This window comes from Dactylosporangium siamense, assembly GCF_016862795.1.
GTDB classification, from domain to species: Bacteria; Actinomycetota; Actinomycetes; order Mycobacteriales; family Micromonosporaceae; genus Dactylosporangium; species Dactylosporangium siamense.
The window spans coordinates 1-55,498 of sequence record NZ_BONQ01000162.1; the positions used below are offsets into that span (position 1 = coordinate 1).

Genomic DNA, 55,498 nt, shown 5'->3' on the forward strand with positions numbered 1-55,498 from the left:
GCGCGACGGCAGGAGAACGCTGTTTCGCACCACCACCACCGCCACCACCCGCTTGACCCGACCTTCCCCGTGATCGAAGTCGCGCACCGGCTGCCCGGACGGCCAGCACGCGACTTCGATCACGGGAAAGGTCACAGCGGTTCAGGCAGCTCGCTCAGACAGCCCCCTCAGGCCAGCTCGCTCAGGCAAGCGCGCTTAGGCGGCGCTGGCGGATCGGAGGCGCTGGGCGGCGAGGGTGGCGCCGGCCGCGGCCAGGCGGCGGGCGACGTCGGCGCCGACCCGGCCGAGACCGACGACCGCGAACCGGCGACCGGCGAGGTCGGGCGAGCCGAACACCGCGGCGCACAGGGCGTGCAGCGCGGCCAGGACGCCGGCGGCGGTGTGGGTGGAGGAGTCGCCGCTGCCGCCGGCCGAGGTGGGGCGGCAGGCGACGTGCCGGGTGCGCTCGCCGATGACCAGCATGTCGTCGGGGCCGGTGCCGACGTCGGGGCCGGTGCCGTAGCGGCCGCCGAGGTCCTCGATCGCGTCGCCGACGTCGAGCAGCACGGCCCGCCGGTCGAACGCCCCGGCGGGCAGCGGCACGACGGTCTTGCCGCCGCCGTTGGGCAGGCCGGCGACGGCGCACTTGCCGGTCATGGCGGCGGACAGCCGCAGCGCGTCGGTCAGCCCGTCCGTCCAGTGTGGATAGACGGCGAGCCGGCACCCGCCGAGCGCCGGGCCGAGGGCGGTGGAGTGCAGCGCGATGATGACGGGCAGCCCGCTGCGGGCGCCCGCGCGGATGACGACCTGCTCATGTTCGAACATGGTGGCGGACGGTAGTACACCTGACGCCGAAGCAACGGTCCAACCGAACGACGTTCGAACGCTGCGGCAGAATGGCGACCGTGGACGAACTTGATTCGGCGATCGTGGAGTTGTTGCAGCACGATGCGCGGCAGACCAACCGGGACCTCGCGGCGGCGGTCGGGATCGCGCCGTCGACGTGCCTGGAGCGGGTGCGGGCGCTGCGGGAGCGCGGCGTCATCACCGGGTTTCACGCGGAGGTGAGCCTGCCGGCGCTCAACCGGCACGTGCAGGCGTTCCTCCACGTGCAGATCCGGCCGCTGAGCCGGCAGGTCATCGAGGGCTTCAAGGCACACGTGACCACGCTGCCCGAGGTCCTGTCGGTGTTCGTGGTCGCCGGCGGCGACGACTTCCTCGTGCACGTGGCGGTGCCCAGCGTCGATGCCCTGCACGCACTGCTGATGGACAAGTTCACGAAACGCCGGGAGATCGTCGGGTTCCGCAGCTCGATCATCTACCAGCATTCCCGCAACCAGATCGTGCAACCCCTCGATCAATGACTACTGATAGGACTCCGGCAAGCGACTGCAAGGGTGGGCCCACGCGACCACGTTGGGCAGGCCCTGCTTGTCGAAGAACGCGACGATCTCCGGGTCGGAGTGGCGCAGGCTGAAGTGGGTCAGCACGAATGTCGTCGCCGGGTTGGCCGCGACGATCGGGCGCAGCTCGCTCCACACGGTGTGCCCGATGCGGCGGGCCCGGTCCAGCTGGTCGTCGTCGAGAAACGTGCACTCCGTGACGACGACGGGATAGTCCAGCAGCCACGGCGAGCGGGTGAAGACGTCGGGGCGGGTGTCACCCAGAAACGCGAACAGCGGCGTGACCACCTCGTGGTCGATCTCGACCCCCTCGCGGCGCTTCGCGGCCAGGAGCCGGCCGTCCGCCTTCAACGCCTCGAACTCGGGTTTGATCGCCCGCTTCACCGACGAGAACGCGAAGCCGACGCACGGGACCTTGTGCTCGCAGTCCACGACCCGGACCCGGTGCGCGCCGCGCTTGCCGACGGCGAACTCGTCGCCGCCGCGGACCCCGTGCAACCGGGCCGCCGGCGCCAGCGAGGCGTCGTAGGGCGCGTTGTGGTTCAGGGAGCTCGTCGCCTGGATGTACCCCTGCGCGAACGGCACCGCGGCCGCCGGCAGGTAGATGTCGACGCCGGACTCCTTGACCGCGACATAGTCGAGGTCCTTGCTGTGGTCCATGTGCGTGTGGGTCAGGAACACCGTGTCGGGCTGCCAGCCCTCCACGAGCCCGCAGTCGATGCCGGCCCGCAGCTCGGGCAGGTGGAAGAACGTCTTGTCGTTGGACCGCGAGTAGCCGCTCATCGTGACCCCGGTGCCGGGAATCGCCCACGATTTCCACTGGCGGAAGGGATGCCCGCGTTCGAGCAGGTCAGCGTGCGGCATCACGGGTCCCTCCGGTTCGGCGTCCGATGTCGACGGTACCGGCGGCGGCAAACCGTTTAGGCTGTCGCCCATGAGCGACCTTCCCGAGCGGGTGGACCCCAGGAAGTTGCGTGCCTCCGACGCCGACCGCGAGCGGGTCGCGGAGGTCCTGCGCACCAGCGCCGCCGAAGGCCGGCTCGACCTCGACGAGCTCGACGAGCGCCTGCGCGCCGTCTACGCCGCCCGCACCTATGCGGAGCTGGAGCCGATCCTGGTGGACCTGCCGACGCCCTCGACCGCACCGGTCAGCCTCGACGGCGTCCCGCCGCGGCCCGGTGAGGCCGCCGAGCGGACCTGGTCGGTCGCGGTCATGAGCGGTTTCCACCGCCGGGGCGCCTGGGTCCCGCCGCGCCTGTTCTCCTGCCTGGCGTTCTGGGGTGGCGGCACGATCGACCTGCGCGACGCCCGGTTCCTCTACGGTGACCTGAAGATCCGGGCGTTCGCGGTGATGGGCGGCGTCGACGTGATCGTCCCGGACGACGCCGAGGTCGACGTCACCGGCATCGGCGTGATGGGCGGATTCGACCAGGGCGCCACCGCACCGGGCCGGCACGGCGCGCCCCGCATCGTCGTCACCGGCTTCGCGTTCTGGGGCGGCGTCACCGTCCGCCGCAAGGAGCGCAAGGACCGCAGGCACAAGGACTGACGGGTCACGACGTCCTGGCGCGCAGCATCCGGCGGACCACGTCGATGCGCTCGGTCATGTACTTGCCGACGACGGGCGCCGCGTCCACGGCCACCGTCTCCGCGCGCCCCAGGTAGGTCTCGTCGACGGCGTAGATGGGAAACAGCCGGTTCGCGAACACCATCGCCGGGGTCATCCCGCCGCGGTGCAGCTGCGGGGCAAGGTCCAGGTAGCGCTCCGCGTACGGGGCGAGCAGCGCGTCCTGCCCGGGCCGCCAGAACGTCGCCGTCACCCGCTTCACGTCACCGATCGGCACCGAACGATCCACCACCACGGTGTTCCACGCCGCCTCCTTCGCCGCCGGGTCGGGGGCCGCGGCCCGCACCGTGGTGGCCCGCACCCACGCCTCCGGGTCCGGGTCGCGGCCCAGCAACTCGTCGATCTCGGCGTCGACGGCGCCGCCGAGCTCCGACTTGCGCGCCAGCACCCGCCACCGCAGGTCGAGGTCGTCGCCGGCCTGCCCCTGCAGCCACTCGACCTCGTCCAGGTCGACGGCGGTGCGGGCGAGCGTGCGCAGCGCCACCTGGCGGCGTCCCGGGTCCGCCGCCAGCTCGCGGGCGGTCGCGGCGACCACGGCGATCAGCGCCGGGCGGTCCGCGTCCGGCGACCACAGCTCCGCGGCGTCGGCGGCGAGGGTGAGGTACGGCTCGATCACGGACCCCGACGTCTCCGCGCCGAGCACGCCGGTCAGGCACCGCACCGCCTCCGCCGCGGTCGCCTCACCGGTCAGCAGCATGTCCCACGCGGTCGCCACGGCAACGCCCCGGGCGATCGGGGTCGGCAACGCCGCCGCCGCCGCGAACAGCGTGTCGCGGTCCTCGGGGCGGGTCGTGGCGAACGTGAGGTCCTCGTCGTTGACCAGGTACAGCTCGGCATCCGGCAGGGCCACGGGGGTCGTCGGCCCGGTGACCTCGACCCGGGCCAGGTCGACCCGGCGCAGCAGGTCGCCGTCGTGGACGTACGCCCCGACGGAGAGGACCTGCGGGCGCGGCGGGCCGTCCGGACCCCGCGCGTCCAGGACCAGGTCGGGCCCGGCCCGGCGCAGCGTGAGCCGGTCGGTGCCGGCGGTCTCCAGCCACCCCGTCCGCCACCCGTCGAGGTCCCGGCCGCTGCGCTCGGCGAGCACGTCGATGAGGTCCTGCAGCGTCGTGCTGCCCCACGCGAATCGCTCGAAGTAGGTGGCCATGCCGGCGGCGAAGGCCGGCTCGCCGACGTAGTGCATCAGCTGGTGCAGCACCGACGCGCCCTTGGGATACGTGATCGCGTCGAAGATCGACATGGCCTGGGCCACGTCGCGGATCGGCTGGCGGATCGGGTGCGTGGCCGGGCCCTGGTCGGCGAGGTACGCGGCGAGCTTGCCGTCGGCGAGGTGCGCCGCCCACGCGTCGGTGAACTCCGTGACCCGCCCGGCGGCCCAGTTGGCCGCGAACTCGGCGAAGGCCTCGTTCAGCCACAGGTCGTCCCACCAGCGCATCGTGACGATGTTGCCGAACCACATGTGCGCCAGCTCGTGCAGCAGGATCTTCGCGCGGTGGCCCCGCTCCGCCTCGGTCGGCGCGGACCGGAACAGGATGGCGTCGTCCCAGGTGACACAGCCGTAGTTCTCCATCGCGCCGCCGTATTCGGGGACGAACGCCTGGTCGTAGCGGCGCTGCGGGAACGGCATCCGGAACACCTCGGCGAAGAACGCCAGCCCCTGACGGGTCAGGGTGAACAGCTCGTCGGCGTCGCGCTCCAGCACCTGGGCGAGGGACCGGCGGGCCAGCAGCCCCAGGTCGTAGCCGCCGGCCTCGCGGCGGATCTCGTGGAACGGCCCGGCGTTGACGACCGTGTTGTAGACCGACAGCGGCGGCGTCGCGGGAAACGTCCACCGCCTCGCGTCGCCGACCACGTCGACGACCGCGTCGCCGCTGTTGCTGACCACCGTCCAGTGCGCGGGGGCGAGGACCGTGAACGCGTGCGGGGCCTTCAGGTCCGGTTGGTCGAAGCACGCCCACACGTGGTGCGCCTCGTCGGGCTCGAACGAGGTCCACACGTAGACCTCGCCGTCGGCCGCGTCGACGGCCTTGTGCACGCCCTCACCCTCGCGGGTCTCCGCCTGCACGCTCACCACCCGCAGCTCGTTGACGGCCCGCAGGCCGGGCAGCGGGATCCGGCCGTCCCGCGCGGGCGGCAGGTCGGCGCCGTTGAGCACGGCGCTGACGACCTCGGCGGCGCAGTCGACGAAACTGTCCGCGCCGACCTCGCGGCACGTGAACCGCACCGTCGACACGCACCGCACCAGCGGCCCGGTCGGCAGGTCGGTGAAGTCGACCTCGACGTCGTAGCGCTCGACGGCCAGCAGCGCGGCCCGCTCCTCGGCTTCGACCTGCGTCAGGCTCCGGTTGCTCATCAGGCGATGGTAGACGTGGACAGGGCGGCGGAATGACCGTCGGCGCCGGTTGTGGTAGGCCGGACGGCGGCGATCAGATCCAGCCTCTGGTGCGGGCGATGCGGGCGGCCTCGTGGCGGTTGGCGGCGCCGGTCTTGCCGACGGCTGAGGAGAGGTAGTTGCGCACGGTGCCCGGTGACAGGGCGGCCCGGCGGGCGATCTCGTCGACGGGGGCGCCCTCGGCGGCGAGGGTGAGCACGTCGGCCTCGCGGACGGTGAGGGGACTGTCGCCGGCGCTGATGGCCTCGGCGGCGAGCTGCGGGTCCACGTAGCGGCCGCCGGCGTGGACGGTGCGCACGACCGTGGCGAGGACCTCGGCGGAGACGGTCTTGGCGAGGAAACCGCGGACGCCGCCGGTGAGGGCTCGCTTCAGGTGGCCGGGCAGGCCGTGGCTGGTGACGATCATCGTGCGGCAGGTCGGCAGCTCGGCGTGCAGGGTGGTGGCGACGGTGACGCCGTCGAGGTCGGGCAGTTGCAGGTCGAGGAGGGCGACGTCGGGGCGCAGGGCGCGGGCGAGGCGGAGGGCCTCGGCGCCGGTGGCGGCCTGACCGACCACCTCCAGGTCGTCCTCGAGGCCGAGCAGCGCGGCGATGGCACCCCGGATGAGGTGCTCGTCGTCCGCCAGCAGGATGCGGATCACGCGGCGACCGCCCCGACCGGCAGTGGCAGCTCGACGCACAGTTCGAAGCCGTCCGGTGCGGTCCGGACGGCGCTGACGGTGCCACCGAGGGTGGTGATGCGTTCGGTCAGCCCGATCAGGCCGCCGCCGAACACCACCTTCTGCCCACCGGTGACGCCGTTGTTCGTCATGGTCAGCGTGACGACGTCGGAGACGCAGCGCAGGGTGACGACGCAGGAGCGGGCCTCGCTGTGGCGCAGCAGGTTGGTGATGCCTTCGCGGACGGCCCAGCCGAGCGTGTTCTGCAGTGCGGCGGGCAGGTCACCGCCGTCGCCGATGACCCGGCACTGGATGCCGGCGGAGGCGAGCAGCGCCCGGGCGCCGGCGAGCTCGACGTCGAGGTCGGCGGCGCGGTACCCGCCGACGACGGCGCGCAGCTCGGTCAGGGAGTCCTGGGCGATGCGGCGCACCTCCAGCATCTCGGCGACCGCCTCCTCCCGGCCGCGGCGGGCCAGCTGCGCGGCGAGCTCGGCCTTCAACGCGACGACGGAGAGCGTGCGGCCCACGACGTCGTGCAGGTCCCGGGCGAAGCGCAGGCGTTCCTCGGCGACGGCGAGACCTGCCTGGACGTGCCGCGCCCGCTCCAGCTCGCGCACCACGCCGAGCATCCACAGCAGCACCCGGTACGCCCCGACGACGGACCCGAGCAGGAGCACGAGCGCGACCGCGGCCGGGCCGTTGGAGATGAGGCCGATGCCGGTGCCGCAGGCGAGCACGACGGCGAGGGTGATCCTGGGCCGGACCGCGGCGCACAGCGCGGCCACGTACGTGAGGGCGAGCATGATGAGGATGGCGGCGGCCGGCCCGTCGGGCTGCCCGGGGGTGGGGTGCGGGTAGGCCGCGACCGCGGCGGCGGCACCGGCGGCGCTCAGCCCGCCGCCGGTGAGGATCAGGGCCGTCGGGCGTGGCCGCAGCCCCAGGTAGGCGTCGATGCCCGCCCGGACCAGCAGCAGGCACACGGCGGTGAGCGCGACGAACCCGACCACCACGACGGTGAGCGCGAGGCGGGTCACCTCCAGCTGGACGAGGAACCCGACGAGCAGTGGCGACAGCGCGATCTGGCTGTAGAAGGAGCCACGGACATACCACTCGAACCGCGTCGCCTGCCCGCGCCGCCGCCACCAGCCCATCACCGCGCACATCCTCCAGACACCGGCGCCCGCCTCACCGGCGTGGCTCCCAGCGGAACCAGCGTCGCACGGCGAGCCAGCCGAGCACCGTCCACGCCAGGAGCAACCCCGCCGGGGCGGCCGCCTCGCCGAGGACGCCGAGCGCGTCCCGGCCGGGGCTGCCGAGCCAGCCGAGCCGCACCAGTTCGAGGGTCGGTCCCAGCGGGAGCAACCGTAGCGTCTGCGCGACCGCGGGCGGCAGGGCGTCCGCCGGCAGCGCGAAGTCGGCGCCGACGAAGCTGACGAGCAGGACGGGCAGCGTGGTGATCTGGGCCAGTTCCACGGTGCGGGTGAAGGCGGCGCTGGCCGCGGCGAGCAGCACGAACACGGCCGCGCCACCGAGGACGCCGGCGAGCAGGACGGCGGCGTTCGCGGGCACCGGCAGGCCGACGAACGCGGCGCCCGCGGCGACGAACAGCGTCATCTGCCCGAGGGCGACGGCGGTGACGGGGCCGGCGGTGCCGATGAGGATCTCGGGGTCGGTGAGGACACCGACGCGCAGCCGCTTGAGGACCAGGTCCTCGCGGCGGGCGACGTAGGTGCTGACGAGCGTGTAGTAGAGGACGCCGAGCAACACGAACCCGAGCAGGCCGGTGACCAGCCGGGCGGTGGCGTCCGGGTCGCCGGTGTCGCCGCCGGCGGCGAGGAGCCCGATGACCAGCAGGGGCAGCAGGAACGCGTTGAACATCGCCATCCGGTTGCGCACCAGCAGGTGCAGCTCGGCGGCTGCGAGGTGCCTCATGCGGCACCGCCGGCGATCGACAGGAACGCCTCGTCGAGGGTCGCGGACCTGGCGTCCAGGCCGTCGAGGGCGACGTCGTGCGCGGCGGCCCAGCCGAGCAGCGTGGTGAGCGCCGCCTGCAGGGTCGTGGTGTGCAGGGTGACCCGCCCGCCGGCCTCGCTGTACGCGCCGACGACGTCCGGCAGCCCGTCCAGGGTCAGGCCGGGCGGCAGGTCGAAGGCGATCCTGGCCGGGAACCCGGCGACCACCTCGGCGACGGAGCCGGCCGCGACGACCGTGCCCTCGTGCAGGATCGCGACGCGGTCCGCGAGCTCCTGCGCCTCCTGCAGGTAGTGGGTGCTGAGCAGGATGGTGACGCCGTCGCCGAGCAGCGCGCGCAGCAGCCGCCAGGTGTCGTGCCGGCTAGAAGGGTCCAGGCCGGTGGTCGGCTCGTCGAGGATGAGCAGTTCCGGCCGGCCGATGGCGGCGGCGGCGAGGTCGAGGCGGCGCCGTTCACCGCCGGACAGCTGCCGGATCCGCACACCCGCCCGGTGGGTCAGGTCGACGAGGTCGAGGGCCTCGGCGACCGGGCGGGCGGCGGGCAGCGGGCCGGCCCACATCCGCAGCGCCTCGGCCGGGGTCAGGTCCGGTGGGAAGCCGCCCTCCTGGAGCATGACGCCGGTGCGGGCCCGGACCTGTGCCCGGTCGCGGACCGGATCGCGGCCGAGGACCCGGACGGTGCCGGCGGTCGGCCGGTCCAGCCCTTCGACCAGTTCGAGGGTCGAGGTCTTCCCGGCGCCGTTCGTGCCGAGCAGCGCGAACAGCTCACCGCGCTCGACGTCGAACGAGACGCCGCGGACCGCCTCGAACGTCCCGTAGCGGCGGCGCAGGTCGTGCACCTGGATCGCCGCCGTCACGGGAGGAACCGCATCTCGGGGTACGCCGCCGACGGGCCCGACAGCAGCGTGCCGCGGCGTCCGCCGAGGTGCCGGTCGGCGAACGCGAGCAGGTAGGCGCGCTGCACCTGGACCGACCGGGGACCGTCGATCGTGCCGAATGCGTCGGCGAGATCCTCCGGCGGGATGCCGGCCTGCGGGAGCAGCACCTGGTAGTCGGTGAACGACAGGTGCCCGGAGCGGCGCAGCTGCAGCTCGAGGCGCGGCCCGCGCAGCACGGACCAGAACGCGGCCCAGGTGTCGTCGCCGGCGCGGTCGTGCCCCTCGGAGCCGACGAGCAGGAACGGCCGGTCGAGCCCGGCGGTGAGCACGCTGCCGGACATGGCGCCGTCCAGGTTCGCGCCCGCCGTGACGCGCCGGTCCTCGAGCATGGTCTGCGCCGCGGTGGCGCCGCCGAGGGAGTGCCCGATCATCCCGGTCCGGCGCAGGTCCATCGCGTGCCACACACCGCCCGGCAGGGCTCGTTGCGGGCGGCTCAGCCGGTTCAGGACGAACCGGGTGTCGGCGACCCGGGCGGCCAGGGCCTTGGCGATGAGCCGCTCCTCCTCCCCCGGTTCCCCGGTCGGCGGTGGCACCGCGCTCGTCGCGACCCGGCCGTCGGGGAACTCCACCAGGGGCGAGTCGTGCGTGTGGTCGATGGTGACGACGATGTACCCGTGGCTGGCGAGTTCCTCCACGACGGCGGTGCCCGCGGTGCGTTCCATGCCGAAGCCGGGCGAGTACAGCACGACGGGCCGGTGTCCGGGCAGCGCGGGCGCGCCGGTCCGGGCGTGCGTCAGGGGCAGTTCGTAGCCGGAGCCGGGCGGGTTGATCAGCGCGCCGAACGCCGGCGACACCCACGGCGCCAGTGGCAGCCGGCGCGCCTCGCGGGCCGGGTACCACACCTGCGCCATCAGCTCGCGGACGGACTCCGCGGGGACCCACGGGTCGGGCCGGGACCGGTCGACGAGGTGCAGGGACACGGTGCCGATGTGGTGCGGGCCGGTCGGCTCCGGCAGCACCAGCCGCCTGGTCGAGGCACCGCGTCGCGACGGAAGGCGCACGTCGGCGGCGAAGGCCGGGGTGGGAACGGTGGCGACGGCGGCCGACGCGGCCGCCAGCAGCACGAGTCTGCGTCTCATATGGACAGTCTTCGGGCTCCCGGACGGCACCCGTAGTGTCACGGCGCACCGGTTCGGGTGCGCGGTTCACGCCCGGCGGATGACAAATGTCAGACCGTGGTGCTCCGGCACTGCTCCCGTTCCGCACCCGGGGCACGGGCGGATCGGCTCAGGATGCTCCGGGCCGCGACGATCAACGGACCATGTCGGTGAACGCGCTGGAACAGCACGAGGGCGAGTACCGTGCCCGCCAGATCAGGCTGGGCACGTGGATCGCCGTCGGGGTGATCCTCATCGGCGCGGTCCGGGTCCAGCTGGACTGGCAGGGCGGCCCGCTGCTGGTCGCGCTGATCGGGTGCGCCGCCGTGGCGCAGGGCGGGCTGGCGCTGCTGCCGTGGCCCCGGCTGGTGTTCAAGCCGTGGCTGCCGCGGGCGCTCGTCGCGTGGTGGCTGGCGAACCTGGCGGTGCTGCTGGGGTTCACCGCCTACGACGTCGCCGCGCTCGCCATCTACCCGGCCGGGGTGACCCTGATCCTGGCCTCGACGGCGGCGCTCGCCTCCGAACGGGCCGTCATCGGCATCGGCGCGGTGTCCCTGGCCGGATACGTGTCCCTGGTCCTCACCCGCGACCGGCCGGTCACCGGTACCCTCGCCGCACTGACCCTGGCGCTGATGGCCGGGGTCATGTGGTTCTGCGCGCGGACCGCCAGCAACCGCCGGCGACTGGACACGGCCCGGCTCAGCGCCGAACGGCGGATCGAGGCGCTGCTGGAGAACTCCTCCGACGCGGTCATCGCGGTGCTGCCCGGCGGCGGCGTCACCTACGTGAGCCCGTCGGTGCGCTCGGTGCTCGGCTACGAGCAGGCGTTCGTCACCAGCGACCTGCTGATGGACATCACCCACCCGGACTTCCTGCCGACGGTGATGGAGTGGTGGTTGAGCGTCGCCAACGGCCCTCCCGGCTCCTCCGCCCGGGTCGAGTCCCGGGTCCGCCGCGCCGACGGCGCCTGGATCTACGCCGACGTGATCGGCACCAACCGGCTCGACGACCCGTCCCTGGAGGCCGCGGTCATCAGCATCAGGGACATCACCGAACGCAAGGAGCTCGAGGAGGAGCTGACCCGGCAGGCGTTCGCTGACTCGCTGACGGGCATGCCGAACCGGGCGCTGTTCCGGGACCGGCTGGAGCACGCGATCGCCCGGAACGGGCGCGGCGGCGGGCGGGTCACGCTGTTGCTGGTGGACCTGGACGACTTCAAGCTCGTCAACGACAGCCTCGGGCACAACGCCGGTGACCAGCTCATCGCGACGACGGCGCTGCGGCTGCACCAGCAGCTGCGGGCCGCGGACACCCTGGCCCGTCTCGGCGGCGACGAGTTCGCGATCCTGGTCGAGGACATCAATGAGCTCGAGGCGATGGACCTCGGCGACCGGCTCCTGGCCGCGATCCGCCGGCCGCTGCGGCTCGGCAACCGGGAGGTGGTCTGCTCGGCGAGCATCGGCGTGGCGACCGCGAAGGGCGGCGACGGCGAGGACGGGCCGGACCCGGGTGAGCTGCTGCGCAACGCGGACCTGGCGATGTACGCGGCGAAGGCGGCCGGCCGGGACCGGTACGCGCTGTTCGACCCGGCCATGTACGCCGACATCCTGCGGGAGGCCGACGACCGCGCCGAACTGGAGCAGGCCCTGGCCAACGACGAGTTCGCCGTGCACTACCAGCCGATCGTGGACCTGCCGACCAGCCGGCTGATCGGCGTCGAGGCCCTCGTGCGCTGGGAGCACCCGGTGCGCGGGCTCGTCGGACCCAACGCGTTCATCCCCCTGGCCGAGTCGACGGGGCTCATCGTGCCGCTGGGCCGGTGGGTGCTGCGGCAGGCCTGCGAGCAGCTGGCGCGGTGGTGCGAGGAGTTTCCCACCGCGGAGCGGATCCGCATGAACGTGAACCTGTCGGCGCGGCAGTTCCAGCACGAGGGCCTGGTCGAGGAGGTCGGGCAGATCCTCGCGGAGACCGGCATCAACCCGCACCAGGTGGTCCTGGAGATCACCGAGTCGCTGCTGATGCAGGACACCGACTCGACCATCGAGACCCTCGGGCGGCTCAAGCGACTGGGGGTCCGCCTCGCCATCGACGACTTCGGGACGGGGTACTCGTCGCTGTCGTACCTCAAGCGGTTCCCGGTCGACATCCTGAAGATCGACCGGTCGTTCGTGGACGGCATCGACACCGAGCACGGCGACGCGACCCTGGCCGAGGCGGTCGTGCAGCTGGGACGGGCCCTGCAGCTGCAGACGGTCGCCGAGGGCATCGAGACCCAGGAGCAGTGGTCGACGCTGCAGGACCTCGGCTGCGAGTTCGGGCAGGGTTACCTGTTCGCGCGGCCGGGCGCCGCCGAGGCGATCTCCACCATCCTCGGCGACGCCAAGCCCGAGTGACTACGCGGGGATGGTGAACGGGTCGCCGTAGACCTTCCAGCTCAAGGGCGGGTTGAGGTCGAAGTTGCGGTTGTTGAGGAAGACCCGCTGGGCGGTGTCGACGCGGCTGGTGTCGCTGTGCGCCTCCTCGGTCTTCATCGCCGCGACCCGGGCGTCGAGGAAGGCGTTGAGGTAGGTGAACTCGTCGCCGCCCTGTGCGGGGGTGCGGGCCTTGGCCATCGCGGCCCGGCGGATGCCGCCGAAGCTGACCGCGCTGTTGCCGGGGCCGTGCATGACGATCGCGTCGTAGTAGGCGAACTGGCCCAGGGCCCGCAGCCCGTCGGCCTTCGCCTGGTTCACGGACGGGTTGAAGTAGACCCGGTCGCGTTCGTCGTTCTGCGCGGTCTGGAACGCCGGGTCGGCCGCCGCGGTCTTCCAGTCCCTGGTGAAGTTCGGGTCGAGCCCGGCGTGGGAGTCGCTGCCGTCGACGCTGCGCAGGGCGGGCAGGTACTTGGCCAGGACGTTGCCCGGGACCCGCTGGGTGTACAGCTCGACGAGCTCGAGCATGTCGCCGGTGCCGGAGCAGAAACCGATGATGCCGGCGGTGTAGCCGCGACCGTCGCCGATGTCCTCGATGTACTTGTACTGCGCCTTCCAGTCCAGCGACGAGTTCTCCGCGCTGGACACCAGCTGCATGGCGATGTCCTTCTTGCGCGGGTCGAAGAGGTCCCTGCCCGCGCTGGGACTGGTGCTGGGGCTGCTGCTGGGACTCCGCGACGGCGACGGTGACGCCGAAGCGCTGGGGGACGGGGTGGTGCCGTCGGTGCCGTACACCTTGAACTCCCACAGCGAATAGCCGTAGGTCGTGCCACGGGCGGTGCCGAGGACGCGGACGTAACGGCCGGTGCCGTTGAGCCCGGTCAGGTCGTCGGTGGCACCGTTGCCGGTGGTGGTGCTGTAGACGTTGGTCCAGGCGCTGCCGTCCGGCGAGGTCTGGACCTGGTACGACTTGCCGTACGCCGCCTCCCAGCTGAGGTTGACGTGGGTGATCGTCTTCGTGGCGCCGAGGTCGACGCGGATCCACTGCGGGTCGACACCCTCCGCGCTGGCCCAGCGGGTGCCGGTGTTGCCGTCCACGGCGTTGCCGGGGCCGAGCGAGGACAGCTCGTTGGACGACGACGTGGCCGGCTTCCCCTGCGAAAGCAGGGTCTCCGCGGCCGCCTCGGCACCGTAGGTCGTGACGGCGACCGTCACCCCACCGACGAGCACGGCTGCGGCACCGATGCCGACCAGCCTGCCGGGAATCTTCACGGGGCGCCTCCAGGGGCAATTAGATAGGTAAGTTACCTGACAGATACTGCGATTCGAATCCTTCGATGTCAAGGCACCTAAGCAAGACTTCAGGCGGCTTTACGCTCGCTGACGTGTAACCTATGGGTTACACTTCTAGCCGTGGACGACGTGGCCGAGGCGATCGCGGATCCGGTGCGCCGGGCGATCCTGGAGCTGCTGCGCGACGGGCCGCGGTCCGCGGGCAACCTCGCCGCCGCGATCGGCGACCGGTTCCGGATCAGCCGGCCCGCGGTCAGCCGGCACCTGCGCGTGCTGCGCGAGTGCGGCCTGGTCCGCGACACCCTGCGCGGCCGGCACCGCCACTACGACCTGGACGCCACCCGCCTCGGCGAACTGACCGCCTGGCTGGCCCGGTTCGCGGCGCCGTCGATCTGGGAGCAGCGGATGGACGCCCTGGAGACCGAGGTGCACCGCACCCGCCGCGACCGCCTCCGTGAAACGCCAACCCGAGAGGAACGCACCGCATGACTCCGACCCCAACCGGCCGCTGGACGCCCACCCCCACCGGCGGTGACGTCGTGGTGACCCGCACCTTCCGCGCACCCATCGAGGACGTTTGGGCAAGCGTGACCGAGTCGGACCGCACCGCCCGCTGGTTCGGCCCGTGGAAGGGCGAGGGCCGGCCGGGCGGCACGATCCAGTACCAGATGATCCAGGAGGAGGGCGCACCCTGGTCCGAGGCCACGATCGAGGTGTGCGAGGCGCCGACCCGCCTGGCACTCAACAGCCCCGGCGCGCACCTGGAGCTGCTGCTGTCGACTGTGGACGGTGGCACCGAGCTGCGCCTGGTGCACCACCTGCCCAACGCGGACGCCGTCGGCGACTACGGCCCCGGTTGGGAGTTCTACCTCGACGCGCTCGTCGCCTCCCGCGACGGCACCCCGATGCCCGACTTCAACGACTACTACCCGTCGATGCGCGACTACTTCACCGCCCTGGCGCCCGCGCAAGGGTGACGGAGTCGCCGGGGCGCATGAGGCGCTCCCAGCCCACGTCGGCGGAGCCGCCGTGGGTGCGCAGCGCCGCGATCGGGTCGGGCTCGAGCGCGGCGCCCGCCGTCGGCAGCGTCACCCGGAACCGGGTGCCGCCGCCGGGGTTGTCCTCGACCGCGATCGACCCGCCGTGCCGCTCCACGATCCGCCGGCAGATCGCCAGGCCGAGTCCGGTGCCGCCGTAGTCGACCGGGCGGGCCCGGTAGAACGACTCGAACACGCGGCCCTTCTCGCTGTCGGGGATGCCGATGCCACGGTCGGCGACGACGAGGTGCACCCCGTCGGCGTCGGCGTGCGCGGTGACCTCGACGTGCGGGGTGCGGCCCGCCGGGGTGTACTTGATGGCGTTGCCGACCAGGTTGTCCACGACCAGGCGCAGCAGCCCCGGATCCGCCCTGATCTGCGGCAGGTCGCCGATGTGGACCGTCGGCGTCGGTGGGCGGCCGGCCGACGACGCCATGCTCAGGTGCACGGGCGGGGCCGGTGCCGTGCGCTCGGCGACCACGGACTCGACGATCGCGCGCAGGTCGACGTCGGTGAGGTTAAGCGGCGCGTCGCGGGCGGTGGTGTACGCCAGCAGGTCGTCGATGATCGACCGCATGCGGATCGCGCCGAGCCGGACCCGCTCGACCGCCGCCCGCGCGGTGCCGGCCCGCGTCATCCCGCCCGGTCGCTCGGGATCACCGGCCGGCAGCGCGGACACGGCGTCGGCGGCGACCGCGGCGAACCCGTGCACCGCGGTCAGCGGGCTCTTCAGGTCGTGCGCGACGACGGCGGCGAACTGGGCGAGCTCGGTCTCGTAGCGGCGCAGCGCCGTGATGTCGTGCAGCACCGCGACCGCGCCGCGGGGTGCGCCGGCGGAGCGGTCCAGCGGCCGGGCGCTGACGCTGACCAGGATGCCGTCGGGGTGGGTCGGGTTGCGGATGACCATCTCGACCCGGTCCACCGACACGCCCCGCAGCGCCTTCACCATCGGCAGCTCGACGGCCGGGAACGGGGTCACCCGGTCCGGCAGGTACGCGCCGTAGTGCGCCGGCCAGTCCTGCAGGTCGTCGGCGTCGTCGGCGGTGCCGAGCAGCTGCCGGGCGGCGGGGTTGTGCAGCAGGACCCGCCCGTCGGCGCCGACCACGGTGACGCCCTCGCCGAGGCTGGTGAGGATCGCCTGCTGCAGCGCGGCCTGCTCGCGCGCCTCGCGCTCGGCGGCGCGCAGCTCCCGGGTCGCCTCGTGGACCAGGATCATCGCCTTCGCGCGTCGGGTCGACAGCAGGTACACCAGCAGCGTCAGCAACACGGTCAGCAGCGCGCCGGCGACGGCCGTGACGAGGGGCCGGTCGGTGTAGGCCCCGGGCAGGTCGCGGGGGTCGGCGCTGACCTCCAGGTGCCAGCGCCGCTGCGCGATGTCGAGGTCCTGGTGGCGGTGCAGGGCGTCGCCGGGCGTGGCGAGCCGGTGCACGGTCGCGATCGGCAGCAGTCCCCCGCCGGTCTGCGTCGCCGACAGGGTCGCGGTGACCCGCCGGTGCAGCACCTCGCCCAGGGCGCCGCCGAAGAACCCCTCACCGCGCAGGCCGAGCACCACCCAGCCGCGCAGCACGCCGCCCGGCCCGAGGACCGGCGTGGCGAGGCTGAGCGTGCGGCGCTGCTCGTCCGCGGGTCGCGAGGCGTCGCGGGCCAGCAGGGCCGCGTTGGACACCGCGGACCCGCCGACGCGGCGCGCTTCGCGCAGCACGTCGGCCACGTCGAGGTTGGCGCCGAGGTCCGAGCCGCCCTCGAGCCCGGCAAGGCCGTCGAGCTGCCGGGCGTACACGCCGAAGTAGTGCTCCTCGGCACCGGGGATGGGTCGCAGCGTGAGGTCACCGGCGCCGGCCGCCCGCCACTCGGCCTGCACGGCGGGCACGGCGGCGGGGGCGGCCGGGACGACGAACACGAGCGCGGTGGCGCCCGCGAGGGCCTCCCCCGGCACCCGCGAGGTGGCCCGGTCGAACTCGTCGGGGCTCAGCACGTCGTGTGAACCGAGGGCGGCGGCGACGTTGTCGATGGTGTCGAGGTAGCGGCGGACCTCCGCGGCGACCGTGGCGGCGGCGAGGTCCGACTGGCGCTGGATCACCTGCTGCGCCGAGCGCCGTTCCTTGCCGGAGATGACGACCGTGACGCCGAGCGTCGCGAAGACCCCGAGGATGAGCACGGCCGCGGCGAGCGCCATCGACCCGTACCAGCGGTGTGTGGTCATCGCGGCGACCTCCAGACGGCGGGGAACGTCCGGAACCACCATAGTTGAGCCGTTTTGTTCGTATACTCAGATCGAGAGCTTCCAGGGAGTTGAAACCCATGTCGACGGTGCTGGTGGCCGAGGACGACCTCGCGATCCGCGAACTGCTCACGTTCCTGCTCGACACGTCCGGCCATCAGGTGATCGCCTGCGCCGACGGCGGCACCGCCCTGGACACCGCCCGCCGCGAGCACCCGGACCTGGCGATCCTGGACGTCAGCATGCCCGGCATCAACGGCATCGAGGTCTGCCGCGCCCTGCGCGAGACCGCCGACACCGAGCTGATGCCGGTGCTGATCCTCACCTCCCACGGCCAGTGGCTGGACGTCAGCACCGGCTTCGACGCCGGCGCCGACGACTACCTGGTCAAACCGTTCGAGCCGAGCGTCCTGATGGAGCGCATCGAGACCCTGCTGTCCGACACTCCCGACTGACCCGGGGACAATGGCCGGCGTGGGGAAATGGACCGGTCGCGCGGCGGCCTTCGCCGACAGTTACGCCCACCTGTGCGCGCACACCGCGCCCGCGCTGCTGGCGGCGGCGGGCCTCGCGCCCGGGGTGCGGCTGCTCGACGTCGGCACCGGCACCGGCACCGTCGCGGCGCTCGCGGTGGCGGGCGGCGGCCGGGTCACCGCGGTGGACGCGGAGCCGGGCATGGTCGACCTGGCCCGCGGCAACGTGCCCGGCGCCGAGGTCGTCGAGGGCCGGCTGCCGGACCTGCCGTTCCCCGACGGCGCGTTCGACGCGGTGGTCGCGAACTTCGTCGTCAACCACGTCACCGACCCGGCCCGCACCGTCGCGGAACTGCTGCGGCTGACCGCGCCCGGCGGACGGGTCGCGGTCACCGTCTGGCCGCACCCGTCGCCGCCGCTGCAGCACCTGTGGGCCGACGTCATGGCGGCGGTCGGGCTCACCCCGGCACCGTCGATCATCCCGCCGGAGCTGAACTTCGCCCGCACCGCCGACGGTGTCACCGCCCTGCTCGCCGGCGCCGGTGTCCGGGACGTCGGGTGCCGCACGATCGCCTGGACGCACCACACCGACCTCGAGTCCTGGTGGGTCGGGCCGAGCAACGGCATGGGCGCGCTCGGCGAGGCCCTCGCCGGCCAGGATCCGGCAACGGTCGCGGCCGCCCGGCGCGAGTACGAGCGCCTCGCCGCCGCCTATCTCACCGCCGGCGGGGTCCTGGCCCTGCCCACCGCGGCGCTGCTGGCACACGGACTCCGCTGAGCGGACGCCGGAACGGCTGACAGCGGCGCTGCTGGCACACGGGCTCCGCTGAGCGGACGCGGGAACGGCTGACAGCGCAACGGCGCCCGCATCGGGATGCGGGCGCCGCCGGGTGGGTGCATCAGCCGTTGAAGATGTCGTACACGTTCGCCGGTGCCTCGACCACTGCCTTGCCGGTGGGCTTGGCCGGGACCGTCGCGGTGCCGTACTCGGTCATGGTCAGCTTGAGCTGGTGCGCCTTCGTCTCGCCCGCGGCCGGAACGTCGATGAGCAGCTCGGTGAGCTGGCCCTGGGCGTCGAGCGTCGCGGTGAACGGCACGGTGGCCGCCTTGTCGCCCAGTGCCTTGACGACGTCCTCGTCGGTCATCGGGGAGTCGGCGCCCTTGGCGAGGTCGAGCGTGCCGCTGTACTTGTGGTCGCCGGCCGCCTGCACCGACTGGGCGCCCTGCAGCAGCGCCTTGAGGTCGAGCATGTCGGTCTCGTCGGTGGCGATGCCCAGGCTGCCGCCGTCCTTGACCTTGGTGCGGTCGATGTGCATCCACGTCTTGCCGTTCAGCTGCTGCATGCCCGGCAGCTTCGCCAGCTCGCCCATGTTCATCTTCACGTAGGCGTCCGGCTCGACCAGCAGCACCTCCATCGTGAACGCCGCCTCCGGGTCGGTGGAGGCGATCTTGATGTACGCCTGCTTCTTGGGGGCGTCGATCGCGGCCTGCCCGGAGCCGTCATGCGAGGTGAAGTTGGCCGCGTACACGCCCTTGTCGTACTGCGCCAGCGAGCCCAGCAGGACGTCCTTCGGCTCGGGTGCCTTGGAACTGGTCGCCGTGGCGGCGGCGGGCGTTCCGCTGCCGCTGTCGCCGGCCTTGTCGCCGCAGGCGCCGGTCCCGAAAACGACGGAAACCGCGACGATCAGCGCCGCGGTCCGCTTCCATGCAAAGGTCATTGAGTTCTTCCTCAGGAGGGGTACGAACGGCAGACAGTACCTCGCACCCCCCTCCCCTCGCCGCCCGGCCCCATCTTGATCATCCGTTGGTCAGCCGGCCCGACCCGATCAGCCGACATCACCAGGCATCAGATCCACATATATCGTGATCCGGTAGACCTTGTGCACCCAGAAGTGCACAAGGTCTACCGGATCACGAAAGCGGCGGTCAGTCGTGGCTGATGGCGAAGCCCAGTGTCACGGCCGCGTTGACGATGACGTGGCCGGGGGCGAGGTCCTGGTCGGCCGCAGCGTCCGAGGCGTAGGAGTGGCCGCTCTTGTACCGCTCCTGGCCGTGCCCGTCGACGTCGACGTCCTCGATGTGCAGCACCGCGCCGAGGCGGACGCCGGCGGCCTCGGCGTACAGTTCCGCCTTGGCGCGGGCGGCCGCGACGGCCTTGCGCCGGGCTTCCGCGCGCAGCTCCCGCTTGGTGGTGACGTCGAAGTCGACGCCATCGATCTCGTTGGCGCCGGCGGCGACGAGATCGACCAGCAGCCGCTGGACGCCGTCGAGGTCGGTCGACTCGACGGAGAACGCGGCCACGCAACGGTAACCGGCGAACCGGTGGGCGCCGTCGATGTATTCGGTGCTCGTCGCGAGGTTCAGCCGGGAGGCCTTGACCGCCGAGTCGGCGACGCCCTGGCTGCGCAGCGCGGTCCGCACGGCGCTGACCGCGGCGCTCGCGGCGTCGAACGCGGCCGAGGGCGTCTGCTCCCGGTTGACGATCTTGAACCGGACGCGAACCAGGTCGGGCAGCGCCTTCACGCTCGCCGCGCCGTATGCGGTGACACCCCACGGTCGTCCGATCATCTGCATGTACGCAATCCAATCCGTAGCGGGACACAGTCCGAGCGAAACGACGCCGCGGCAACCCCGGAAGGTTGCCGCGGCGTCGAACTTCAGCTCAATGTCCAGGTCACCGTGTCGGTGACCGGGGTGCCGTTGATGGTCGCGGTCACCTGGACCGTGTTGGCGCCCGCGCGCAGGGTCACGCCGGTCCACTTGAAGATGTGGTCGGTGCTGGTCCTGGAGCCGAGCGAGACACCGTTCAGGGTGGCGGTGACGCTCGCGGCGTTGGAGTACACCTTCAGCTCCGTCGCCGCCGTCGTGCGAGAAGCCCAGCGGCGGCTGGTGATGTACAGGGTCGGGGTCGCGGCCCAGTTCGCCTTGTAGAAGTAGAAGGCGTCCTTGCGGGTGACCCGGTCCCGGGTGACGAGCCCCTTGTCGTTGATGCCCGGCTGGCCGCCCTCGTTGCGGCCGTCGGAGGCGAAGTCAAACATGTTCCACACGTAGGTGCCCCAGATGTACTGGCGCGCGTCGAGCTGCTTCCACGACGCCTCGTGCAGCAGCGCCTGATACTCCTCCGGGTGGTTCTGGCCGCCGGGGCTCGGCGGGGACGGGTTGAGGGCGTGTTGAACGGTGCTGGCGCCGGCGCCGTACTCGGACAGGGCGATGCGCCGCGACGGGTTCGCCGCGTGCAGGCTGTCGAGATTGCCGCCCAGGTCGTTGTACGAGCCGCTGTACCAGCCGAAGTACTTGTTGTAGGCGCTGGCCTCGGCGTGGCTGTTGACGGCGCCGGTGTCGCTGACGCAGCAGCTGGCGTAGACCGAGACGCGGTCCGGGTCCTCGGTGTTCACCAGGCCCGCGAGGCTGTCCAGCAGCGTGTTCGTGGCGGTGTTGTCGACCCGCTGTTCGTTGCCGATGCCCCAGAACACGATGGACGGGTGGTTGTAGTTCTGCCGGATGAGCTCGATCAGCTGCTGGCGGGCGTTGGCGGTGAAGGCCGCGGAGTTGGTGGTGTCGTTGACCAGCGGGATCTCTGCCCACACGACCAGTCCGCGCTGGTCGGCGAGGGTGTAGTCCTTCTGGTCGTGCTGGTAGTGCGCCATGCGGATGGTGGTGGCGCCGATCTCCCGGATCAGGTCGAAGTCCTGGGTGTGCTGCGCGTCGTTGACGGCCCAGCCGACGTCGGCGCGGTCCTGGTGCAGGTTGACGCCGTGCAGGTCGTACGGGTGGCCGTTGAGGCTGAAGCCGGTGTTCGGGTCCACGCTGAAGGTGCGCAGGCCCAGCGGCTCGGTGACCACGTCGGTGACCACACCGGAGGACCGGATCTCGACGTTCGCGTTGTACAGGTAGGGATCTGCGAGCCCGTCCCACCGGTGGGGGTTGGTGATGGTGACCGTCTGCACCACGTCGACCCCGGCGTTCGCGCCGACGGTGCGGGCCGGCAGTGACTGGTCCGCGACGATGTTGCCCGCGGCGTCGGTGATGACGGTCCGGACCACCACCGAACGGCTGGACGTGTTGTTGTTGAACAGTTTCGTCGTCACGTCGACGGTCGCGGACGCGGCGGTGACCGACCGCTGCCGCAGGTAGACGCCGGGACCGGCGGAGTCCAGCATCCGCACCGCCAGGGGGTCGACGACCTGGAGGCTGACGTTGCGGTAGATGCCGCCGTCGAAGCTGTAGTCGGCGGACAGCGGGGCGATGTCGGCGTTGTTCGCGTTGTTCACCTTGACCGCGATGACGTTGTCCTGCCCGACCTTGAACGCCGACGTGGCGCCGAAGCGGAAGCGGGAGTAGCCGCCGGAGTGCTTGCCGAGGTAGGTGCCGTTGACCCACACGTCGGCGACCTGGTTGGCGCCGGCGAACTGCAGGAACAGCATCTTGCCGGCGAAGGACGCCGGGACGGTGTAGTGCCGGCGGTACCAGCCGACGCCGCGGTAGTAGTTGTTGCCGCCGTCCGCACCGTCGGCCGCGTTCCACGTGTGCGGGACCGACAGTTGCTGCCAGGCGCTGTCGTTGAAGGCGGTGGCTTCGGCGCCGGCGACGTCGCCCTTGTTGAAGCGCCAGCCGCTGTTGAGGTCGACCCGCTGCCGCGCTGCGGGCGGGGTGTACGTGGCCGCGGACGCGCTGGGCGCCGCGACCACGTTGGCCGCCACGACCATGACGGCCGCGGCGAGCCAGGTGAGAATCCTGCGCATGGTTCACTCCCGAACGGGACGTATGGCGGTACGCGCCGCCCCGGGGCGGGACAGCGGTGAGGTGCCGGGTTCAGTTGTGCAACAGGCGTGCGGTGTGCTCGACGAGCAGCTCGCGCCACGACGGGCCGAGGTCGTCGGGGAAGACGGGCAGGAGCGAGTCGACCAGGTCGGCCGGCTTGGCCCGCCCGGCGGTCGCGGCGGCGAGGGTCTCGGCAAGCGGGTCGTCGACGGGTTGGCGGGTCGCGACGTACACCATCCACGCGGCGACGGCGAGCGCCGTCCACTGTGGAGTCCCACCGGCCGAGAGCCGGTCGCGGGCGGTGCCGAGCAGGCGGATCGGCAGCTTCAGCGAGCCGTCGGACGCGACCTGGGTGGTGCGGTGGCCCAGCGCGGGATCGGCGAACCGGCGCAGGATCGAGTCCTGGTAGCCGGGCAGGTCGAAGCCGTCGGGCAGGGTCAGGGTCGGCGCGGCGTCCTCGGTCATGAGCCGGCGGGCGGCGTCGGCGAGGACCGGGTCGGTCATCGCGGCGGCGATCGTGTCGTAGCCGGCGAGGGCACCGGTGTAGGCGAGCAGCGAGTGGGTCGCGTTGAGCAGCCGCAGCTTCGCCGCCTCGTAGGGCGCGACGTCGGTGGTGAACGTGGCGTCCCAGGCGGGCCGGCCGGCGGCGAAGGTGTCCTCGATGACCCACTGGCTGAAGGGTTCGGCGACGACCGCGCCCTCGTCGCACATCCCGAGCGCGGCCATGACGACCGCCCGGTCCGCGGCCGTGGTGGCCGGCACGATCCGGTCCACCACGCAGGACGGGAACGCCACCGACGCGGTGATCCAGTCGAGCAGCCGGTCGCCGTCGGGCAACCCCGCGCAGTGCTCGGCGACGCGGCCGCGCAGGGTGGCGCCGTTGGCGGTCAGGTTGTCGCACGACAGGACGCTGATCGGGCCGGCGTCCGCGCGGCGGCGCAGCTCCAGGCCGGCGACGAGCCGCCCGACCGCCGGGGCGTCCGGCCGGTATCCCTTCTCCGTGACCGTGAGCGTGACCAGGCGGACCCGCGGGTCGGCGATCCGGGCGGCGGGCCCACCGTCCTCGTCCTGGGTGCGGACCTCGCGCAGCGCGCCGATCACCCGCGGCGGGGCGGCACCGGCACCGCGTTCCAGGACGGTGTAGAGCCCGTCCTGCGGCGCGAGCTGGTCCCGGACCGTCGCGGAGCGTTGCGTGAAGCCGCTGATGCCCCAGGTCGGGTCGGCGGCGAGCACCGTGTCGGTGTAGACGGCCTGGTGCGCCCGGTGGAACGCGCCGACACCCAGGTGCACGATGCCGACGGTGACGTCGCGGAGGTCGTAGGACGGCGCGCGGACGCCGGCCGGCAACGACAGGTCGTGGCGGGAGAGCCGGGTCACCAACTGTGCATCGTCCCGTCTTCGAGGCGGTTCACCGGCAGGGACGCCGGCCTGTACGGGTACTGCGCGGCGAGCTCCTCGTCGATGTCGACGCCCAGGCCGGGGGTTTCGGACGGGTGCAGGTAGCCGCCCTCGAAGTGGTATCCGTGCGGGAAGACCTGGTCGGTGGCCGACGTGTGCCGCATGTACTCCTGCAGCCCGAAGTTGGGGATGGCGACGTCGACGTGCAGCGCCGCCGCCATGCAGACCGGGGACAGGTCGGTGGCGCCGTGCGAGCCGGACCGCACGTGGTGCAGCGCCGCCAGGTCGAAGATGCGCCGCAGGTGGGTGATGCCGCCGGCGTGCACGACGGTGGCGCGGATGTAGTCGATGAGCTGTTCCCGGATGAGTTGCTCGCAGTCCCAGACCGTGTTGAACACCTCGCCGACGGCGATGGGGGTGGTGGTGTGCTGGCGGATGAGCCGGAACCCCTCCTGCAGCTCGGCCGGGACCGGGTCCTCGATCCAGGTCAGGTCGTACGGTTCCAAAGACCTGCCCAGCCGGGCCGCCTCGATCGGGGTGAGCCGGTGGTGCACGTCGTGCAGCAGCTTCACGTCCGGCCCGAACTCGTCGCGGACCCGTTTGAACACCGTCGGCACGTGGTTGAGGTAGCGCGACGTGGACCAGACGTTCTCCGTGGGGATCGCGGCGTCGGCGGGCTCGTAGAAGAGCTTGTCCTTGCTCACCCCGTAGGTGCTGGCCATGCCGGGGACACCGGTCTGCACCCGGATCGCGCGGTAGCCCAGGTCGACGTACCGGGCGACCTCGACGAGCGCGTCCTCGACGGTGTCACCGTTGGCGTGGCCGTAGACGGTGACGCCCTCGCGGGAGCGGCCGCCGATGAGCCGGTAGACGGGCAGCCCGGCGATCTTGCCGAGGATGTCCCACAGGGCGGTGTCCACGGCGGCGATCGCGGACATCGTGACCGGGCCGCGCCGCCAGTACGCGCCCTTGTACAGGTACTGCCAGGTGTCCTCGATCCGGGTCGGGTCCCGGCCGATGAGCTGCGGCACCACGTGGTCGGTGAGGTAGCTGGCGACGGCGAGCTCGCGGCCGTTGAGGGTGGCGTCGCCGACCCCGGTCACGCCCTCGTCGGTGATGATCTTCAGGGTGACGAAGTTGCGGTCCGGGCAGGTGACGATCACCCGGGCCTCGGCGATCCTCATGCGGGGTCCTCTTCCTTGACCCTGGCGACGAGCTGGGTCGGGTTCACCAGGCGCAGCGCCAGGACGAGCAGCACGAGCATCGTGCCGGTGTAGATGACGGCCATGGCGTCGACGGCCTGCTGGGCACGGATCCCGGCGGCCGACATGGAGTTGTAGAGCGCGACGACGAGCGTCGTGGAGTCCGGTCCGGCGGTCAGGAACGTCAGCTCGAACATGCCGACGGTGCGCACCAGCACCAGGATCGACGCGGCGAGCATGCCGGGGACGAGCAGCGGCGCGAGGATCCGCACGAACACCTGGCGGGTGCCGGCGCCGCACATGCGGGCGGCCCGTTCGATCGCCGGGTCGATCTGCTCGATGAACGGGGTCATGGTGAGGATGACGAACGGCACCGACGGCACCAGGTTGGCCAGGACCACCCCGGTCATGTGCCCGGCGAACCCGTACTTGTAGAGCACGGTCGCCAGGGGGATGCCGTAGGTGATCGGCGGCATCAGGATCGGCAGCAGGAACAGCAGGTACAGCACCCGCCGGCCGGGAAACGACCGCCGCGCCAGGACGTAGGAGGCGGGCACCCCGACCAGCACGGAGATCCCGACGACGAGCGCGGACACCTCCAGGGTCGTGACGAGCACGGGCAGGAGGCCGAAGTCCTTCCACGCCTCGCCGTACCACTGGCCGGTGAACCCGGACGGCAGCCACGTGTCGAACCATTGCTTGCCGAACGAGCTGACGATGACCGAACCGACGAGGCCGAAGAGGTTGATGAAGAAGAACGCGACGACACCCCACACGATCCACGCGGCCGGCCGAGCAGCGAGCTTCATCCTTTGCCTCCCGTGGATCCGGTGTACAGCAGCGACCGCCAGCCCAGGACCGCAGCGATGACGACCAGTTCGACCAGGCCCATGACGACCGCGATCGCGGACGCCTTCGGGTAGTCGTACTGCTCGTAACCGGCATGCCAGGCCGCGATCGAGATGACCCTGGTCTCCCCCGCCGGGTCACCGACGAGGACCGCGGACGGGAACACGCTGAACGCGAGCACGAACGTCAGGCAGAACGTCGTCGCCAGACCCGGCGCCAGCAGCGGCAGGGTGATCCGCCGGAAGCGTTGCGCCCAGCCGGCGCCGAGGGTGGCCGCGGCCTTCTCCAGGGTCGGGTCGATCCCCGACAGGTAGGACAGCACCAGCAGGAACGCGAACGGGAACCCGGTGATGACCAGGGAGAAGAACACGCCCCAGTAGTTGTGGGTGAGCCGGACCGGTTCGTCGATCACGTGCAAGGACATCAGCGTGCGGTTGAACCAGCCGGTCGGGCCGAGGAAGTTCAGCAGGCCCTGCGCGGTGAGGACCGTGCCCAGCGTGATCGGCACGACCAGGACCGTGGTGAGCAGCCGCTTGCCCCGGAACCGGCCGCGCATCCGATACGCGATCGGCACGGACGCGCCCACGTTGAGCAGCGCCACCGGCAGTGACAGCCAGAGGGTGGTGGTGAGCGTGCCGCGCTCGTACGCGTCGGCGAAGAACGACCGGTACGCCCCGAACGGCCCGCCCTGTTCGGGTTGGAACGACAGCCCGATGCCGTAGAAGAACGGGTAGACGAACAGCGTCACCACGAACAGCAGCGCCGGGCCGAGCAGCAGCAGCTGCCGGTCGATGCCGCGCTCGGCGAGCCGGTGCCGCAACGCCACCCGGGTCTCGGTCACCGCCGCCATCAGTGCGCTCCCCCGGCCGGGAAGAGCAGCAGCGCCGCGGGGTCGACGGCGAGGCGGACCTTGTCGCCGGGTGCCGGGCGGTCCGCGGCGCGAAGGTGCAGCCGCTGCCCGGCGTCGGTGACGGCCTCGACCGCGACCTCGCGTCCCTGATACTCCACGACCTCGACCGTGGCGGGAAAGCCGTCCTCGGCGATGCGCAGCGACTCCGGCCGCACCCCGGCGACGACCTCGTCGCCCGGGTGCACGTCGCCGACCGGGGTGCCCTGCAGCGTCAGCCCGCCGCCCTCGACCACTGTGGACACACCGGTGGTGACCACCTTCATGGGCAGCAGGTTGCGGAAGCCCATGAAGTCCGCGACGTGCCGGTTCGCCGGCTGGGTGTGCAGCTGCTCGGGGGTGCCGATCTGCTGGACCCGCCCGCCGCGCAGCACGACCAGGCGGTCGGCCATCGACAGCGCCTCCTCCTGGTCGTGCGTCACGTAGACGGTGGTGAGGCCGAGCGCCTGGTGCAGCCGCCGGATCTCGGTGCGCATCTCCAGCCGCAGCTTCGCGTCCAGGTTGGACAGTGGCTCGTCCATGAGCACCAGCGACGGTTCGAGCACGACCGCGCGGGCGATCGCGACCCGCTGCTGCTGCCCACCGGACAGCTGGCCCGGCAGCTTGCGGGCCTGCTCCTCCAGGTGCACCAGCGCGATCGCCTCGTCGGTGCGGCGGCGGATCTCCGCCCCCGGCAGCCGGCGCATCTGCAGCCCGAACGCGATGTTCTTCCACACCGTCAGGTGCGGGAACAGCGCGTAGTTCTGAAACACCATGCCGAAGCCGCGCTTCTCCGGCAGCAGCGTGTCGAGGCGGGTGTCGTCCTGCCAGATGCGGCCCGCGGTGAGCGGCAGCAGCCCGGCGAGGCAGTTCAACGCGGTCGACTTGCCGCAGCCGGACGGGCCGAGCAGGGCGATGAACTCGCCCCGCTCGATCGTCAGGTCGAGGTCCACGAGGGCGTCCTGGCCGCCGAACCGGCGGGTGACACCCTCGAGACGCAACTGCTGGAACTTGCTCACTTCTTCACCTTCGCCCCGCCCACCTCGCGGTCCCACTTGTCGAACGCGGCCACGAGAGCCTTCGCCTCGAGCGGGACCTCAAGCGGATTACCGGAGATGAGCGCGTCGTACTCAGGCCGACCGAAGTCCGTGATCGCCTTCTGGCTGTCGGCCGGCGCCATCGACAGCGGCACGTCCTTCACCGCCGGACCAGGGTAGAAGTAGCCCTTGTCGTAGGCCTTCGCCTGCTGCTTCGGGGTCAGCATGTCCTGCAGCAACAGCAGGATCGCGGACTGCTTGTCGGCCGAGATCCCCTTCGGCACCACGGCGTAGTGCGCGTCGGTGACCCAGTGGAAGCCGTTCAGCGAACCGATCTTCGCCTCCTTCGGCACCTGGCCGAGCACCCGCGGGTTGATGTCCCAACCGGTCGTCGACGCGATGATCTTCGCCGAACCGTTCGCCAGGGACTTCATCGTCTCGCTCGTGGAGGACGGGTAGAACTCGACGTACTTGTTCAGCTCCGTCAGGTACGCCCAGGTCTTCTCCCAGCCGTTGATCGGGTCCTTCGGGTCCTTGTCACCGAGCAGATACGGCAGGCCCATCAGGAACGTGCGGCCGGGACCGGAGTTCGCCGGCCGGGCGTACTGCACGGTGTTCGGGTTGGCCTTCGCGAAGTCCAGCAGTTCCTGCGCGCTCTTCGGCGGGTTCGCGACCTTCGCCGGCAGGTACTCGATCAGCGGCCCGGACGGGTAGTAGGTGACGGTGACCCCGAAGTCGCCGGCCAGCTTCTGCATCGCGGCGGCGCCGGGCAGGTAGTCCTTCATGCCGGGCAGGCGCGACGCGTACGTCGGGAGCAACGGCTGCCAGAGTCCCTGGTCGACGCCGGCGGCCAGGCCGTCCACGCCGGTGAGCACGAGGTCGATGTCGACCCGCCCGGCGTTCTGCTGCGCCTTGACCTTCGGCGCGAGCTCCGGCGCGGTCGCCTTGGAGTAGGTGACCTTGCTGATCGTGTCGGCGTGCGCGGCCACGAACTCGTCGATCATGCCCTGGGTGAGCTGCAGGTTGCCGGCGACGTCGAGGATGTTCAGGGTCACCGCCGACGCCGGCTTCAGCGGCAGGTCACCGCTGCTGGCCGGGGCCGGGGTCGACTTCGTCGGGGCGCCGCAGCCGGCGACCAGGGAGAGGGCGAGCAAGGACGCGGTCGCGGTGAAGTGCCTTCGGGTGAGGGACATGGCGGATTCCCTTCTGGTCATGCTCAGATCTCAGTTGGACGGCGCGCGTCCGGTGGAGTGGCGCACCATGAGCTGCGAGGGGAGCTCGCGCCGCGCGGCGGCCGCACGGTCCGGGTCCTCCAGCAGCTGCAACAGCATGTCGACGCCGGCGCGACCGATCTGCTCCTGCGGTTGGGCGACGGTGGTCAGCGAGGGGCTGACCATCTGGGAGAGCACGATGTCGTCGAAGCCCATCACGCTGATCGCCTCGGGCACCTTGACGCCCCGGGTAGCGAACCAGTTGAGCAGGCCGAGCGCGACGAGGTCGTTGTATGCGATGACGGCGGTGACCCCGGCGGCGAGCACCAGGTCCGCGGCCGCGACACCGCCGGCGAACTGCGGCGCGAAGTTGCCGATCTCGATCAGGTCGATGCCGGCGGCGTTGGTGGTGGTGCGCAGCGCCCGCGCCCGTTCCTTGTTGGACCACGACAGCCGGGGCCCGGCGACGTAGGCGATGCGCCGGTGGCCGAGCGCCGCGAGGTGCGCGACGGCCTGCCGGATGCCGTCGACGTTGTCGATGGTGATGGCCGGGATCTGGCCGACCCGGCGGTTGAGCATGACGACCGGCGTCTCGCCGATGACCGAGCGCAGGTCCTCCTCCGTCATCCGGGGTGAGCAGAGCACGATGCCGTCGACCTGCTTGCTCAGCGCCCGGACCAGGCCGGCCTCCGCGGTCGGGTCCTCGTCGGTGTCGGCGAGGAAGACCGAGAAGTCCGATTCGCGGGCGCGGCTCTGCACGCCCTTGACGACCCCCGGGAAGAACGGGTTGGTGAGGTCGGGCACGATCAGCCCGATGTTGCCGGTGCGGCCCGTGATCAGGCCGCGGGCCGCCCGGTTGGGCTGGTAGCCCAGCTCGGCGGCCGCCCGCTCGACCCTGGCCCTGGTCTCGGCCTGGACGAGTGCGGGGGTGGTCAGGGCGCGGCTCACCGTCGACGGCGACACGCCGGCCACACGGGCCACGTCCTTGATCGTCACCGGCATCGAGCACGCTCCCTGTCCTGGGGTGGTGTCGGCAAGCATGAAATCGTTTGTAGGTCGATGTCAAGAGATTCCTCGATCTCGCTCTTGACGCCCCGCTGATGTCGGCACACAGTGATGAGAACGTTTGTGGGATTCACTCGCGACAGGAGCCAACACGGTGCCGCAGCTCCACCTCGACCCCGACCGCGCCCTGCCACCGGACCCCGCGACCCGGGAGCTCGCCCGCACCGTCTACGCGCAGACCCGCTCGCTGCCGCTGCTCTGCATGCACGGGCACGTCGACGCGGCGCTGCTGGCCGACGACACCCCGTTCGGCGACCCGGCCGGCATGCTCATCACCCCGGACCACTACGTGACCCGGTTGATCCATGCGGCCGGTGTACCGCTGGAGGCGCTGGGCGTCGGCACCCCCGACCCGGACTCGCGGGCGATCTGGCGGACGTTCTGCGCCAACTGGCGGCTCTTCCGCGGCACCCCGTCGCGATACTGGCTGACCCACGAACTGGTCGACGTGTTCGGCGTGGACACCGCACCGTCCGAGGCGACCGCCGACCAGCTCTACGACGAGCTGACCGCGCGCCTCGCCGAGCCGGCGTTCCGCCCCCGCGCCCTGTTCGAACGCTTCGGCATCGAGGTCCTCGCCACCACCGACTCACCCCTCGATGACCTCGACGCCCACGCCCGCCTGGCCGCCGACGGCTGGGGATCCCGGGTCATCCCCACGTTCCGCCCCGACGCCCTCGTGCACCTCGCCCGGCCGTCCTGGATCGCCGACGTGGCCGCCCTCGCGAAACGCGCCGACGTCGCCACCGACGACTACGACGGCTACCTGACCGCGCTGCGGGCCCGCCGGCAGGCGTTCATCGCCGCCGGCGCCCTCGCCACCGACCACGGCCACGAGTCCGCCGACACCACCCCGCTCAGCGACGCCGAGGCCCGCCGCGTCTACGCCGCCGCCCTCGCCGGGCAGGTCACGCCCGCGGACGCGGCCGCGTTCGCCGGGCACATGCTGTTTCAGATGGCCGCCATGTCCTGCGAGGACGGGCTCGTCATGCAACTGCACCCGGGCGTCCTGCGCGACCACAACGACGAGGCGCACCGGCGCTATGGCCCGGACCGCGGCTTCGACATCCCCGTCGCCGTCGAGTTCACCCGCTCGCTGCGCCCGCTGCTGCAGTCCTTCGGCCGCCACCCCGCGCTGCGACTGATCCTGTTCACCGTCGACGAGACCGTCCACACTCGCGAGCTGGCCCCCCTCGCCGGCGTCTACCCGGCCGTGCGCCTCGGCGCGCCGTGGTGGTTCCTGGACAGCCCGGACGGCCTGCGCCGGTTCCGCGCCGCGGTGACCGAGACGGCCGGCTTCTACAACACCGCCGGCTTCGTCGACGACACCCGGGCCTTCGCCTCCATCCCGGCCCGGCACGACCTGGCCCGCCGCATCGACGCCGGCCACCTCGCCGGTCTCGTCGCCGGCGGCCTGCTGGATCTGGACGAGGCCGTGGAGACCGCCGTCGACCTCGCCTACACCATCCCCCGCGAGGTCTACGCCCGCCCGGCCGGCTGACGACCCGGGACGCCTACGATGGTCCCGATGACCAGTCCCGGAACGCGACCCGACGACGTCCCCACCAACGGAGCCCGGGTCGAGGAGGCCCTGCGGCTGCTCTCCGGCATGCCGCTCGATCTCCGTGCCGCCGGCAAGCGACTCAGCCGTGGCGGTGGTGTCTACGCCTGGTGGGCCGCTCCTTCGACGTTTCCCGACCTCGCCGGGCCGCCGAACGGCAGCGACCCGTCGGTGCGGATGCTGTATCTGGGCCGGGCGACCAGCCTGCGGGGCCGGATCCTGCGCAACCATCTGCGGCGGTCGGGCAGCTCGACGCTGCGCCGCACGCTGGCCGGGCTGCTCGTCGCCGAGGGGTACCGGACGATCTGGACCGATCGCGTCGTCCTGGTCCCTGAGGACGAGACGCGGCTGACCGCGTGGATGCACGCGCACCTGCGCCTGACCTGGGCGGAGGACCCGGAGCCGGAAACCATCGAGGCGGCGCTGGTCCAGCGCCTGCACCCGCCGCTCAACGTGCACGGCGTCGACCCCGAGCACCTCCAGGCTGCCGTGGTCGCCGCCAAGCACGCGTACAACACCAGCAGCCGCCCGGACGAGGCGTAGCGACTACGGCGCTGTCCAGGCGAACCGGATGTCGGGGGCCTTCTCCTCGTTGCCGGACCCGTCGGTCGTTTCGACCACGGTGAAGCCGTGGCGAAGGTAGAACCTCTGCGCGCCGGTGTTCGTCGCGAACGTCCACAGCTGGAGCCCGTCCGGCCGCCGCGACTTCGCGAGCTGGATGAGGCGGGACCCCAGCCCCCTGCCGGTGACGTCCGCCTCGACGTAGAGCTGGTCCACCCAGTCCCCGTGCAGGACCAGCACCCCCAGCGGCCGGCCGTCGGCGTCCTCCGCCAGCCACACCTCCCGCCCGGGAACGACGACGGTGCGGACCCACTCCCGCACCTCGGCATCCATGTGGACCGCGGCGGGGATGGCCTCGCCGGCCGCTCGACGGGAGCCGATGAGCACGTCGGCGACCGCCCGGGCGTCCGCGATCACCGCACGCCGGACAACCACTGCATCCATGCGTCCAGTATGCGACCGGCGTCTACCCGCGGCCCGGCTGACCGAGCTGGCGGAGGATCGACGGGTCCTTGATCTTGTGGTCGTCCGCCAGCAGCAGGGCCTTGGACAGCACGATCGACAGCATGGCGTCGCCCTCGAACGGCAGGAAGCGCACGCCCGTGGGCTTGCCGGCGCCGGTCGGCACGATGCACAGGTAGCGGTCGTTGGGCGACATCAGGATGTTGCCGCTGCCGATGTGGATGCGATACGTGTGCAGCCGGCCCTCCACCACCAGATAGTGGCCGTCGAGCCGGGCCCGGTCGCGGATCTTCAGCTTCGGCAGCAGGTGCTCGAGGACCTGCCGGCGCACCTGGCCGTTGGCCGTCAGGTCACCGAACGCGAACGACCGCCAGTAGTCGAACCGCGGCTCGTCGCCGCGGTCGGCCCAGGTGGGGTCGGTGGCGATGGAGGTGACCCCGACGAAGAGGTCGACGTCGCGCATCGCCTCGGCGAAGACCCGCGCCGGCACCTCCGCGAGCGGAACGTCCTGCCGCGCCCGGCCGCGGCCCAGCTCGAAGCGGACCCGGTCGGTGGCGCAGAACTGCACGGGGCCGCGGCCGTCGTCGGTGGCCTGGTCGTGGTGGAACACGGCCGTCAGTCCCGCGGCCGGGAACTCCCGTTTCGCCTCACCGGACCAGCCGTCATTCCAGTCGCCCAGGTAGTTGCTGCCCCACCGGCGCTCCTTCATCAGCGCGTAGGCCTGCTGGTACCGCAGGATGTGCGCGGCGAAGCGGTTCGAGTAGACGCGGGTCTCCTCCTCGGCCGGGGTCAGCAGGTACACCTCCCGGAAGGCCTGCTTGAACGGCTGGGTCAGCTCGTTGTCGAGGATGTGCGCACGCCAGGCCCGCACCTCCTCCGGGTCGGCGTCCACCGGATGCCAGAGCCGGATCCGCGCCCCGGGGCCGGGTTCGACCGTCCCACCATCGGCGAGGATGAACCGTCCGTCCACAGTGGGCAGTCCAGCGAACCTCCGGCCGTTCTCATCCACCGTCCACAGCAGACGGTCGGCGAGGGCGCCGGTGACGGGGTGCTCGAGGTAACGCTCCCGCCAGGTTTCGAGCGGCCAGTCGCGGTCCTCGACCAGCAGGTCCTCGAGGCGCTGCCGCTCGTCGGCGAGGGTCTTCTTCAGGTCGGTGGTGGCCCGGCGCACCTCGGCGGCCAGCTCGGCGTCGACGTCCGCCGGCGGTTTCGTCGTGGTCGTGCCGCCGTGCTCCCACGCCACCCGGACCCGGGCCGGTCCGTTGCCTGCGTCGACGGAGACCACGGCGGTGCCGATGCGCCGCTGCCGGTGCTCGTCGAGCCCGCAGTCGGGGACGGTCAGCTCGGTCAGCTCCGAACGGCTGACGCCGGCGCCGGCCGCGGCCTCGTCGAGGGCGGCGGCGATCTGCTTGAGCTTCCCGCGGTGCCGGGTGCGGCGCTGCATCCGCACGAGCGCGGCGATCGCGGCGTCATCGGCGCGCCGGCCGAGCACCGCGTAGCAGGCGTTGAGCGGCTTCGGCTCGTGCAGCGTCGGCTCCAGTGCCAGCGCGAGCGGCACCAGCCACGGTTCGCCGGACACCTGCGCCGTCCACAGCAGCCCCCGCAGCACGTCACCGTTGTCCGGGCCGACCCGCAGGCGGAAGTCCCCGTGCCAGAACGCGACCACGGCGGGCGGGGCTGCGTGGGCGAGGTCGAGCAGGTCACGGACCAGGCCGACGAGCTCCGGCCGGCCGTCCAGCAGCTCGCCCGTCCGGCGCAGCCAGACCTTCGTCGGCCGCGGGCCGGACGTCAGGGTCAGCGCGTGGTCGAGCAGCGGGCCGAGTGCGTCCACGCCCGCCGGCGCCGTGCGCAGGTGCTCGACCACCGCCCGGCTCCAGCCGTCCCCGATCCGGATCCGCCCGGCCCAGGCGGCCGCCCCGTCGGCGGCATTGTCCGCGAGCCGGGCCAGCCGCCGCAGCAGGTTCGCGCGTTCGCCCGCCTCGTGCCAGGACGGCGCCTCGACCAGCTTCTGCGCGTCCCGGAAGCGCTCGACGAGCCCGGTCCGGCCGGCCAGGTCCAAGGTTTCCGCGGCACCGGTGGCGATGCGCAGCACGGTCACCAGCGTGCCCTCCGGCGCCCGGTGCGCGAGGTCGAACAGCAGCTCGGCGTCGGTTGCGGTCCATGCCGGACGGCGGTTCGCCAGGGCCGGGAAGAGCCGGGCGGCGTGCCATCCCCAGCCGACGTAGGCCGCGGCCCGCTCGGCGAGCGCGACGGTGACCGAGCGGATCTGCGCATCGTCCAGGTCCGGCAGGTCGCGGCGAAGGAACCGCTCGACGGCATGCTCGTTGAACCCGATGGCGGCCGGGAGCACGACCGCGGCCCGCGCCCGGTGCGTGTCAAGGGTCTCGACGGTCATCCGCCGACCAGCTGGACCAGGCGGATGAATGCCACGCGCGAGGCCTCGTCGAGGGTCAGCTCCTCGTCGAGGTCCTCGACCTGCCGGTCGCCGACCAGCACGAAGAACGCGTTGCGGCCGAATGCCGTCACCGCCGCGTCGGCCTGCTGCTCCCAGTCGATCCGCGCCGGCGCCGGCATGAGGTAGCCGTTGAGGTCCGCCTCGGCGGCGGTCGGCCGGACGAGGCCGTGGAAACGTTCGACCGGCCGCGCGTTGTACCGCGCGACCTCCTCCCGCACCCGCAACCGGATCAGCTCACGCAGCCGCACCGGGCCGGCGACGTCCAGCTCCAGAGCGCCGACGACACGCCCTGCGGCGGTCTCGTCATGGATCATCACGCGCACGGACCGGAGCCTAGCCAGACCGCCGACCCGTGTCACGCCGTCAAGCCCGGCGACGCCGGCGCGATCGGCGCCTACAACACCGGCTCGCCTGCCTGCGGACATTCAACATGTCCGGAACGCGCACCGCCTCGGGCGATCCGCGCGGTCGCGTGCACTGGGTATGGTGCGGCGCATGTCCGATCTGGTGGGGAGTCTGTCGACGGTGTTCGCCGGGTACGCCGAGTTCTGGCTCGGGGTGTCGCAGCCGGTCCCGGCGTTCCGGGCCGAGGTCGACGGCCCGGATCTCGAGCTCACGGTCGCGGTCGACGGGGGCGAGCGGCGGGTGGTCGGGCGGCTGTCCGCGTATGCGCTGCTGGCGCACCGGTTCTGGGCCGCGGTGCTGCCGCCGCCGGTCGTCATCCCCTCGCTGATCCGCGAAGGCAACGAGGGGCGCGACTGGCAACAGTTCGACGAGGACCACGCCGAGGCGCTCCGGGCCGCCGCGGCCTGCCTGGAGGAGGCGGGCGAGGTGACCGAGTCGGTGCTGGTCCACCGGCTGCTGGCCGCAACCGACGGTGACTGGGGAGTCCCGCCGTGGACCAGCGCCGAGGAGTACACCGGCCACCACGAGGTTCCGGTGTCGTTGCTGGCGGAGGTGCAGCGCCGCAGCCCGGTCGTGGAGCGGATCGCCGGCCGGAAGTCCTGGAACGCGAGCATCACGGTCAAGGCGCTGCAGGCCGGCACCGACGTGACCGACCCGCACGACCGGCTGGCCCTGGCCCATCTGACCGCGCACGCGATCGGCGAGTGGATGTGGTCGGAAGGGCTCAAGCACGACGGCGCGCTCCGGTTCCTGCTCGCGCGGACCACCGATCCGGACGCCGCCGGCATGGTGGCGCTCGGCGGGGCCGAGGACATGGGGTTGGCGTTGGCGCGTCAGCGGGCGTACGCCGAGGCGATCCCATGGCTGACCGCCTGCATCGACGGCGACGTCCGGGTGGCCGAACTGGCCGCGGCCCGCTACGAGTGCCGGCTGGCGACCGGCGACCCCGCCGCCGGGGATGACTGGGCCCTGGTCGAGCGGACCATCCACGCGCCGGACGCGAAGCGGAACCGGAGTGGGCCGTACTGGAGCGATGTCCGGTTCGCGGGCAGCCTCGACGCCAGGCGCTCGGTTGGCCTAGCCCGGGCCGCGGAGGCCACGGCGTTGCGAGCCGCCGGTGAGGATCTGTGGCTCGTCGAGCAGGTTCGCCGGTACGGCCGCGACACCGCACGAAAAGGGATCGAGCGACTGCTGAAACAGCGGGCCTTCACGCCCGGCGACGACGCGGCTCCGGCGCTGCGCACCCGCGCACGGGAGCTGTGCGAGGCGGCGGTGCGGGTGGCCGGGCCGGGCGCGGCGGACACCACCCCCACCACGGCGCAGGACGGCAAGGACCGGGAGCGGTTCTTCCGCGCCAACGCGCTGTTCGGCTCGCTCGGCCGGGCCCGGGAGGCGCTCGGCGATCGCGACGCTGCGCTCGCCGCGTACACCACCGCCCGCGACGTGGCGCTCGCCGCCGGCATCACCGGCGACTGGTGGGCCGGCGACGTCCAGCGGGTCCAGCACGGCTGACCTACTGCGGTGCCCCCTGCATCAGCCGGAGCAGGCCCGTGAGGTCGTGCTCGAACGTGAACTCGCGCAGGATGGTGGTGGGCCGGCCGTCGACCATGCGCCAGACGAAGGCGTAGAGCACGGGCCGGTCGTCCTTGAGGCGGCGCATGACGATCGTCCCGAAGTCGCCGAAGGTCGTGGTGGCCGGGAAGGTGGCGTCGTCGGCCGGTTCCAGCGCCAGGCCGCGCGCCTTCATGTCGCCGAAGCGGTCCATGAACTGGTCCTTCGTGATCGGCACGACCTGCCCCGCGAGGTCGATGCGCAGGTTCTGGAACTCGGTGTCGTAGCAGGCGCCGAGCCGGTCGAGGTCCATGGCGGCACCGGCGTCCAGGTAGTCCTGCATGGCGTCGACGAGGGGTTGGTACATGACGTCCTCCAGTCGCTGTAACGGCGTTATAGGAACCTGAGCCAGGCTAGCTGTAACGGCGTTATAGAGTCAACAGCTATGGCACTGGACACCACGACGATCACGCAGGCCGCCGTGCAGCTGCTGCGCGAGGAGGGTCTGGACGGCGTCACCTTCCGCAAGCTGACGGCCCGGCTGAACGTCAAGGCACCGGCCATCTACTGGCGCTTCGCCGGCAAGCAGGAACTGCTCGAGGCGGTGGCCGAGGCGATCCTCACCGAACGGCTCGCCGACCTACCCTTGTATGACGGCACCCGGCCGTGGCCCGAGTGGTTCGCCGACCTGCTGCACCGGCTGCGCGACGCGATGCTCGCCTACCCCGACGGCGCCCGCGTGGTCACCGGCGCCCGTCCCCAGCACACCCAGACCCTCGGCAACCTCGCCGAGACGGCGCTGGCCGGGGCGGTCGCGTCGGGCCTGCCCCTCGCCGACGCCGCCGGCCGGGTCTTCACCGCGCTGCACTTCACCTACGGCCGGGTCATCGAGGAGCAGGAGTCCACCGGCGCGGCCCGGATGGACCCGGCCACCGCCGCGGCCTTCGCCGCCCGGTTCCCGACCATCGCCCGGGCCCTCACCGAGTTCACCGGGCAGGGCCTCACCCCGCGACACGCCTTCGACGCCGGCATCCGCCTCATCCTGCGCTGAGGCCGCCTCGACGTGGTTACCGGGCCGGGGGCTCCAGGACGGCGACGTCGTCGCGGGTGAGGCTGCCGACGACCACGGTGCCGGCGTGTTCGGCGACCGAGGTGACGAAACCGTAGGAGCCGTCGCTGGTGCGCAGGTCGTGGACCAGGCGGCCGTCCAGGTCGAACGCCATGACCCAGGCGATCGGGGTCGCCTTGGGGCGCAGCGCGGCGGGCAGGTTCCAGACCAGGAGCCGCAGGAGGCCGGGCAGTGGCAGGAGCCGGTCCAGCAGCGCGTTGCGGGGTGCGGCGATCGCGACCCACAGCAGCCCGTCGCTGCCGAGGCTCATGTTGTCCGGGAAGCCCGGCAGGTTCTCCGCGAAGGGCTCGACGCGCCCGTCCGGCCAGTAGCGCGAGATCCGGTATCCGGAGGTCTCCGCGAACAGCAGGTGCGAGCCGTCGGGGGCCAGGACCAGGCCGTTGGCGAACTTGAGGTCGCGCAGGACGGTGGTGACGGTGCCGTCGGGGTCGCGGCGGATCAGGCGGCCGGTGCAGGTGTGCTCGAACATGTCGCCCAGGTGGTGTTCGAGGCTCCACCGGCTGGTCGACGTGGTGAACCAGATCGTGCCGTCGGCCGCCTCGACCACGTTGCTGGCGAAGGTGAGCGGCGCCCCGTCGACCTCGTCGACGAGGACCTCGACGGTGCCGTCGGGTGCCACCCGCAGCAGGCCGCGGTCGTGGTCGCAGACCAGGACACCGCCGTCGGCGCACGGCTGCACGCCCAGGGGGCGCCCGCCGGTGTCGCCGGCAACCGTCTGGCTGCCGCCGGGGCCGAGGCGGAGGATCCGCCCGTCGCCGGTGCCGGTGACCACGTAGCCGTGGGCGTCGAACATGACGTCCTCGGGGCCGTGCCCGCCGGTGCGCAGCAGGCGGGCGACCACCAGCGGAGCGGTCGGGCCGGGATCCGGAACCGCGCGCGGCGGCGCCCAGCGGCGGGGCCTGAGGTGACGACGGGGCACGGTGGCGGAGCGTACTCCTATCGCGGGGCAGGGCGAGGGCGGGCGGGGAGCCGGGTCCGGTTCCACCACTGGGCGAGACCGACGGCCAGCAGTACCAACGCCGCACCCGCCAGGGCGAACCACGAGGTCAGCTCGGTCTTCTTGCGCTGCAGGGTGACCTGGCTGGGCAGGTCGCGCAGCACGTCGCCGAGCGACTCGGCGTCCTCGGCCTTGAAGTACTTGCCGCCGGTGGTCTCGGCGACCCTGGTCAGGGTGCCCTCGTCCATGTCCTGGAACCGGCCACGGCCGCCGAACTGGCCGCCGGGGCCGCCGCGGAACTGGGTGCCGCCGCTGATCTGGTCGCTGGAGCAGACCATCGGGGACGGGTTCGCGGTGCCGAAGCCGATCGTGTAGACCCGCAGGCGGCGGGCCTCGGCGGCGGCTGCGGCCGTCATCGGGTCGACGCCGTCGGTGTTGCGGCCGTCGGTGAGCACGACGATCGTGTCGGGCTCGTAGTCGCCGGTGGTGGTGCCGTCGTCGGGCACCTCGACGCCGGTCGGCGGGACGTCGGGGTTGATCTCGGCGATCGCATCGATGGAGGCGAGGATGGCCAGGCCGATCGCGGTGCCGCGGGACGTCCGCAGGGCATCGATCGCGTCCAGGAGCTGTTTTGTGTCGGTTGTCGGGGGTACGACCAGGCCCGCGATGCCGGAGAACGCGACCAGACCGATCTTCTGGTTGCCGTCGTGGTCCTTGATGAACTCGCGGGCCGCCTTCTGCGCGGCCGTCAGCCGGTTCGGGGACACGTCGGTGGAGCACATCGAACCGGACACGTCCATCGCCAGGATGATCGTCGCGGCGCTGTCGGGCACGACCACCGACGCCTCCGGGCGGGCCGCGGCGGTGCCGGTGACGAGCAGCCCGGCGGCGAACAGCCACAGCGGGATGCGGCGCTTCCACGAGGTGCGACCCGGCAGGGCCGCCCGGATCAGCGCGACGCTCGGCAGCCGGACCGCGGCGCGGCGCTTGCGGCGGCGCGTCCACCAGCGCACGGCGAGCAGCAACGGAAACGCCAGCAGCGCGACGAGGGCCCACGGCCAGTGCAGTGACATCAGACGATCCGTCCGAACCAGGTGGTCATCAGTATGCCTCCGATGGTCAGCAGCAGCACGGCGATCACGGCGGCGGCACCGGTCAGCTCGACCGGCTTCACCTGGGTGGTGAGCCGCAGGTCCAGCTGCTCGTACACGTCGTGGAGGGCCTGGGCGTTCTCGGCGCGGTGATACGAGCCGGTCGTGGTCTGCGCGACCTCGGTCAGCAGCTCCTCGTCCAGCGACGTCGCGACCTGGAAGCCGTCGACCTCGACGGTGGCGCCGTCGACGGTGCCGACACCGACGGTCTCGATGTGCACGCCGGCCTTGGCGGCGAGCTGGGCGGCGGCCACGGCGTCGGGCCCGCCGGTGTCCTCGCCGTCGGACAGGAGCACGATCGTGGCGTTGCCCCAGTACCCGAGGTCCACGGCCGGCTGCCCCTCCTCGGGCAGCTGCGCCGGTTTGCCGGCGATGACGGTCAGCGAGGCGAGGATCGCCTGGCCGAGTGACGTGCCGCCGTTGATCTGGAGCCGTTTGATCGCGGCGACCGTCGCGGCGTGGTCCTCCGACGGTTGCTGGGTGGTGAGCGCGCCCTGGTCGAACGCGACCACGCCGATGCTGACGCTGTCCGGTTGCGCCTCGGCGAACTCGATCGCGGCCTGCTGGGCCGCGGCGAGCCTGGACGGCGCGACGTCCTTGGCGGCCATGCTGTTGGACACGTCGAAGGCGAGGATGACGGTGCCGGCGGCGCGGGCGACCGGGAGGTCCGCCTGGGGCCGGGCGGTGGACAGCAGCAGCAGGGTCAGCGCGGCCAGGAACAACACGGGCGGCAGGTGCCGCCGGAACCCGTCCCGGTGCGTCGCGAGGCCGGCGGCGGCCAGGGCCCGGGTCCGCTGCCGTTGCAGCCACCAGTACCCCACCGCGAGGGCGATCGCCACGACCACTCCGACGACCAGCAGGGTCGGATGCTGAAAGCTCATGCCGTCACCTCCGCTGCGCTCCGGCGCCGCCCTGCATCCATGATTCGCAGGCCTCCGCTGCGCTGCGGTCTGCTCATGCCCGCCGCCGTTTCGACCAGCGCACCATCTCGACGAGGGCGAGCAGCGGGTCCTGGTCGGTGGAGATCCGGTGCGACGTGACCCGGGACCGGCGCATCGCGGCCGCGACAGCGCCCTCGCGGACGTCGACCTCTTCCCGCAGCCGCTGCTGGAACATCGGGTCGCTGGTGTCGACAAGGACCTGCTCGCCGGTCTCGGCGTCCTCGACCAGGACCAGCCCGAGGTCGGGCAGGTCCAGCTCCATCGGGTCGACGACCCGGATCGCGACGACCTCGTGCCGGTGGGTGAGCCGCGACAGCGAGTCCTCCCAGTTGACGGTGTCGCCGCTGAGGAAGTCGGAGATGACGAAGACCAGGGACCTGCGGCGGGCCTGGGAGGCGGCGAGGCGCAGCATCCCGTCGACGTCGGTGGCCACGCCGACCGATGTGTCCTTCCGGTGCGCCAGCTCGTCGGTCGCCTTGCCGATCTCGTGGGCGAGGCGCAGCACGTGGGTCCGGCCGGTGCGGGCCGGGACGACCCGCTGGAGGCCGTTGTCGTACAGGATCGCGCCCAGCCGGTTGCCGCCCTGCGTGAACAGCCGGGCCAGGCACACGGCGAGCTCGGTCAGCACGCCGTCCTTGCCGCGGCCGTCGTCGGCGGCGCCGCCGAACCGCATCGACGCCGACAGGTCCAGCACCAGCCACGCGGTGAGCTCGCGGTCCTCGGTGTACTGCCGCACGTACGGCTCGTCCAGGCGCGCGGTCACGTTCCAGTCGATGTGGCGCACGTCGTCCTCGTGCGTGTACTCCCGCAGGTCGGCGAAGTCGATGCCACTGCCGCGGAACACGGTGCGGTAGGCGCCCTGCAGCTGGCCGTCGAGCCGGCGGATCACCTGCCACTCCAGGCGCCGCAGCAGCCGGTCGGGTGCGCTCGCCATTGTCAGCGGCTTCCGCTGCTGACCGGGACCGGCACCGGCAACGCCGCCAGGACCCGGGTGAGGATCGTGTCGGCGGTGACGTCGTCGGACAGCGCCTCGTAGGACAGGACCAGCCGGTGCCGGAACACGTCGAGGGCGAGCTCGGTGAGGTCGCGCGGGATGACGTAGTCGCGGCCGCGGATGAACGCGAGGGCCCGCGCGGCGAGGACCAGGTTGATCGAGGCGCGGGGGCTGGCGCCGAAGCTGATGTACCGGGCGAGGTCGCCCTGCCCGACCTCCTCCGGCCGGCGGGTCGCGTTGGCGAGGCGGACGGAGTACTCGATCAGCGACGGGTCGACGTAGACCTGCTCGACCTGGCCCTGCATCTCGATCAACCGGGACGGGTCGACGATCGCCTGCAGCAGCGGCAGCGGGGAGATGGCCCGCTCGACGATGACGAACTCCTCCGTCGAGCTGGGGTAGCCGACGACGACCTTCATCATGAACCGGTCGACCTGCGCCTCGGGCAGCGGATACGTGCCCTCGGACTCGATCGGGTTCTGGGTGGCCATCACCAGGAACGGCCGCGGGATGTGGTGCGTCTCCCGGCCGATGGTCACCTGCTGCTCCTGCATGACCTCCAGCAGCGCGCTCTGCACCTTCGCCGGGGCCCGGTTGATCTCGTCGGCCAGCAGCAGGTTGGTGAAGACCGGCCCGAGCGACACCTGGAACTCACCGCTGAGCTGGTGGTAGACGCGGGTGCCGACGATGTCGGCCGGCACCAGGTCGGGCGTGAACTGGACGCGGTGGAACTGCCCGCCGATGGCCGCCGCGAGGGCCTTCACGGCCAGGGTCTTCGCCAGGCCGGGGACGCCCTCGACGAGGATGTGCCCGCGGGACAGCAGCGCGACCATGAGCCGTTCCAGCAGCGCGTCCTGGCCGACGATGGTCTTCTTGACCTCGTACAGGACCTGTTCGACGGCGCCCGTGATGCCCTTTTCGGATGATGTGTCCACGTATCGTCCTTACGTCTGCGAGCGGGTGTTCACTGCTGTGGTGCCTGGTCTCCGCCGCCCGCGCCGAGGGCGGCGCCGATCGGGACGGCGAAGCCCACGCCGACGAACGTGCCGGCGGACGTCGGGTTGGCCAGGGCCACGACGATCGCGATCGTCTCGCCCTTGGCGTTGACGAGCGGCCCGCCGGAGCTGCCGGGGTTCACCGCGGCGTCGAACTGGATGAGGCCGGTGAGCTTGGTGCCGTCGGGGTTCGTCGCGGTGCGGTCCAGGCCGGAGATGACGCCGGCGGTCGCGCTGCTGGTGAGCCCGAGCTGGTTGCCGACGGCGACCACGGTGTTGCCGACGGCGAGCCGGCCGGAGTTGCCGAGGACGGCGGGCACGAGCACGTCGGGCAGCGTCTCGGGGGCGAGCGCGGCGATGTCCATCGCCGGGTCGGCCTGGGCGACCTTCGCCGTGGCCTGGGTGCCGTCGGCGAACACGACCCGGATGCCGCCGGCGCCCGCGATCACGTGGTTGGCGGTCAGGATGATCCCTTCGGCGCTGGCGACGACGCCGGTGCCGGTCGCGGTGACCTTGTCGCCGTCGAGGGCCTGGATGGTGACGACCGACGGCGCCACGGACGCGTAGATCTGCGCGATCGTCGGCGGTCCCGACGCGGACGGCGACGGCGACGCCGACGGCCGCGCGGCGGCGGGATCGGAGCCGTTGGAGCCGGCCTGGAAGGCGATGAACGCGGTCAGCAGCAGAGCGAGGACCACCGCGACGCCGAGCAGCACGCCGCGCCGGGGCGCCGACCACTGCGGCAGCCTGGGCCATTGACGTGGCGGCCTGGGCGGGTCGTCGCCGTGCGCCAGCACGTCGCCTTGGGGTTCGAACTCGACCTGCAGGTCTCGTGGTGCCTCCGGGGGCCTCCCGATCGGGCGCATGACCTCAACGTAACCGCGATTTCTGGGAATCACCTTCGAACTTTCTGCCAAAAGCGGTCTGGTACCGCGGTACCACTCACCTGGTCGGAGATCGGACCGCGGTACCACGGAATACCCCGGTCGCGTGCCTAGCGTTCAAGGCGCACGGTTCTTCGAGTACTTGGGGGCGTTGATGATCGAAGCGCGGCGGTTGACGAAGCGGTACGGCGACAAGACAGCCGTGGCCGGCGTGGACTTCACGGTCCGGCCCGGCGCGGTGACGGGGTTCCTGGGGCCGAACGGCGCCGGCAAGTCCACCACGATGCGGATGATCGTCGGCCTGGACGCGCCGACGTCCGGTTCGGTGACGGTCAACGGCCGCCGGTACGCCCGGCACACCGCGCCCCTGCGCGAGGTCGGCGCGCTGCTGGAGGCCCGCTCGATCCACCCCGGGCGGTCCGCGTTCGACCACCTGATGGTCCTCGCCCACACGCACGGCATCTCCCGTGCCCGGGTGTCGGAGGTGATCGAGCTGACCGGCCTGCAGCCGGTGGCCCGCAAGCGGGCCGGCGCGTTCTCCCTCGGCATGGGCCAGCGGCTCGGCATCGCCGCGGCGCTGCTCGGCGACCCGCAGACGGTCATGCTCGACGAGCCCGTGAACGGCCTGGACCCCGAGGGTGTCCTGTGGATCCGGCAGCTGCTGACCGGGCTGGCCGCCGAGGGACGCACCGTCTTCCTGTCCTCGCACCTGATGAGCGAGATGGCCCTCGTCGCGGACCACCTGATCATCGTCGGCCGCGGCCGGGTCCTCGCCGACACCACCGTGCAGGACCTCGTCCGCGACGCCGGCGGCGACACCGTCGTCGTCGCCAGCGCCGACCCGGGTCGCCTGCGCCAGGTCCTGGCCGGGCCCGGCGTCGGCATCACCGGCCGGCCCGGGTCGGAGCAGCTGCAGGTGACCGGGCTGCCGGCCCGCGAGATCGGGATCAGGGCCGCCGCGCACGGCATCGCCCTCTACGAGCTCACCGGCAAGGCGGTCTCCCTCGAGGAGGCCTTCATGGAACTGACCAAGGACGACGTCGAGTACCACACCACCGTGAGGGCAGCCGCATGACCGCCACACTTGTCGCACCGAAGGCCGTCGCGGCGGCTCCGCTCAAGGTCACCGGCCGGCGGGTCGCCCGCGCCGAGTGGGCGAAGCTGTGGTCGCTGCGCTCGACCTGGATCACCCTCGGGATCGGGCTGCTGCTCCTGCTCGCGATCGGCACGATCGCCACGCTGCAGTTCAAGTCCAGCACGTCCTCGGGCAAGCCGGTCGACGAGGACTTCGTCGGCGCGACCGCGCACAGCCTCGCCCTGTTCGGGGTGCCGTTCGCGCTGATCGCGCTCGGCGTCCTCGGCGTCCTGACGACCTCCGGCGAGTACACCACCGGCATGATCCGCTCCACGCTCGCGGCCGTCCCGCGCCGGCTGCCGGTGCTGTGGGCCAAGGCCGCCGTGTACGGCGCGGTCGCCTTCGCCGTCGGCGCCGTCGGCGTGTTCGTCGCCTTCGCGATCAGCAGCGGCCTGCTGTCCGGCACCGACGCCGGGATGAGCTTCTCTGCCAACGGGGTCGTGGTGAGCCTGCTCGGGGTCGGGCTGTACCTGGGCCTGGTCGGGGTCATCGGGGTCGCGCTCGGCGCGCTGCTGCGCTCCTCCGCCGGCGGCATCTCCGCGCTGGTGGGCGCGTTCCTGCTGGTGCCGGGCCTGATGTCGCTGCTGCCGAAGGCGTGGCGGACCGAGGTCACGCCGTACCTGCCGGGCAACGCCGGCGAGTCGATCTTCGCGCTGCACCACACGCCGGGCACGCTGTCGGCGGGCGCCGGGCTGCTGGTCCTGCTGGGCTGGACGGCGCTCGCGCTCGGCGGCGCGGCGTTGCGGCTCAAGCGCGCCGACGCCTGATCATCGAGGCGTTTTTGTCGGTGGGTGTCGGGAGAATGGACCCGTGAGCATCCAGGACGTCGGGCACCCGTGGGCGACCACGGTGCTGCGCCTCACCCACCGCGTGCGGCAGTGGGACGCGCGGCACCGCTGGGTGCTGGACGCCGGCGGCGTGCTGCTGCTGTTCCTGGCGTTCGGTGCCCCCGACATCGGCGACCGGCACGACGGTGACGGCCCGCCGATCTCGTGGACCGATCTCCCCGCACCGCAGATGCTGCTGCTGCAGGCCGCGCTGCTGGTTCCGCTGTACTGGCGGCGCCGGTCGCCGTTCCTCGCGTTCCATGCCGTGCTGGTGGTCTTCATCGTCCAGTGGGCCGCGGGCATCATGTTCCGGGCCGACGTCGCGGTGCTGGTCGCGTTGTACAACCTCGTGCTGCACTGCTCGCTGCGCCGCCTGCCGTGGGCCGCGCCGACCCTGCTCGTGGCATACGTGCTGGTCGTGGCCCGGCTGGCGGACGCGATCGGGACCTGGGACGCCATGTTCGGCCTCGCCGTCTTCGGCACCGCCGCCGTGGCCCTCGGCCTCGCGATCCGGCTGCGCCGCGCGCAGCTGGCCACGCTGCGGGAGCGGGCCGTGCAGCTGGAGATCGAGCGCGACCAGCGCAGCCGGCTCGCCGCGGCCACCGAGCGCACCCGCGTCGCCCGCGAGATGCACGACATCGTCGGGCACAGCCTGTCGGTGATCGTCACGCTCGCCGACGGCGGTGCGTATGCCGCCGACACCGCGCCCGCGCGCAGCAAGGAGGCGCTCCAGCTGATCGGCGACACCGGCCGCCGGTCCCTGGCCGAGCTGCGCCGCATGCTCGGCGTGCTGCGGGAGCAGGCCGACGAGCCCGACCTGAGCCCGCAGCCCGGCCTGGCCGACCTCGACCCGCTGTGCCGGCGGGTGCGTGCCGCCGGGCCCCGGGTCGAATACCGCAGCAGCGGTGACCTCGACGCGCTCGACGCCGGGGTCCAGCTGGCCGCCTACCGGATCGTGCAGGAGGCGCTCACCAACACGCTCAAGCACGCCGGCCCGGACACCTCGGTGCGCCTGGACCTGTTGGTCGACGGCGACCGGCTGCGGATCGCCGTCCGCGACAACGGGGCGCCCCAGACGTATGGCGAGCCCGGCCACGGCCTGATCGGGATGCGGGAGCGCGCCGCGATGTACGGCGGGACCGTGACCGCCGGACCCGCACCGGGGGGAGGATGGAGCGTCGAGGCCGACCTGGACCTGCGCCCAACCGTGGAAAGCGACGACGCATGATCACCGTGCTCATCGTGGACGACCAGCCACTGCAGCGGCTGGGCTTCCGCATGCTGCTGGAGAGCAACCCGGACACCGACGTCGTCGGCGAGGCCGGCAACGGCGCCGAGGCGGTGCGCCGCACCACCGACCTGCGTCCCGACGTGGTGCTGATGGACGTGCGGATGCCCGGCATGGACGGCATCGAGGCGACCCGGCGGATCGTGGAGGCCGGCGGCCGCTCCCGCATCCTCATGCTCACCACATTCGACCTCGACGAATACGCGCACGCGGCGCTGCGGGCCGGGGCCAGCGGCTTCCTGCTCAAGGACGCCCACCCGGAGGAGCTCCTGGCCGGCATCCGGGCGGTCGCCGCGGGTGACGCGGTCATCGCGCCCGCGCTCACCCGCCGGCTCCTCGACGCGTTCGCGCCCCACCTCGGCTCGTCGCCCGTCGATGATCCGCGCCTGGCATCGCTCACCGAGCGGGAGCGGGAGATCCTCGTCGCGATCGGGCACGGCTGGACCAACGGGGAGATCGCCGAGCGGCTCGTGCTGTCCGAGTCGACGGTCAAGACGCACGTCGGGCGGGTCCTGGCGAAGGTCGGCGCCCGCGACCGGATCCAGGCCGTCATCTTCGCCTACGACCTCGGCCTGACCCGGCCGCGCTGACATGTCCTTTCCAGAGACTCCTGTTCGTTCCAAGGTTGAGGGGCCACCCCGGTCCCGCGGAAGGAGCGGTCCGATGCCGCAGTATCTCGCCCTGACCTACACCGCCGACGTCGACTGGTGGGCGCCCGAGCAGGCCGCCGAGCTGGCCGAGTATCGCCGGTTCGCGGTCGACCACGCCGGCAGCCTCCGCGCCAGCGCGGTGCTGCACCCCACCGCCACCGCCACGGTGGTCCGGGTCGAGGGCGCCCGCGGCGGTCGCGTCGTCACGACCGACGGCCCCTACGCCGAGACCAAGGAGGCCCTGACCGGCTACTACCTGATCGAGGCCGCCGACCTGGACGAGGCGGTCGCGGTCGCCGCCGAGATCCCGGCGGCGTGGGGCGGGGCCGTCGAGGTCCGGCCGGTCATCGTGGCCAAGTGACGGTTGAGGCGGTCGCCGAGACGGTCCGGGTCAAGGGGGCACGGAGTGACGGTTGAGGCGGTCGCCGAGACGATCCGGGTCGAGGGGGCACCGAGTGACGGTTGAGGCGGTCGCCGAGACGATCCGGGTCGAGGGGGCGCGGATCCTCGCGACCCTGATCCGGACCGTCGGCGACGTGCAGATCGCGGAGGACGCCGTCCAGGAAGCGGTCGTCTCGGCGCTCGCCGCCTGGCCGGTGTCCGGGGTGCCGCCGCAGCCGCGCGCCTGGCTCACCGTCACCGCCCGGCGCAAGGCCATCGACATCCTGCGCCGCGAGCAGGCCCGCCGCGGCAAGGAGGAGGAGGGCGGCCGGATGATCGACCTCGCTCGCTCCGACCTGCCCTCCGACGCCGTGGTCCACGACGACCTGCTGCGCCTCATCTTCACCTGCTGCCACCCGACCCTGTCGCCCCCGACCCAGGTCGCCCTCGCGCTGCGCACCCTGTGCGGCCTGTCCCCCGCGCAGATCGCCGGCGTCCTGCTCACCACGGAGGCCGCCACGGAGAAGCGCCTCACCAGGGCCAGGCAGAAGATCGCGGCGGCGCGCATCCCGTACCGGGTGCCGCCGCCGGACGAGCTCCCCGACCGGCTGCCGGCCGTCTGCGCCGTCATCCACAGCCTCTACACCGCCGGCCACGCCCCGGTCGGTGGCGGCTCGGCCGTCGACGTCGACGCGTGCGCCGAAGCGGTCCGGCTCGCCGAGCTCCTGCACGGTCTGCTCCCCGACCAGCCGACCCCGGCCGCGGTCCTCGCGCTGCTCCTGCTCACCGAGGCCCGCCGCCCGGCCCGCCTGTCCGCTACCGGCGAGGTCGTCACCCTGGACCGCCAGGACCGCAGCCACTGGTCCGGCGCGGCGATCGCCCGCGGGATCGCGCTGCTCAACGCCTCCCTGCACGCCTCGTCCCGGCGCGCGGACGCGTATCAGCTACAGGCCGCCATCGCCGCGGAGCACGCCCGCGCCGCCTCCTACGACGGCACCGACTGGCCGGAGATCGTCCGGCTGTACGACCTGCTCATGTCCGTCGCCCCGAGCCCGGCGGCCGGTCTGGCCCGCGCCGTCGCGGTGGCGGAGGCGGCCGGCACCGACGCCGGTCTCGCGCTGCTCGCCGGCCTGCCGCCGTCGCCACGCTGGCACGCGGTCCGGGCCGACCTGCTCGCCCGCGCCGGCCGCTACGCCGAGGCCGTCGCCGCGCTCACCGCGTCGCTCGACGGCCCGGCCACCGACCCGGAGCGCCGCCACCGCACGCGACGCCTCGCCGAGCTGAGGGAGCTGGTCTGACATGTTCGACTTCTCGCCCCTGCTGGAGCTGTTCCCGGACGACGAGGAGGGCCGGATGCTGCGCTCCCCGGGCCTGCGGACGGGCGGCCGGTTCTACGCCTTCGCCTCCGGCGACGACGTGATCGTGAAGCTTCCGGCAGCGCGGGTGGCCGAGCTGATCGCCTCCGGTGCGGGCCTGCCGTGCTCCCCGCGCCCGGGCCGCCCGATGCGCGAGTGGGTCCGGGTCCCGGCGCGGGACTGCCTGCCGCTGGTCCTGGAGGCCCGGGCCTTCCTCACGCGGGCGTGACGCCCGCAGCCACGCGGGCGTTCCGCAGACACGCGGGCGTGAGGCACCGCAGTCAGGCGGGCGTTCCGCAGACACGCGGGCGTGAGGCACCGCGGTCAGGCGGGCGTGAGGCTCCGCAGCAGCGGCAGGTTCTTGCTGATGATGCCGGACACTCCCACCGCGCGGGCCTGCGCCAGCTCCGCCTCGGTGTCCACCGACCAGGCCATGATGAGGTCCGTATTCTGGTGCAGCTCGGCGACGACGGCCGCGGTGAGCAGGCTCAGCCGGATCGACAACCCGTCGACCCGCTGGCGCTTGACCAGCTGCCGCACCTGCTCGAGCTGGCGCCGGCTGCCCGCCGAGTAGACCCGCCGGATGTGCGGCTGGTCCTCGAACGCGGCCAGCATCCCCCAGTCGCGCGTGCACACGGTCACCGGCACGCCCGGCGCCACCTCCCGCAGCACCTCCGCCGTCCGCGGCGCGACGGCCTGCCACGGCCCCTTGAGGTCGAGCATCAGCCGCGAGTCCCCGGCCGCTGTGGTGAGGATCTCCGCCAGCAGCGGCACCGGCACGTCGCGCCGCCGGGTGACGTCGCGCCACGGCTCCCACAGCAGCCGCCGCCCGAGCGCCTTGGCGTGCCGCATCTCCAGCGCGCCCCGGTACAGCCTGACATCGGCCTCGACCAGGTCGACGCCGGCGTCGAGAGCGTCCCGCAGGTCCGCCAGCGTATTGCCCGCACGGTGCGCGATCCGGATCACGCAGTCACGATAGCCGCTCAGATACTTCACCGGGCGAATCATTCCTGTGGTGAATCTGTCACTGCGGCGGCCGCGTCCCGCGGTTCCGGGAGCGGGGTGCGGGGCAGGAGGACGGCCAGGATCAGGCCGGTCACCGCCACGACGACCAGGACCACCAGTGACGCGGCGTACGGACGGCCGCCCGGATAGGTGGCGGACACGATCACCGAGCCGGCCAGGGCGGTGCCCAGTGACGAGCCGAGGTTGGACACGGCGCGGGACAGGCCGGAGATGTCGCTCTGGTCGCGGTCGGGGAATGCGGACTGCACCAGGTTCACCGAGGCGGTCAGCATGGTGCCGAGGCCCAGGCCGGCGAGCAGCAGGCCCGGCACGGTGCGCGCGACGCCGGGCCCGCCGTGCACCAGGGCGAGCAGCAGGGCCATGCCGGCGACGGTCAGGACGAAGCCGGCGACGATCAGGGTGCGCTGGCTGCGGCGGCGGGCGAAGCGGCCCGCGGCGGCCGAGGAGACGAGGATGCCGGCGGTGGCGGGGGTGAGCACGAGGCCGGTCATGACGGCGTCGTAGCCGCGGGCGTCCTGCAGGTAGACGGCGGTGACGAAGAACGTGCCCTGCATGACCAGCCACTGGACCGCCTGCGTGCCGAGGCCGAGGTTCGCGGCCCGGTTGCCGAACAGGCGCAGGTGCAGCAGCGGCTCGCGGCCGCGGCGTTCGGTGCGGCGCAGGTGCAGCGCGAAGGCGGCCAGCATCAGCGCGCCCAGGGCGAGCGAGAGCCAGACCGGGGAGATGCCGCCCTGTTCGATGACGACGTGCCCGGCGACGGCGAAGTCGGTCCGCGCGGCGCCCCAGCCGTAGGTGGTGGACTGCAGCACGCCGAGCACGACGAGCAGCAGACCGGCGGCGGACAGCAGGGCGCCGGTCACGTCGAAGCGCGGGGACGGCCCGGCGTCGGCGGGGTCGGGCAGGCGGCGGACCAGCACGATGATCCAGGCGATGACGAGGACCTGCAGCAGGAACGACGCCCGCCAGCTGAGCAGGCTGGTGATCACCCCGCCGATGAGCGGGCCGGTGGCGGCGCCGAGCGCGCCGGCGCCGCTGACGATGCCGAAGTACTTCGCGCGGGTGGCCAGGTCCGGGGACATCACCGTGACGAGGATGTAGATCGGCGGGATCATGAGCGCCGAGCCGACGCCCTCCAGCAGCGCGTTGCCGACGATCATGACGCCGAGGCCGGGAGCGACCGCGGCGAGCAGCGCGCCGGTGCCGTACAGCACCAGCCCGGCCACCAGGCACCGCTTGCGCCCCCACACGTCGGTGAGCTTGCTGCCCGGAATCATCAGGGCCGCCATGGTGAGCGTGAACAGCGTGATGGCCGTCTGTACGCCGAAGACCGTGGTGTGCAGGTCGCGGGCCATGGGTGCGATGGCGACGTTCATCGCCGTGCCGGCGTAGCTGCAGATGAACTGGGCCAGGGCGAGGGGCAGGATCATCGCCCGCGCAACGTCCGGCGGCTGGCGGGTCGGCACCTGCCGATCGTCGGCCGCCCCGGCGGGCGCCGCATCATCCCCGGTGTATGAGCCCCGCAGTGACGGCCGTGGTTTCGCGGCCTGCCGCTCCGGTGTCCATGGTAGGTTCTTCGAACATATGTTCGAAGAACCTACGCGGGTGTAGGTCGTTGGTGCTTGGGAAGGGTTGGTGCCGATGCCACTCGAACGCCTCACCGACATCGTCCGCACGCTGCTGCGGCTCCCTGCCCGCGGGGACGGCTTCGCGGTGCGCCTCGACTGGCCCGGTTACGGGCCGGTGCTGGTGTGCCACGACCTCACCCAGTTCACGCCCAGCCTCGAGCGGGCCCTGAAACGGGTGGCCGGCACCGAGCGGTACTGGGCCCGCGGCCCACTGCGGCCGCTCGCCGTCACCGTCGTGCCGATCGACTACGCGACCTACCTGGCGCACCCGCGCGAGTGCGCCTCCACCGGCTGTCCCACGACGGCCGCGCTGCTCGGGCTGGGTCCGCACACCGTGCTCTCGGCACGGGACCGCGAGGGCGGCACCACCCTCGGGTGAGCGGAAGCGCCGCCGCCGGGCCCACCGCCGGGATACGCTCACCGGACCGATGATCATCGGGGTCTGGACCGAGTGAGGACGCCTGATGCGCACCCGTCGAACCGTCCTGCTCGGCCTCGCCGCCGGCGCGCTGACGATCGCAAGCGGGCGGCCGATAGCAAAGGCTCACGCGGACGCCACCGGGCCGGCGTACGCGGCGATCCGGGTCGTCCGGGCCACGGCCGGCACGCCGGAGCGGCCCGAGATCACGGTGCCGGCCGGCTACTCGTTGCTGGCCGGGCCGCAGTACCAGGTGGCCAGCCGCGCCGAGTTCACCGCGTTCGTGCAGGGGCCGGTGAGCGGCGGCGTCCCGGTGGTGGTGCGCTGGCCCGGGCAGGCGGTCCGGGCCGTGATCGCCGGTGACCGCCGGCTGCCGCTGACCTCTCCGGACGGCACCGCGGGCACGGTCGCGGTCGACCTGCCGGTCGCCGGTGCCTCGCCGCTCGCGGAGTCACCGACGATCCAGGTGTGGAGCCGGCTGTCCGACGCCGGCAGCGGGATCCTCTGGCTCGCCGCCCACAACCACCCGGACCGCGCGGCCGGCTACTGGGCGACCCGGGCCTGGCCGGCCGGCGAGGTGCACGCCGTGGTCACCTACCTGGCCGCCTGCGACGAGATCCTGCGCGACTCGGGGGCCGCCGCCGAGGCGCGCCGGCGCGGGCACTTCTTCGCCCTGGAGGGCTTCGAGACGAACAACCCGCTGCACCAGGACAACCCGCCGCACTGGCACCTGTCGTACTACCCGGGCGCGACGACGCGGGCCACCCCGGCGACGGTGCCGCACTTCTGGGTCGACGAGCGGGGCCGCACGTTCTACAACGGGCAGGACGTCACCGGGCAGGGCCGGTCCAGGTTCTCCGCGGGGCAGCCGGCGCCGATCCGGGACGGCGCCGGAACCCTCGTCCTGACCACGGTCATCCGCGCCGACGGCGGGCTCGACGTGATCCCTCCGTCCGGCCCGGCGTACAGCATCACCTCGGCGACCGGCGACTACACCGGCCCGGTCGAGGTCCGGCGGGGCGGCGCGAGCTGGCGCATGTTCACCACCGACGACCTCGTCCGCGACGGCGTCCTGCGCGTCGAAGGCGGCGGCGCGACCGTCGAGCACCGGTACGACCCCCTGACCGGAGCCGAGCTCAGCACCGCCAGATGAGCAGGCGCCTTCCACCCACCGCCGGAGGCGGGGCCGGCGCAGGTTGAGCAGGAGTTTCAGCCGTCGCGCAGCGCGTCCTCGACGCCGGTCTCGTGCTGCCCGAGGTACACCGGATCCCGGCCGGACACGACGTCGTAGACGACCTTGACGGAGGCGGGGTACTCGCGCCGGGCGTTGCTGCGCCATGGGCCCTTGAACCGGCTGACGCTGTCGTCGCCGACCCCGGTCGCGTCCAGGCCGACCCGGCGGCAGAGCATGACGGCGCGGGCGATGTGGTAGGACTGCGTCACCACGGTCACCTTGCTGACGCCGAAGACGCGCTTGGCGCGCGAGCACGAGTCGTACGTGTCGAAGCCGGCGTAGTCCCGCACGATCCTGCGCTCGGGCACGCCGTGGTCCATCAGCCAGGCGCGCATCGCGGTCGGCTCGTCGTAGTCGTGGTGCATGTTGTCGCCGGAGACCAGCAGCACCTTCACCTTGCCGGTTTCCAGGAGCCGGCGGGCCAGGGCCAGGCGGGCCTCGAGGAACGGCGACGGCGTGCCACCCTCGTACACCTGCGCGCCGAGCACCAGGGCGACCGGCGCCTCGGGCACCGTCTGCTCGGTGTAGAGGTGGCCGTCGGCGCCGGAGCGCACCCAGATCACGCTGCCGGCGACCAGCAGGACCACGCCGAGCACGCCGGCCACGGCGAGGATCGCGAGGCGGCGCACGAGCTTGCGCCACCCCCAGCGCTTCCGCGGCGCGGCGGGCGTCTTGTCCTCGGGTGCCTCCTCATCGGGCATGGTCCGAGTCTGCTACCGGCCGTCAAGCCCCGGTCTCGGCCGCGATCGGGCGCAGCGCCCGGCGGCGGACGTCGGTCCCCCGGTCCCAGACCAGCTCGTCGAAGCCCGGCCCGGCGACGCCCTCGGCCCGCAGCTCCCGCCGAGCGGCGGTGGCGGCGGACACCCGGTGCCGGAAGTCGTTGAAGACCTGCACCTCACCGTCCGGGGACTCGACCTCGGTGTAGTCCATGCCGCGGAACGCATACCGGCCCAGCTCGTGGACGTCCGGCGCGTAGCCGCGCAGATCGTGCGCCGACGCGGCGAACATCAGCAGCCCGCCCAGCCGGTCGATCTTCGGCTGCGGCCCCCGCACCGGCACGATCGGCGCATGCTTGACGCCGGGCGGCCGCTCATACCACGGAATCCGTTGCGCCATAACGGGATCGAGCCCATGGGTCTGCCACCGGACGGTGCCGTCCGGCGCACCCCGCAGCGGCAGCCGGCGCCGTAGCGCCTGCGCCGTCCGCACGCTCAGCGCGGTGAGGTCCGACGGCACGAGCACGATCGGGTCGCCCGGCCGGCCGTCGAACGGGTTCGGACCGAGGTGCGGCCGGTCGATGAGGATCAGGGTGCCGGGGCGGCGCTGGTACGCCAGTCCCCACAGCAGCCGGCCCAGCAGCCGCGCCCCGCGCCAGTCGCTGAGGATGTGCCACGTGTCGTGGTGGAAGTTGGTGCTGAACCGGCAGTCGGTGTCCGGCCGCAGCGTGATGACGGTGAACTCGCGCCCGTCACACCGCACCGCCCTGCGGTGCAGCTTCACGCGGTCCCCGACATGACCGGCGCCCGCCGGCCGCTGATGACGATGCACCATCCACCTCCGGCCCCCAGTGCAGCACCGGAGCCGTTGCCAGGCAACGGATTTACCCGCCGGTGCCCATAACCCG

The 55,498-nt window shown here is 72.5% G+C and carries 54 protein-coding genes; 20 read left to right on the plus strand and 34 right to left on the minus strand.

What is annotated here, in order from left to right:
• Positions 1–195 precede the first annotated feature (195 nt).
• Complete coding sequence (locus Dsi01nite_RS49075) at positions 196–804, minus strand: Glu/Leu/Phe/Val dehydrogenase dimerization domain-containing protein (RefSeq protein ID WP_203853379.1); 609 nt, start codon at positions 802–804, stop codon at positions 196–198.
• 71 nt (positions 805–875) lie between these two features.
• On the opposite strand from Dsi01nite_RS49075, the gene Dsi01nite_RS49080 reads away from it, so the two are divergent.
• The gene (locus Dsi01nite_RS49080; protein WP_203853380.1) at positions 876–1,343 is read left to right on the plus strand and encodes an Lrp/AsnC family transcriptional regulator; all 468 of its coding nucleotides are present in this window, start codon (positions 876–878) and stop codon (positions 1,341–1,343) included.
• Here Dsi01nite_RS49080 and Dsi01nite_RS49085 read toward each other — a convergent pair whose 3' ends face one another.
• Positions 1,344–2,246 (minus strand): MBL fold metallo-hydrolase, encoded by a 903-nt coding sequence (locus Dsi01nite_RS49085; protein WP_203853381.1) that lies wholly within the window; start codon positions 2,244–2,246, stop codon positions 1,344–1,346. It abuts the gene before it with no gap.
• Positions 2,247–2,316: 70 nt separating this feature from the next.
• Between Dsi01nite_RS49085 and Dsi01nite_RS49090 the strand changes: the two genes are divergently transcribed.
• Entirely contained in the window at positions 2,317–2,931 is a 615-nt protein-coding gene (locus Dsi01nite_RS49090) for a DUF1707 domain-containing protein (protein WP_239136912.1), read from the plus strand.
• A 4-nt stretch (positions 2,932–2,935) separates the two neighbouring features.
• Here Dsi01nite_RS49090 and pepN read toward each other — a convergent pair whose 3' ends face one another.
• The 6 genes from pepN to Dsi01nite_RS49120 all read right to left on the minus strand — a co-directional run bounded on the left by pepN (position 2,936) and on the right by Dsi01nite_RS49120 (position 10,047).
• Positions 2,936–5,362 (minus strand): aminopeptidase N, encoded by a 2,427-nt coding sequence (gene pepN, locus Dsi01nite_RS49095; protein WP_203853382.1) that lies wholly within the window; start codon positions 5,360–5,362, stop codon positions 2,936–2,938.
• A 73-nt stretch (positions 5,363–5,435) separates the two neighbouring features.
• A complete protein-coding gene (locus Dsi01nite_RS49100) occupies positions 5,436–6,041 on the minus strand; it encodes a response regulator transcription factor (protein WP_203853383.1) in 606 nt (201 codons plus the stop codon).
• Positions 6,038–7,210, minus strand: coding sequence for a sensor histidine kinase (locus Dsi01nite_RS49105; RefSeq protein WP_239136923.1), 1,173 nt, complete (start codon positions 7,208–7,210; stop codon positions 6,038–6,040). The genes Dsi01nite_RS49100 and Dsi01nite_RS49105 overlap by 4 nt, the downstream gene beginning before the upstream one ends.
• Before the next feature lie 34 nt (positions 7,211–7,244).
• A complete protein-coding gene (locus Dsi01nite_RS49110) occupies positions 7,245–7,991 on the minus strand; it encodes an ABC transporter permease (RefSeq protein ID WP_203853385.1) in 747 nt (248 codons plus the stop codon).
• Positions 7,988–8,887, minus strand: a complete 900-nt coding sequence (locus Dsi01nite_RS49115) for an ABC transporter ATP-binding protein (RefSeq protein WP_203853386.1) — start codon at positions 8,885–8,887, stop codon at positions 7,988–7,990. The genes Dsi01nite_RS49110 and Dsi01nite_RS49115 overlap by 4 nt, the downstream gene beginning before the upstream one ends.
• Entirely contained in the window at positions 8,884–10,047 is a 1,164-nt protein-coding gene (locus Dsi01nite_RS49120; protein ID WP_203853387.1) for an alpha/beta hydrolase family protein, read from the minus strand. Before Dsi01nite_RS49120 ends, Dsi01nite_RS49115 begins: the two co-directional genes overlap by 4 nt.
• A gap of 188 nt (positions 10,048–10,235) precedes the next feature.
• On the opposite strand from Dsi01nite_RS49120, the gene Dsi01nite_RS49125 reads away from it, so the two are divergent.
• A complete protein-coding gene (locus Dsi01nite_RS49125) occupies positions 10,236–12,458 on the plus strand; it encodes a putative bifunctional diguanylate cyclase/phosphodiesterase (RefSeq protein ID WP_203853388.1) in 2,223 nt (740 codons plus the stop codon).
• Here Dsi01nite_RS49125 and Dsi01nite_RS49130 read toward each other — a convergent pair whose 3' ends face one another.
• Entirely contained in the window at positions 12,459–13,748 is a 1,290-nt protein-coding gene (locus Dsi01nite_RS49130; RefSeq protein ID WP_308442144.1) for a chitosanase, read from the minus strand. It abuts the gene before it with no gap.
• Positions 13,749–13,889: 141 nt separating this feature from the next.
• Here Dsi01nite_RS49130 and Dsi01nite_RS49135 point away from each other — a divergent pair, with 141 nt between their 5' ends.
• Both Dsi01nite_RS49135 and Dsi01nite_RS49140 read left to right on the plus strand, forming a co-directional pair.
• Positions 13,890–14,258: a metalloregulator ArsR/SmtB family transcription factor gene (locus Dsi01nite_RS49135; protein WP_203853389.1), complete on the plus strand. Its 369-nt coding sequence runs from the start codon at positions 13,890–13,892 to the stop codon at positions 14,256–14,258.
• Entirely contained in the window at positions 14,255–14,746 is a 492-nt protein-coding gene (locus tag Dsi01nite_RS49140) for an SRPBCC family protein (protein WP_203853390.1), read from the plus strand. Before Dsi01nite_RS49135 ends, Dsi01nite_RS49140 begins: the two co-directional genes overlap by 4 nt.
• Here Dsi01nite_RS49140 and Dsi01nite_RS49145 read toward each other — a convergent pair.
• Positions 14,718–17,009, minus strand: coding sequence for a sensor histidine kinase (locus tag Dsi01nite_RS49145; protein ID WP_203853391.1), 2,292 nt, complete (start codon positions 17,007–17,009; stop codon positions 14,718–14,720). The genes Dsi01nite_RS49140 and Dsi01nite_RS49145 overlap by 29 nt on opposite strands.
• A gap of 98 nt (positions 17,010–17,107) precedes the next feature.
• Here Dsi01nite_RS49145 and Dsi01nite_RS49150 point away from each other — a divergent pair, with 98 nt between their 5' ends.
• Positions 17,108–17,482 (plus strand): response regulator transcription factor, encoded by a 375-nt coding sequence (locus Dsi01nite_RS49150; protein ID WP_203853392.1) that lies wholly within the window; start codon positions 17,108–17,110, stop codon positions 17,480–17,482.
• A gap of 19 nt (positions 17,483–17,501) precedes the next feature.
• The gene (locus Dsi01nite_RS49155; RefSeq protein ID WP_203853393.1) at positions 17,502–18,278 is read left to right on the plus strand and encodes a class I SAM-dependent methyltransferase; all 777 of its coding nucleotides are present in this window, start codon (positions 17,502–17,504) and stop codon (positions 18,276–18,278) included.
• 121 nt (positions 18,279–18,399) lie between these two features.
• Here Dsi01nite_RS49155 and Dsi01nite_RS49160 read toward each other — a convergent pair whose 3' ends face one another.
• From Dsi01nite_RS49160 to Dsi01nite_RS49205, 10 genes are all read right to left on the minus strand, one after another.
• A complete protein-coding gene (locus tag Dsi01nite_RS49160) occupies positions 18,400–19,218 on the minus strand; it encodes a hypothetical protein (protein ID WP_203853394.1) in 819 nt (272 codons plus the stop codon).
• Positions 19,219–19,426: 208 nt separating this feature from the next.
• Positions 19,427–20,074, minus strand: coding sequence for an SIMPL domain-containing protein (locus Dsi01nite_RS49165; RefSeq protein WP_203853395.1), 648 nt, complete (start codon positions 20,072–20,074; stop codon positions 19,427–19,429).
• A gap of 83 nt (positions 20,075–20,157) precedes the next feature.
• Positions 20,158–22,242 (minus strand): glycoside hydrolase family 2 protein, encoded by a 2,085-nt coding sequence (locus tag Dsi01nite_RS49170; protein WP_203853396.1) that lies wholly within the window; start codon positions 22,240–22,242, stop codon positions 20,158–20,160.
• Between the two features lie 70 nt (positions 22,243–22,312).
• Complete coding sequence (locus Dsi01nite_RS49175; protein ID WP_239136925.1) at positions 22,313–23,638, minus strand: mannitol dehydrogenase family protein; 1,326 nt, start codon at positions 23,636–23,638, stop codon at positions 22,313–22,315.
• Positions 23,635–24,843 carry a D-mannonate dehydratase ManD gene (manD, locus tag Dsi01nite_RS49180; protein ID WP_203853398.1) on the minus strand — a complete coding sequence of 403 codons (1,209 nt, stop codon included), beginning with the start codon at positions 24,841–24,843 and terminating at the stop codon, positions 23,635–23,637. The genes Dsi01nite_RS49175 and manD overlap by 4 nt, the downstream gene beginning before the upstream one ends.
• The gene (locus Dsi01nite_RS49185) at positions 24,840–25,670 is read right to left on the minus strand and encodes an ABC transporter permease (RefSeq protein WP_203853399.1); all 831 of its coding nucleotides are present in this window, start codon (positions 25,668–25,670) and stop codon (positions 24,840–24,842) included. The genes manD and Dsi01nite_RS49185 overlap by 4 nt, the downstream gene beginning before the upstream one ends.
• Entirely contained in the window at positions 25,667–26,560 is an 894-nt protein-coding gene (locus Dsi01nite_RS49190) for an ABC transporter permease (protein ID WP_203853400.1), read from the minus strand. Before Dsi01nite_RS49190 ends, Dsi01nite_RS49185 begins: the two co-directional genes overlap by 4 nt.
• On the minus strand, positions 26,560–27,615 hold the full coding sequence (locus Dsi01nite_RS49195) for an ABC transporter ATP-binding protein (protein ID WP_203853401.1): 1,056 nt from the start codon (positions 27,613–27,615) through the stop codon (positions 26,560–26,562). The genes Dsi01nite_RS49190 and Dsi01nite_RS49195 overlap by 1 nt, the downstream gene beginning before the upstream one ends.
• Positions 27,612–28,847 (minus strand): extracellular solute-binding protein, encoded by a 1,236-nt coding sequence (locus Dsi01nite_RS49200; protein ID WP_239136914.1) that lies wholly within the window; start codon positions 28,845–28,847, stop codon positions 27,612–27,614. The genes Dsi01nite_RS49195 and Dsi01nite_RS49200 overlap by 4 nt, the downstream gene beginning before the upstream one ends.
• Before the next feature lie 9 nt (positions 28,848–28,856).
• Positions 28,857–29,846 (minus strand): LacI family DNA-binding transcriptional regulator, encoded by a 990-nt coding sequence (locus Dsi01nite_RS49205; RefSeq protein WP_203853402.1) that lies wholly within the window; start codon positions 29,844–29,846, stop codon positions 28,857–28,859.
• Between the two features lie 157 nt (positions 29,847–30,003).
• Here Dsi01nite_RS49205 and uxaC point away from each other — a divergent pair, with 157 nt between their 5' ends.
• Positions 30,004–31,410, plus strand: a complete 1,407-nt coding sequence (gene uxaC, locus Dsi01nite_RS49210; protein WP_203853403.1) for a glucuronate isomerase — start codon at positions 30,004–30,006, stop codon at positions 31,408–31,410.
• A gap of 27 nt (positions 31,411–31,437) precedes the next feature.
• Positions 31,438–32,013, plus strand: a complete 576-nt coding sequence (locus Dsi01nite_RS49215) for a GIY-YIG nuclease family protein (RefSeq protein WP_239136917.1) — start codon at positions 31,438–31,440, stop codon at positions 32,011–32,013.
• A gap of 3 nt (positions 32,014–32,016) precedes the next feature.
• Here the strand turns inward: Dsi01nite_RS49215 and Dsi01nite_RS49220 are convergent, their stop codons facing one another.
• From Dsi01nite_RS49220 to Dsi01nite_RS49230, 3 genes are read right to left on the minus strand one after another with little or no spacing between them, the layout of a single operon-like run.
• Positions 32,017–32,475, minus strand: a complete 459-nt coding sequence (locus Dsi01nite_RS49220) for a GNAT family N-acetyltransferase (protein ID WP_203853405.1) — start codon at positions 32,473–32,475, stop codon at positions 32,017–32,019.
• Between the two features lie 22 nt (positions 32,476–32,497).
• A complete protein-coding gene (locus Dsi01nite_RS49225) occupies positions 32,498–34,888 on the minus strand; it encodes a DUF4132 domain-containing protein (RefSeq protein ID WP_203853406.1) in 2,391 nt (796 codons plus the stop codon).
• Positions 34,885–35,262, minus strand: coding sequence for a hypothetical protein (locus Dsi01nite_RS49230; protein ID WP_203853439.1), 378 nt, complete (start codon positions 35,260–35,262; stop codon positions 34,885–34,887). The genes Dsi01nite_RS49225 and Dsi01nite_RS49230 overlap by 4 nt, the downstream gene beginning before the upstream one ends.
• A 181-nt stretch (positions 35,263–35,443) precedes the next feature.
• Between Dsi01nite_RS49230 and Dsi01nite_RS49235 the strand changes: the two genes are divergently transcribed.
• Positions 35,444–36,865, plus strand: coding sequence for a hypothetical protein (locus tag Dsi01nite_RS49235; protein ID WP_203853407.1), 1,422 nt, complete (start codon positions 35,444–35,446; stop codon positions 36,863–36,865).
• Between the two features lies 1 nt (position 36,866).
• Here the strand turns inward: Dsi01nite_RS49235 and Dsi01nite_RS49240 are convergent, their stop codons facing one another.
• Positions 36,867–37,271 carry a hypothetical protein gene (locus Dsi01nite_RS49240; protein ID WP_203853408.1) on the minus strand — a complete coding sequence of 135 codons (405 nt, stop codon included), beginning with the start codon at positions 37,269–37,271 and terminating at the stop codon, positions 36,867–36,869.
• Between the two features lie 78 nt (positions 37,272–37,349).
• Here Dsi01nite_RS49240 and Dsi01nite_RS49245 point away from each other — a divergent pair, with 78 nt between their 5' ends.
• On the plus strand, positions 37,350–37,955 hold the full coding sequence (locus tag Dsi01nite_RS49245) for a TetR family transcriptional regulator (RefSeq protein WP_203853409.1): 606 nt from the start codon (positions 37,350–37,352) through the stop codon (positions 37,953–37,955).
• Positions 37,956–37,971: 16 nt separating this feature from the next.
• On the opposite strand, the gene Dsi01nite_RS49250 is transcribed toward Dsi01nite_RS49245, so the two are convergent.
• The 6 genes from Dsi01nite_RS49250 to Dsi01nite_RS49275 all read right to left on the minus strand — a co-directional run bounded on the left by Dsi01nite_RS49250 (position 37,972) and on the right by Dsi01nite_RS49275 (position 43,917).
• The gene (locus tag Dsi01nite_RS49250; protein ID WP_203853410.1) at positions 37,972–38,952 is read right to left on the minus strand and encodes an SMP-30/gluconolactonase/LRE family protein; all 981 of its coding nucleotides are present in this window, start codon (positions 38,950–38,952) and stop codon (positions 37,972–37,974) included.
• A 17-nt stretch (positions 38,953–38,969) separates the two neighbouring features.
• Positions 38,970–40,043, minus strand: coding sequence for a vWA domain-containing protein (locus Dsi01nite_RS49255; protein WP_203853411.1), 1,074 nt, complete (start codon positions 40,041–40,043; stop codon positions 38,970–38,972).
• Positions 40,043–41,002: a VWA domain-containing protein gene (locus tag Dsi01nite_RS49260; RefSeq protein ID WP_203853412.1), complete on the minus strand. Its 960-nt coding sequence runs from the start codon at positions 41,000–41,002 to the stop codon at positions 40,043–40,045. Before Dsi01nite_RS49260 ends, Dsi01nite_RS49255 begins: the two co-directional genes overlap by 1 nt.
• Before the next feature lie 73 nt (positions 41,003–41,075).
• Positions 41,076–41,996: a DUF58 domain-containing protein gene (locus tag Dsi01nite_RS49265; protein ID WP_203853413.1), complete on the minus strand. Its 921-nt coding sequence runs from the start codon at positions 41,994–41,996 to the stop codon at positions 41,076–41,078.
• Between the two features lie 2 nt (positions 41,997–41,998).
• Positions 41,999–42,991 (minus strand): AAA family ATPase, encoded by a 993-nt coding sequence (locus tag Dsi01nite_RS49270; protein ID WP_203853414.1) that lies wholly within the window; start codon positions 42,989–42,991, stop codon positions 41,999–42,001.
• Positions 42,992–43,020: 29 nt separating this feature from the next.
• The gene (locus Dsi01nite_RS49275) at positions 43,021–43,917 is read right to left on the minus strand and encodes a S1C family serine protease (protein ID WP_203853415.1); all 897 of its coding nucleotides are present in this window, start codon (positions 43,915–43,917) and stop codon (positions 43,021–43,023) included.
• A 172-nt stretch (positions 43,918–44,089) separates the two neighbouring features.
• Here Dsi01nite_RS49275 and Dsi01nite_RS49280 point away from each other — a divergent pair, with 172 nt between their 5' ends.
• The 7 genes from Dsi01nite_RS49280 (at position 44,090) to Dsi01nite_RS49310 (ending at position 49,800) form a co-directional block, all read left to right on the plus strand.
• Positions 44,090–45,010, plus strand: a complete 921-nt coding sequence (locus Dsi01nite_RS49280; protein WP_203853416.1) for an ABC transporter ATP-binding protein — start codon at positions 44,090–44,092, stop codon at positions 45,008–45,010.
• Positions 45,007–45,837 (plus strand): ABC-2 transporter permease, encoded by an 831-nt coding sequence (locus Dsi01nite_RS49285; protein ID WP_203853417.1) that lies wholly within the window; start codon positions 45,007–45,009, stop codon positions 45,835–45,837. The genes Dsi01nite_RS49280 and Dsi01nite_RS49285 overlap by 4 nt, the downstream gene beginning before the upstream one ends.
• A gap of 43 nt (positions 45,838–45,880) precedes the next feature.
• Complete coding sequence (locus tag Dsi01nite_RS49290) at positions 45,881–47,125, plus strand: sensor histidine kinase (RefSeq protein ID WP_203853418.1); 1,245 nt, start codon at positions 45,881–45,883, stop codon at positions 47,123–47,125.
• Positions 47,122–47,775: a response regulator gene (locus tag Dsi01nite_RS49295; RefSeq protein ID WP_203853419.1), complete on the plus strand. Its 654-nt coding sequence runs from the start codon at positions 47,122–47,124 to the stop codon at positions 47,773–47,775. Before Dsi01nite_RS49290 ends, Dsi01nite_RS49295 begins: the two co-directional genes overlap by 4 nt.
• Before the next feature lie 73 nt (positions 47,776–47,848).
• Positions 47,849–48,196, plus strand: coding sequence for a YciI family protein (locus Dsi01nite_RS49300; RefSeq protein WP_203853420.1), 348 nt, complete (start codon positions 47,849–47,851; stop codon positions 48,194–48,196).
• A gap of 94 nt (positions 48,197–48,290) precedes the next feature.
• Entirely contained in the window at positions 48,291–49,514 is a 1,224-nt protein-coding gene (locus Dsi01nite_RS49305; RefSeq protein ID WP_203853421.1) for an RNA polymerase sigma factor, read from the plus strand.
• A gap of 1 nt (position 49,515) precedes the next feature.
• Positions 49,516–49,800, plus strand: a complete 285-nt coding sequence (locus tag Dsi01nite_RS49310) for a hypothetical protein (RefSeq protein ID WP_203853422.1) — start codon at positions 49,516–49,518, stop codon at positions 49,798–49,800.
• Positions 49,801–49,895: 95 nt separating this feature from the next.
• On the opposite strand, the gene Dsi01nite_RS49315 is transcribed toward Dsi01nite_RS49310, so the two are convergent.
• Positions 49,896–50,537, minus strand: a complete 642-nt coding sequence (locus tag Dsi01nite_RS49315; protein ID WP_203853423.1) for a glycerophosphodiester phosphodiesterase — start codon at positions 50,535–50,537, stop codon at positions 49,896–49,898.
• 38 nt (positions 50,538–50,575) lie between these two features.
• Positions 50,576–52,060 carry an MFS transporter gene (locus tag Dsi01nite_RS49320; RefSeq protein ID WP_239136919.1) on the minus strand — a complete coding sequence of 495 codons (1,485 nt, stop codon included), beginning with the start codon at positions 52,058–52,060 and terminating at the stop codon, positions 50,576–50,578.
• 175 nt (positions 52,061–52,235) lie between these two features.
• Between Dsi01nite_RS49320 and Dsi01nite_RS49325 the strand changes: the two genes are divergently transcribed.
• Both Dsi01nite_RS49325 and Dsi01nite_RS49330 read left to right on the plus strand, forming a co-directional pair.
• Positions 52,236–52,601, plus strand: coding sequence for a hypothetical protein (locus tag Dsi01nite_RS49325; RefSeq protein ID WP_203853424.1), 366 nt, complete (start codon positions 52,236–52,238; stop codon positions 52,599–52,601).
• An 85-nt stretch (positions 52,602–52,686) separates the two neighbouring features.
• A complete protein-coding gene (locus Dsi01nite_RS49330) occupies positions 52,687–53,793 on the plus strand; it encodes a hypothetical protein (RefSeq protein ID WP_203853425.1) in 1,107 nt (368 codons plus the stop codon).
• 56 nt (positions 53,794–53,849) lie between these two features.
• Here Dsi01nite_RS49330 and Dsi01nite_RS49335 read toward each other — a convergent pair whose 3' ends face one another.
• Both Dsi01nite_RS49335 and Dsi01nite_RS49340 read right to left on the minus strand, forming a co-directional pair.
• The gene (locus tag Dsi01nite_RS49335; RefSeq protein WP_203853426.1) at positions 53,850–54,575 is read right to left on the minus strand and encodes a SanA/YdcF family protein; all 726 of its coding nucleotides are present in this window, start codon (positions 54,573–54,575) and stop codon (positions 53,850–53,852) included.
• Positions 54,576–54,597: 22 nt separating this feature from the next.
• Positions 54,598–55,374: a hypothetical protein gene (locus Dsi01nite_RS49340; RefSeq protein WP_203853427.1), complete on the minus strand. Its 777-nt coding sequence runs from the start codon at positions 55,372–55,374 to the stop codon at positions 54,598–54,600.
• Positions 55,375–55,498: the final 124 nt, after the last annotated feature.

Excerpts from the sequence above, each read along its gene's own strand:
- Dsi01nite_RS49075 (WP_203853379.1), bottom strand. The coding sequence starts at position 804 with ATGTTCGAACATGAGCAGGTCGTCATCCGCGCGGGCGCCCGCAGCGGG.
- Dsi01nite_RS49080 (WP_203853380.1), top strand. The coding sequence starts at position 876 with ATGGCGACCGTGGACGAACTTGATTCGGCGATCGTGGAGTTGTTGCAG.
- Dsi01nite_RS49085 (WP_203853381.1), bottom strand. The coding sequence starts at position 2,246 with ATGCCGCACGCTGACCTGCTCGAACGCGGGCATCCCTTCCGCCAGTGG.
- Dsi01nite_RS49090 (WP_239136912.1), top strand. The coding sequence starts at position 2,317 with ATGAGCGACCTTCCCGAGCGGGTGGACCCCAGGAAGTTGCGTGCCTCC.
- pepN (WP_203853382.1), bottom strand. The coding sequence starts at position 5,362 with ATGAGCAACCGGAGCCTGACGCAGGTCGAAGCCGAGGAGCGGGCCGCG.
- Dsi01nite_RS49105 (WP_239136923.1), bottom strand. The coding sequence starts at position 7,210 with ATGGGCTGGTGGCGGCGGCGCGGGCAGGCGACGCGGTTCGAGTGGTAT.
- Dsi01nite_RS49110 (WP_203853385.1), bottom strand. The coding sequence starts at position 7,991 with ATGAGGCACCTCGCAGCCGCCGAGCTGCACCTGCTGGTGCGCAACCGG.
- Dsi01nite_RS49120 (WP_203853387.1), bottom strand. The coding sequence starts at position 10,047 with ATGAGACGCAGACTCGTGCTGCTGGCGGCCGCGTCGGCCGCCGTCGCC.
- Dsi01nite_RS49140 (WP_203853390.1), top strand. The coding sequence starts at position 14,255 with ATGACTCCGACCCCAACCGGCCGCTGGACGCCCACCCCCACCGGCGGT.
- Dsi01nite_RS49145 (WP_203853391.1), bottom strand. The coding sequence starts at position 17,009 with ATGACCACACACCGCTGGTACGGGTCGATGGCGCTCGCCGCGGCCGTG.
- Dsi01nite_RS49150 (WP_203853392.1), top strand. The coding sequence starts at position 17,108 with ATGTCGACGGTGCTGGTGGCCGAGGACGACCTCGCGATCCGCGAACTG.
- Dsi01nite_RS49160 (WP_203853394.1), bottom strand. The coding sequence starts at position 19,218 with ATGACCTTTGCATGGAAGCGGACCGCGGCGCTGATCGTCGCGGTTTCC.
- Dsi01nite_RS49165 (WP_203853395.1), bottom strand. The coding sequence starts at position 20,074 with ATGCAGATGATCGGACGACCGTGGGGTGTCACCGCATACGGCGCGGCG.
- Dsi01nite_RS49170 (WP_203853396.1), bottom strand. The coding sequence starts at position 22,242 with ATGCGCAGGATTCTCACCTGGCTCGCCGCGGCCGTCATGGTCGTGGCG.
- manD (WP_203853398.1), bottom strand. The coding sequence starts at position 24,843 with ATGAGGATCGCCGAGGCCCGGGTGATCGTCACCTGCCCGGACCGCAAC.
- Dsi01nite_RS49185 (WP_203853399.1), bottom strand. The coding sequence starts at position 25,670 with ATGAAGCTCGCTGCTCGGCCGGCCGCGTGGATCGTGTGGGGTGTCGTC.
- Dsi01nite_RS49190 (WP_203853400.1), bottom strand. The coding sequence starts at position 26,560 with ATGGCGGCGGTGACCGAGACCCGGGTGGCGTTGCGGCACCGGCTCGCC.
- Dsi01nite_RS49200 (WP_239136914.1), bottom strand. The coding sequence starts at position 28,847 with ATGACCAGAAGGGAATCCGCCATGTCCCTCACCCGAAGGCACTTCACC.
- Dsi01nite_RS49205 (WP_203853402.1), bottom strand. The coding sequence starts at position 29,846 with ATGCCGGTGACGATCAAGGACGTGGCCCGTGTGGCCGGCGTGTCGCCG.
- Dsi01nite_RS49215 (WP_239136917.1), top strand. The coding sequence starts at position 31,438 with ATGACCAGTCCCGGAACGCGACCCGACGACGTCCCCACCAACGGAGCC.
- Dsi01nite_RS49220 (WP_203853405.1), bottom strand. The coding sequence starts at position 32,475 with ATGGATGCAGTGGTTGTCCGGCGTGCGGTGATCGCGGACGCCCGGGCG.
- Dsi01nite_RS49225 (WP_203853406.1), bottom strand. The coding sequence starts at position 34,888 with ATGACCGTCGAGACCCTTGACACGCACCGGGCGCGGGCCGCGGTCGTG.
- Dsi01nite_RS49230 (WP_203853439.1), bottom strand. The coding sequence starts at position 35,262 with ATGATCCATGACGAGACCGCCGCAGGGCGTGTCGTCGGCGCTCTGGAG.
- Dsi01nite_RS49235 (WP_203853407.1), top strand. The coding sequence starts at position 35,444 with ATGTCCGATCTGGTGGGGAGTCTGTCGACGGTGTTCGCCGGGTACGCC.
- Dsi01nite_RS49240 (WP_203853408.1), bottom strand. The coding sequence starts at position 37,271 with ATGTACCAACCCCTCGTCGACGCCATGCAGGACTACCTGGACGCCGGT.
- Dsi01nite_RS49245 (WP_203853409.1), top strand. The coding sequence starts at position 37,350 with ATGGCACTGGACACCACGACGATCACGCAGGCCGCCGTGCAGCTGCTG.
- Dsi01nite_RS49255 (WP_203853411.1), bottom strand. The coding sequence starts at position 40,043 with ATGTCACTGCACTGGCCGTGGGCCCTCGTCGCGCTGCTGGCGTTTCCG.
- Dsi01nite_RS49260 (WP_203853412.1), bottom strand. The coding sequence starts at position 41,002 with ATGAGCTTTCAGCATCCGACCCTGCTGGTCGTCGGAGTGGTCGTGGCG.
- Dsi01nite_RS49265 (WP_203853413.1), bottom strand. The coding sequence starts at position 41,996 with ATGGCGAGCGCACCCGACCGGCTGCTGCGGCGCCTGGAGTGGCAGGTG.
- Dsi01nite_RS49275 (WP_203853415.1), bottom strand. The coding sequence starts at position 43,917 with ATGCGCCCGATCGGGAGGCCCCCGGAGGCACCACGAGACCTGCAGGTC.
- Dsi01nite_RS49280 (WP_203853416.1), top strand. The coding sequence starts at position 44,090 with ATGATCGAAGCGCGGCGGTTGACGAAGCGGTACGGCGACAAGACAGCC.
- Dsi01nite_RS49285 (WP_203853417.1), top strand. The coding sequence starts at position 45,007 with ATGACCGCCACACTTGTCGCACCGAAGGCCGTCGCGGCGGCTCCGCTC.
- Dsi01nite_RS49295 (WP_203853419.1), top strand. The coding sequence starts at position 47,122 with ATGATCACCGTGCTCATCGTGGACGACCAGCCACTGCAGCGGCTGGGC.
- Dsi01nite_RS49300 (WP_203853420.1), top strand. The coding sequence starts at position 47,849 with ATGCCGCAGTATCTCGCCCTGACCTACACCGCCGACGTCGACTGGTGG.
- Dsi01nite_RS49310 (WP_203853422.1), top strand. The coding sequence starts at position 49,516 with ATGTTCGACTTCTCGCCCCTGCTGGAGCTGTTCCCGGACGACGAGGAG.
- Dsi01nite_RS49325 (WP_203853424.1), top strand. The coding sequence starts at position 52,236 with ATGCCACTCGAACGCCTCACCGACATCGTCCGCACGCTGCTGCGGCTC.
- Dsi01nite_RS49330 (WP_203853425.1), top strand. The coding sequence starts at position 52,687 with ATGCGCACCCGTCGAACCGTCCTGCTCGGCCTCGCCGCCGGCGCGCTG.
- Dsi01nite_RS49335 (WP_203853426.1), bottom strand. The coding sequence starts at position 54,575 with ATGCCCGATGAGGAGGCACCCGAGGACAAGACGCCCGCCGCGCCGCGG.